Origin of the sequence: Nesterenkonia sp. E16_10, from assembly GCF_017347085.1 — a bacterium.
GTDB lineage: Bacteria > Actinomycetota > Actinomycetes > Actinomycetales > Micrococcaceae > Nesterenkonia.
Genome location: NZ_JADPSA010000009.1, coordinates 1 through 56,492 on the forward strand (window position 1 = coordinate 1; position 56,492 = coordinate 56,492).

Sequence of the window (56,492 nt, forward strand, 5' to 3'; positions counted from 1 at the left end):
GAGGCATACTGGGCTGGCGCACCCCAGCTGAGGCCTTCGCCGATCAACTACGCTCATTGCAACAACAGACTGTTGCGACGATCGGTTGAATACGGCTTGGGACCCGGCATCCGAGTGGCTGATCAACTGACCCCGTTCCACCGGGTGGGCCTCGCGATCACGCTGCCAGATCGCCATGCGCAGCGGGATATCCACCAGCTCGGTCTCTCTGGTGGTCGCCGCGTTCCACCCGATGATCTGCTGGGCGAAGACATCGACGATGAGCCACATAGGACCACCCAGCCCAGGTGCGCACATAGGTGAAGTCCGCGACCCAGACACGATTCGGCGCATCGGCGGTGAAGTCCCGGTTCAGCAGGTCTCCGGCGCGGACCCCGTCCTTGGCCGGGATCGTGGTGCGGATTCCCTTGCCATTCGCCCACACCGGCCAGCCCCAGGCTGCGCATGGCCCGGTCCACTGAGCCCCGGGAGGCACCCGGGAGGCACCCGGGAGGCTGCGGCGAATCAGCGCGGTCATCTTCCGCCGGCCGTAGAGGCCTTCCGGAGCCAGCTTGGTGTTTCCCTGGCGATCGGTCGTGAAAGCCAGTCCCCGAATGCGGCCCTCCACTGATGCATCAATGATGGTGCGGGCAGCGACCTGCTGGTTACTTCTAGCCCAGGCCCGGTAGGTTCTCGCTGCGATCGTCAGACCTTCGGCAGAAAGGATCTGACAGATCGACTCGACAGCGAAGCCTTGGCCTGGAGAGTTCCTCGATGAACGCCAGGATCAGCGGCTGCGGGGGTCGAGTTCCCCCGCGAAGAAAATTGAGGCCCTGCGCAGGATCTCGTTGGTCTCTTTCAGCCGACGGTTCTCCATGCGCAGCTGCTTGAGCTCGATGTTCTCATCGGTGCTGACACCTTCGCGGGCGCCGTGGTCGATCTGGTGCTGACGCACCCATCGCCGGAGCGTGTCTTGGCCGACACCGACCTGCTTGGAGATGACCTCTACAGCGGCGGTGCGGGAGGAGTATTCAGACTGGTGATCGAGGACCAATCGGACGGCGCGCTCCTTCAGAGCGGGATCGATTCGACGAGGCATAGCTACATCCTTTCAGCTTAAAAAGATGCGGCATCAAACCTGAGACGCTTCACTCTCGCAGCCGCCGGTTCGATTCCGGCAGGCGGCTCCGATGGACCCTCTGATCTGGCTGCATATTCAGTTTGGAGGGTTTTCTCGTCTCATGACACCTGAGCGGCACCCCTGGACCAGTCTCGGCCCCTCACCGGGCCAGCCTTAGTCAGACCGGGTCCTGGACCAGCGCGTAGACCCGCGACGGGCTCGCAGTTCCGTCCACGATGGGCAGCGGAGCGACCACCAGCATCGCCCCGACAGCCGGGAGCTTGTCCAGGTTCTGCAACGAGGTGATCCCGTACTTGTCGTTGCCCAGCAGGTGAGAGTGCACCGGGAACGGCGGGTCCAGTTCGGCGCCGCGGCCGGCATCGATCCCGACGGTCTCCACTCCGATGCCCGAGAGCGAGGTCTGCTCCGCGATCCACAGGGCCGCCTCTGCCGAGATGCCCGGGGTGTGTGAGCCGGTCTCGTCGACATTGAGGAATGCCTCCTGGTCCTGTGAGAATCGGTCCCACCCGGTCCGCAACAGCAGCCAGCCGTTCTCGGGCAAGGGACCATGCTCGGCCTCCCAGGCACGAATGTCCTCGATCTGGAGCAGGAAGTCAGGATTCTTGTCCACCTGATCCCTGACATCGAGCACCGCGGCCGGGCCGATCAGCCGTTCGGGCGGGATTGAGGACACGTCATGGCCGCCTCTCCCCGATACCCAGTGGACCGGAGCATCGATATGGGTGCCGACGTGTTCACCGGTGTGGATGTTGTGGTGCTTCCAGAACGGGCCCGGTTCGTCATACTCCGAGACCTTGTCCAGACTGAAATCAATCAGATTCACGAACGGCTCGGGCAGCTTCAAGGTCGGCGTTGAGGCGGAGAGCGGATTCGTGAGATCAACGATGCGCACAGATCTGTCGGTCAGGCCGGCGAGCAATGCATTCACTGCGGTCATGTGGTGACACCCTCTTCTCGAGATGGAACTCAGGTGAGGCTATCGGAGTTTCAGTGCCCCTTGAAAGCCTCGGCCAGCCACCAGGAGCCTCCGTCGTCGGCGACCTTCGCATCGATCACCAGGGGACGCCTCGGGTCCGACTCGATCCATTTCCGCAGCGGTGCAAGGTCCTCGGTACAGCGCACGGTGATGGCCTCGGCGCCGAATCCTCGAGCGATCGCGGCGATATCCGTGTCGGGGAACCTCACCGTTGCCAGGTCATGCCCCTCACCGAAGTGGTGGACTTCCGCCGAGTAGGCCGCGTCGTTGTAGACCACCACGACCAGGGGCAGCTTCAGGCGCACCGCGGTCTCCAGTTCCTGAACGGCCATCAGGAACCCGCCGTCACCGGTTCCCAGCACCGGCATCCGCCGAGGCTGGGCCAGCGCTGCTCCGATGGCGGTGTACAGGCCCAGTCCGATCGACTGGAACGCCTGGGTGAAGCAGAAGCCGAACTCGTCGGGGACGTCGAAGTACTGGCTGGGGTAACCCATGAAGTTCCCCGAATCGACGCTGACGATCCGCTCGGCCGGAAGGATTCGGTTGATCTCCTTGGAGAGCTCCCGCGGATCGATGTTCTCTCCGGGAGTGCCCAGAACCTCGGTCGGGGTCTGGTCCCAACGCGACTGGGTCGCAATCCGCTCTTGCACCGAAGGTGTGCGGTAGCCGGTCCGCTCCCGGCCCTCGACTGCTCCCAGGAGCGCCTGGGCGACGCCGCGCGCACTGCCGAGGATCGGGATGTCAACGCCGCGATGGGCACCGAGTGCGGAATCCTCGACGTCGACCTGGGCGACCTTGGTGTCGGGACCGATGAGCTTGCCGTGGCGGGTGGTCCACATGTTCAACGCGCAGCCGAACGCAACGACCAGGTCGGCGTCTCTGATCAGCTCTGCGCTCAGCGGTGAGGAGAAGCCCCCGGAGATGCCCAGGTCGAAGTCGTTGCCGTGGAAAAGTCCCTTCGCCACGGCGCTGGTCGCCAGCAGGGCTCCGGTCGCCTGCGCCAGCGCCGCGATCTCATGCTTCGCGCCACGGCCACCACGACCCGCCAGGAACACCGGCCGCTCGCTGCGAGCCAGCGCCTCGATCAGTGGCTCCAGCTCGCCCTGGGACGGCGTGATCTCGGGTCGCGGCTCGACGCCGAGCTGCGGGATCTCTCCGAGAGCCTCCGCGGCCTGGACGTCCAGGGGAAGGTTCAACACCACCGTGCGGCGGTCCCGGACTGCCGTGCGATAGGCCCGGAGGGTGTCTGCCAGCGCAGATGCCGCGGAGTGAACGCGTTCCGGCTGTGCCGAGAGCGCGCGGGCGAAGCCTGTCTGATCCATGGCGAAGTTGGAATGGACCTGGTGAGCCGCACTCTCCGCGGCCAGCACGATCATCGGGGTGCGGGACTTCGCGGCTTCGGTGATTCCGGTGCCGGCGTTGGTCAGGCCGCACCCCTGGTGCAGGCTCAGCACGCTGACCTCCGCGCTCATCCGAGAGTAGGCATCGGCCATGGTCGCCGCGCCGCCCTCATGCCTGGAGGCGATGAAGGGCACTCCCGCTGCGCGCAGGGCGTTGGTGACGACAAGGTTCCCGCTGCCCACGACGCCGAAGGCGTGGCCGACACCGAGGCGGGCGAGGTAGGTGCCGACCTGTTCTGCGACGGTGATCATCTGCTCTCTCCCGGAACGTTGAATGGCTGACCTGACCCATTCGACCATGCCGAGCCCGATCGGCGATGCCGGACGCGAAGCTCCTCGGTGCCCGCACCTTGTCGCTGAGCCTCGGTGAGACGAGACTGACCCCATGACGAGTCATCTGCTCTCCTGGTCCGGCGTCGACGACGCTGACCGCTCCGACCACGCCTGCATCGAACTGAGTGATTCCTCGATGCACGCCATCGGCGCCACCCAGGCCCGACATTTCAGCTCGGCCTGGGAGCTCGAGGTCGCCAGCGGGTGGACGACGCAGGCGCTGCGCGTGACCACGCACGGGTTCGGCTGGTCACGCTGGTTGGAGCTCACCCGATCAGAGTCAGGTCGGTGGTCTGCCGAAGCTGGTGCTCGGGGCGACACCAAGCTGCCGCCGCCGGGTCTGGAGGAGCCCGCGACCCTGGACGACGCGGTCGACTGCGATCTTGGACTGTGTCCGGTCACCAACACGATGCCGATCCGCCGGCTCGGGCTCCTGGACCGGGACGTGCCGGCCACACAGCTGGCCATGGCGTGGGTGGAGATGCCGTCGTTGCGGGTGCTGCGCAGTGAGCAGGTCTATGCCTCGCAGTGGGAAGGTGAGCGCAGGCTCGTGCGGTACAGCAGTCTGCGCGGCGACTTCAGCGCCGACCTGACCGTGGACTCCCATGGGCTGGTGATCGACTACCCGTCTCTGGCCCGCCGCCTCTGACGCTCAGCTGCCGGCAGGGGTTCGGCCGATCGAGAGGAGCTGCGGCTCCTGGGCGGGCGCCGGAGTGCAGCAGCCTCCACCGCTGTTCTCGGGGGCGTCGAAATCGCCGGCGCCGCCGCAGACTCCGGTGTCGGGCAGCTTCAGCTCGACCCGGGCCGCAGCCTCGTGGTCCCCGGCCAGCTCGGCGACCACGCTGCGCACCTGCTCGTAGCCGGTGAGCGCCAGGAAGGTCGGGGCCCGGCCATAGGACTTCATGCCCACCAGGTACAGATCGGATTCCGGCTGGGCCAGATCGGCGGCCCCGGTAGCCTGCACGGATCCACAGGAGTGCACGTTGGGGTCGATCTCCGCCGCCACACGGCGCGGCGCCTCCAGAATCGGATCGAGATCGAGACGCATCTCGGAGAGGAAGGACAGGTCCGGCCGGAAGCCGGTGAGCGCCACCACCGCGTCGACGGCGGGCAGTTCACGGCCATCCTCATCGATCAGCACCACCTGTTCACCAGTGCGTCGAACCTCGGCGGTCCGGAAACCGGTGACCAGCTGCACGGCACCGGATTCCACCGCTCGCTGTGCGCGCTGACCCAGGGCGCCGCGCTGCGGGAGCTCATCGGCTGCGCCTCCCCCGAAGGTTCCCTCGCCGACGACTCGACGGATCGCCCAGGTGATTCGGGTGCCGGGGTGCTTCTCGGCGATCTGGGTCAGCTCGTGGAGGGCGTTGAAAGCTGAGTCGCCGGAACCGATGACCACGACATGCTTGCCGGCGTACCGGGCGGGCTCCGCCCGATCAGGCACCTGGTAGCGGATCAGGTCTACGGCCGCGCGTTCGCCCAGGGCGGGCACGCCATCTGCGCCTGCTGGGTTCGGGACCCGCCAGTTCCCGGATGCGTCGATGACCGCGCGCGCCTGCACGCGGGACTCCACACCGGCGGAGTCGATGAGGTGCACGGTGAACGGCTGGCCCGCCCGGTCGGCGTCGACCAGACGGTCGCGGCCCTTGCGCGAGACCGCCGTGACCCGCGCGTCGCAGCGGACACGGTCCCCCAGCACCGTCGCCAGCGGGGCGAGATAGTCCTGCACCCATTCGGCTCCGGTGGGGTATCCCGCCTCGGGTGCGGTCCATCCGGTGGGCTCGAGCAGTCGCGCCGAGGCCTGATCGATCAGCTCGGGCCAGGCCGAGAACAAGCGCACGTGTCCCCATTCGGACACGGCGGCAGCTGGGTTCGACCCGGATTCCAGCACCAGCGGCTCGAGGCCATGCTCCAGCAGGTGGGCCGCGGCCGCCATTCCCTGGGGGCCGGCACCGATGACGACGACGGGAAGACCATTCATGGTTCACTGCTCCTTGTATTGATGAACCTCGATGCATCCACTCTCGGTCATGCATCGACAACTGTCAATGTATTGGAGAGAATGGGGCGTGACCCAGAATGGAGCCCCGTGACTGACCAGGTTGAACCATCCCCTGAGACCACCTCGGCACCACCCGCGCACGTGCCGATCGCGATCATCGGCGGGGGCCAGTCCGGGCTCGCCACCGGGTTCTATCTCCGCCGAGCCGGCCTCACGCCCGGTGAGGACTTCGCGATCCTCGATGCCGCCGAGAGCCCTGGAGGCGCCTGGCCCCGCATGTGGGAGGGTCTGCGCACGTTCTCGCCGTCCTCGTCCTCCTCGTTGCCGGGGTGGATGATGCCCTCCTGGGATGAGTCCGAACATGGATACCCTCCGCGTTCCCATGTCGTGGACTACCTCACCCGATACGAGCAGCGCTACGATCTCAAGGTCTTCCGCCCCCGGCGGGTCACCGCGGTGCGGACCCAGGACCAGGATCCACAGGGACGGCTGGTCCTGTCCGGGGAGAATCTCTCGATGACGGCGCAGACCGTGATCTCCACGACGGGGACCTGGGAACGGCCCTTCTGGCCGGTCTATCCCGGAATGCGGGGCTTCTCCGGGAGGCAGCTGCACGCTGCGGACTACGTGAACCCGCGGGACTTCGCGGGCCGGCGAGTGATCGTCGTCGGCGGAGGCAACTCCGCCGCCCAGATCCTGGCCGAGGTGTCCACCGTGGCGGAGACGACGTGGGTCTGCAGCCGGACCCCGAGGTTTCTCCCCGACGACGTCGACGGTAGGGCGCTCTTCGCCGCCGCCACCGCCCGCATCAAGGCGTTGGAACAGGGCCGGGAACACGCAGGGGTGGCCGGGCTCGGCGACATCGTAATGATCCCCTCGGTGCGGGACGCGCGGGACCGCGGCGCCCTGCGCGCCAGCCCGATGTTCACCCGCTTGACCCCCTCAGGAGTGGCCTGGGAGAACGGTGACAGCCAGGATGCCGACGCCATCATCTGGTGCACCGGGTTCCGCCCGGCGCTGCATCACCTTCAGCCGCTGGGTCTGCGGGATACGCACGGCCACGTTCCGGTCGGCGGGCCCTCCAAGACCCAGGTCATCGGTGACCCGCGGCTCTACCTCCTGGGCTACGGGGACTGGACCGGCACGGCCTCGGCCACTCTGGTCGGGGTGGGCCCCTTCGCCAAGGCCACGGCCAGGGCCGTCACCGGCACCTGAGGGCTGAGGTCTGAGGGTCAGGGGGCCGCCTCGGACACCACCAGGCCCAGGTGATCCGCCAGCGAGGGCGCCAGTTCCACCAGTTGTTCCTCACTGATCACCGCGCCCTTGAGTCCGGCGAGTCCGACGATCCGACTCAGCGCGGCGCCGCGCAGGTCGACGTCTTTCAGTCGGGCGCCTCCCACCTCCAGCGTGCCCACAGTGCAGTCGGAGAACTTCACCCGAGTGGCACGGGCACCGGAGATGTCCAGCTCAGCGATGGTGCAGTGTTCGAACAAGACGTCCGCCAGGACAGCATTGCGCAGATTCACCAGGTCCAGCTTGCATCCGCGCAGCACCAGCCCGCTGATCCCGGCATCGTAGAGTTCTGCGACGCCGAAGCGGCTGCCCTCTACCGAGACGTCCCGCCAGGTGGATCGAGGGGCCTTCAGATGTGGGGCGCTCACCCGCTCCCAGCGCGATTCCAGCACCGAGGCCGCGGAGAGGTCCGTGTCGGCGAGCGCCACGGATCGCAGCACGCATTCGGTGAGTCTGCCGCCGGAGAGATCCATACCGGAGAGGTCCGCATCCGTCAGCAGGATGCGGTCTGCCTGCCCGGTGCGCTCCAGCGCCTCGACGCTGCCTGCCTCCAGGTCAACCGGTCGGGAGGTCCGGAGTTTGGGGCCTTGAATCGCTCGCATCTGCCTGCCTCTCAGTCGGGCTCAGCCTAGCCCCGCGGACGGACATCGCCCGGTGTTACAGTGCCACAATGGACCTTCGAGTAGCTGCCTATGCCGTCATCACGGACCAGGACGGGCGGATGCTGCTGCCGCATTGGCATGTCAGCGGCACCGCCAAGGGCTGGACTCTTCCCGGGGGCGGACTGGACCCGGGTGAGGACCCGGCCGACGGCGTCGTCCGAGAGGTCTTCGAGGAATCAGGCTACGAGGCCGAGGTCCAGGAGCTTCTGGGCATCGACAACTTCATCATCCCGGGGGATCGTCGGATCCATGAGAGCGAGCGCGGGACCGCGCTGCAGAATCTGCGCATCATCTACCGGGCACGGGTCACCGGCGGCGCCCTGACCGTGGAGCCGGACGGGTCCACCGACGCCGTGCGCTGGTTCAGCCACGCGGAGATCGACGGGCTGCACCGGGTCTCGCTGGTCGACGTCGGCCGCCGCTTCGCGGGACTGCTGAGCAGCACCGCGCACTGACCCACCGCGCCGACTCGAGGCTGCTCCCAGCCTGATCCGACCTCCGGCTCAGACCGCCGCGTCTGCGGCGTCCCGCAGCGCCTCTTTGACCTGGTCCGCCCGGCGGCGCACGGCTACCAGCTCCCCGTGGCCCAGCCGCACCATCGCGGCGGCTTCGGCGGTGGTGGCCAGGTGATTGGCCGCCCGAGAGAGCGAGGAATGCAGCTTGGTGGCTCCGCCGGGCACCTGGAGGCCATCGCTGAAGTGGCTGACCTGCGCCCTCCGGCAGAGCTCGTAGACGGTGTCGAGCTGCTCGGCCAGCTCGTCGCCGATCAGCACCAGCTGGCTGTAGGTCGCGTCGTCCGCCACCCCGTCGATGACCTGGTGATACCGGTCCAGCCCGCGGACGTAGCGGTCATGGGCCTGACGCCACAGTCCCTTGCCCAGCTCCTTGTCGAGGCGACGGGCGCGGCGGCGGCGGGGAAAGAGCTTCATCATGATGCGCAAAAGTCTATCGAATCGCACCCTCCCCCTCTCTTGAGGGGCGGATTCTCCGACTTGTTAGGCCCGAAAACCGCGCCAACTGCTCGGAGATTCCGCCCCTCAACGCGAGCGGGGAATCACGTCATGGTGAGCAGGATCTTGCCGGTGTGGGTCCCGGAGTCGAAGTACTCATGCGCCTTTGCGACCTCGTCCAGCGGGAAGGTCTTGTCCGTCTGGATCCTGATCTGCCCGGATTCGATCAGCGGCCAGACCTCCTCCCCCACCGCTTGGACGATCTCGGCCTTGGCTTCGGCGTCGCGGGCGCGCAGCGTGGTGGCGATGATGCGCAGCCGCTTGGCCAGCATCAGGCCCAGGTCCAGCTCAGCGGTGCGCCCACCCTGCAGCCCGATGATCACCAGCCGCCCGCCGGTGGCCAGGGAGCGCAGGTTCGTCTCGAGGTACTTCGCTCCGACCACGTCGAAGATCACGTCCACTCCGCGGCCCTCGGTGAGCTCCTGGACCCGGGCAGCGAGGTCCTCCTCGCGGTAGTTGATCACGTGATCTGCCCCGAGTTCGACGGCGAGGCTCGCCTTCTGCGCGGAGCCGACCGTGGTCAGCACCTTGGCCCCGAGCCCGTGCAGGTACTGCAGCGCGAAGGATCCGATGCCTCCGGTGCCGCCATGGACCAACACGCTGTCCCCGGGCTGCACCTGAGCCTCCCCGCGCAGATTCGAGTGCACGGTGGCCGCCACCTCGATGAGACCGGCGGCGTCGGTGAGGCTGACCCCTGCCGGGATCGGCAGCACGTGGCGGGCATCGACGACCACCTTCTCCGCGTAGCCACCTCCGGCCAGCAGCGCGACGACCTCCTTGCCGATCAGCTCCTGCACGGCCACGTCCGCCCCGGGACCTGCCGCGAGGACTCGACCTGAGACTTCCAGCCCGGGAATCTCCGAGGCGCCCTTCGGCGGCGGATACACCCCGAGGCGCTGCATCACATCGGCACGGTTCAGTCCTGCGGCGGCGACCTCGATCAGCACCTGCCCCTCTGCGGGTGTGGGGTCTGCCTGGTCCGCGAGGGTGATGACCTCCGGTCCTCCGGCCTCGGTGTAGTGCACTGCTCTCATGCTCGCGCTCCTCAACTCGATCCGTCTCTGCGACTCACGTATAGTCTGTGTCTGGAGTTTTCCACGAAACACCGGAGAGCTCCACGCCGGCTGAAAAGCCCAGGAGCGCTGTCCGAGCGGCCGAAGGAGCTGGTCTTGAAAACCAGTGTGCGGCAACCCCGCACCGTGGGTTCGAATCCCACGCGCTCCGCTCTATGAGATGTGGGGTCCCGCGGCCGGGGCCCCACATCGGTCACTCTGGCGGGTGGCTGCAGCAGCTCAGAACGGTCTTCTTCCGCCCCGACCATGCGGACACCGGTGGTGAAGCGGAGGTGTGGATGCGCAAGGAATCAGCGGGGCCTGGACTGCTGAGCATCCTGCTCGGCGCCGTGGCTGCCGGCCCGCTGCTGCTCTACGGGCTCAGCGCCACCAGCGAAGCGATCATCACTGACCTCGGGATCAGCGAGGCGCAGTTCGGGCTGCTGGCCACCATCTGTTTCGCCTGCGCTGCGGTCGGCAACGCCACGCTGGGCCGACTGGCCGACCGGCGCTCCGATCTCACGCTGATGACCGCGGTCTTCCTGATCGCCGCCCTGGCCCTGGGCCTCGCCGGGGTTCCCGGTGGATATCCGGTGCTGCTGATCGCCGCCGGCCTCTCCGGTGTCGCCCAGTCCTTCACCAACGGGGTCACCAACCGGATCCTGCTCGAGCGCGTCCCGGCGAGCAAGCGCATCGGCTGGGTCGGGGTCAAGCAGTCCGGAGTCCAGGTCAGCCAGCTGGTGGCCAGTCTGAGCTTTCCGCTGCTCGCGGTGCTGGTCGGCTGGCGCGGCACCGCCCTGCTCACGGCCCTGCTGCCGCTGCTGCTGCTGGTTCTGACCTGGCGGATCCTGCGCACCGTCCCGCTGCTGCACCCCACCCGCGACGCCGAGCCCAGCTCCAACGCCTCGACCTCCGGCAGCTCCGAGACCTCCGGTCGCCCCAACGCCTCCGCACAGTCCCCCGCAGCACCCCGCGGGCACTCGGCGGCCGTCTGGGCGCTGGCCGCGTTCGGCTGCCTCAACGGGATCGGCGTGCAGGCCACCAATGTCTATCTGCCGCTCTTCGCGGTCCGCGAGCTCGACTTCTCACTGATCCTCGGCGGCGCCACGGCCGCCGTCGCCGGCGTGGTGGGGGTGACCGCTCGGATCGGCTGGGCTCGGGTGATGGCCCGCGGCGCCTCCGGGCCGTTGCTGCTGCTGATCCTGGCGCTGACCGCGCTGGCCGGCGTCGGCGCCTTCCTCGGCGCCGACGCCACCGGCTGGGCCGCGCTGCTGTGGACCGCAGTGGTGCTCCACGGCGCCTCGGCACTCGGGGTCTCGGTGGTGCTCATGAGCGTGCTGCTGCGCAGCATCCCCTCGGCGAAGATGGCCTCCTCCTCCGGGGTCGTCACCGCCGGGATGTTTGCCGGATTCGCGATCGGCCCGCTGGGCATGGGCCTGTTGATCAGCTCCGGCGGCGGCTTCACGCTGGGCTGGATGGCGGTCGGAGTGGTCTACCTGCTCTCCACGCTGCTGGCCGTGATCCTGGTCAGCCGCCGCCGTCGGCCTGGCAGCCGCTGAGCGACCGCAGGCCCGCAATATGCCGGTGGCAGGGCTCCCGCGCCCAGTACAGTGAGGCGTGAACAGCCCCTACCCAGGAGGTCACCCATGACCGGCCACACTCCCCCGCAGGACGTCGCGCATGCCGCCCAGCGCGCTCTGAGCTGGATCGATGAAGGAAAGGCCGGAAAGGGCTTCACCGACACCGGACGCCACCGGGCCCAGGAGCTGGCTGAGCGTTCCGCGGTCCCGTTGGAGCACATCCACAAGATGCGCCAGTACTTCGCCCGGCACACCGTGGACCGCGACGCCGAGGGCTTCCACCACGGTCAGGACGGCTACCCCAGCCCGGGCCGGGTCGCCTGGGACGCCTGGGGCGGGGACCCGGGTGAGACCTGGGCGAACCGGGAGAAGTTCGACGACGCCGACTGAGCATCCACCGCAGCAGAGAGCAGGCACCGATCATGGCATTCAGCAAGGGCGACAAGGTCTCCTGGAACACCCCGCAGGGCAAGACCCACGGCACCGTGAAGAGCAAGCACACCAAGGACCTGGAGCACCAGGGTCAGACGTTTCGGGCCTCCTCAGAGGACCCGGTCTATGTCGTGGAGTCCGAGAAGACCGGCGCTGAGGCGGCGCATCACGAGAAGGCACTCGACAAGCGCTAGCCGATCAGCAACAACAGATCAGCCTCGGTAGACCAAGGCTGGCTGATCAGGACTGCTTCTGCGTGATCCGTGACGGAGAGCGCACGAAGAACGCACCGACCACCGCCGCCAGCGACACGATCCCGGCGATCATGAACGCCGACTGGGCGCCGGAGGCCTGCGCCGCAATCGCCCCGAGCGAGCCCGACTCCTGGGCCGCGACCCGGGACATCGTGGTGATCAGCACCGCTACGCCGACGGCGCCGCCCACCTGCTGCAGCGTGTTCAACACTGCGGAGCCGTGGGAGTACAGGCTGGGGCGCAGCGAGCTCAGCGAGGCTGAGAACAGCGGGGTGAAGGACATCGCCAGGCCGATGGACATGGCGATCTGGATGCTGGCCAGCAGCGCGACCGGGGTACTCTCCCCCACCAGGCTGTAGGACCAGAGCCCGGCGGAGACCAGCATGGTGCCAGGAATCAGCAGCGGCCGCGGGCCGCGGGCGTCGTAGATGCGCCCGACGATGGGACCCAGGATGCCCATCACCACGGAACCGGGCAGGACGATCAGTCCGGCCTGGGTGGCCGAGAGCCCGACGACGTTCTGCAGGTAGAGCGGCAGCAGCGTGAGGCTGCCGAACATCGCCAGCGCCAGGATCGTCATCACCACGACCGCCATCGTGAAGTTCACCGAGCGGAACACCCGCAGGTCCAGCAGCGCCTGCTCGCGGCGCTGCAGCCGCAGCTGGCGCCACACGAACAGCGCCAGGGAGACCACGGCCGCGACGAGCATCAGCGCGATCACGCTGGTCGGGGTGTCTGCGGACTCGGTCCCGTGGGCGCTGCCGAGCTGGCTCAGCGCGAAGACCGCACCGCCGAAGCCCAGTGCGGAGAGGATGACCGAGGCCACGTCGATGCGCTTGTATTGGGACTCCCCCAGGTTCAGCATCCACTTCGCGCCGATCAGCAGGGCGATCACTGCAATGGGCAGGATCAGCCCGAAGATCCAGCGCCAGCTCAGCGAGTCCAGGATCAGACCAGAGACGGTGGGGCCGATGGCGGGGGCAAGCGCCATCACGATGCCGGCCCGGCCCATGATCCGGCCGCGGGAGTGCTCAGGCACCACGTTCATCACGGTGGTCATCAGCAGCGGCATCATGATCGCGGTTCCCGAGGCCTGCACGATCCGCCCCACCAGCAGCAGGCTGAATCCGGGAGCCAGGAGGCAGATCAGCGTACCGAGGGTGAACAGGGTCATCGCCGTCAGGTAGACGCCACGGGTGCTGAATCGCTGCAGCACCAGGCCCGTGATCGGGATGACGACCGCCATGGTCAGCATAAACGCACTGGTCAGCCATTGCCCCAGCGCGGGATCGATCCCCAGTTCCACGTTCAGCTGTGGGATCGCGATGCCCATGGTGGTCTCGTTGAGGATCGCGACGAACGCCGAGATCAGCAGCAGCCAGATGACTCGCATGCCTCGAGGGTCGATCGTTTCTGGCCGCGTTTCGGCCGCGGTGCTGAGAGACACTGTTGAACTCCTTGGAAGAGAACCACGCGATGGACCGGCGTGGACGTGGGCAACCCCACCGGAGAGACACTATATGACTATCGTGGCAGAGTCTGCCAAAACAGGCAGTTAGACTGGACACATGGGTGAATCGATCGGCATCAGGGAGCGGGCGCGTGGAGCGCTGCGCGGAGAGCTGGCGGATGTAGCGCTGCGACTCTTCGAGGAGCGCGGCTACGACGAGACACCGGTCGATGACATCGCCTCCGCCGCAGGCATCTCACCACGGACCTTCTACCGCTACTTCGGCACCAAGGAGGAGGTGCTCTTCGGGGACCTGCCGCCGACCAGCGTGGACCTGCCCGCGCTGCTTCAGGACCACCTCACCCGACTGGACCCCTGGGAATCGCTGCATCAGACGCTGCGCCACGTCGCGGAGAACATCCGCACCGAGCGCGGCCGCTGGTCACGACTGCTGCGCGTGGTCAACACCAGCGATGCGTTGCGCGCCGGGCATCTGGAACAGCAGATGAACCTCGCCCAGTCCCTGATCCCGACGCTGGCCCCCGCGGTTCAGGGGCCGGCGACGTGGCGCGATCTGCGTGCACGGGTGCTGGTATACACCGCGCTGACCTGCTTCGACACCGCGTTCTCGCACTGGGCCGAGCACGAGGGCGATATCGAGATGCTCGAAGCCCTAGACATCGCGTTCGCGACGGTGCCGAACGCTGGTTCTGCACAGTCCTGAATCATGGGCTTCGCGGACCGCTAAATGGGACTATGCAACGCGCCGAGACTGCTCCCCGCGTGCACGGCACTGGAGAAAATGAGGATTGGCCTCGTCTGACTAAGCGGTTAGGGAGTAGTTCGTTTCTACCCGGGGGTGCGGCGTCGTAAACTAGTTGCCTACGGCAATTCTCACGATGGGGGCGCAATTTGGGTTTCAACGTGCGATTGGGTGCAGCCTTCGGGACCCTGATGCTCGCAGGTACGGGCTGCGCGGGGCCGAGTGACTCCTCAGCCCCTAGTGCGCCGACTGTGACCGTCACTGCAACCCCTGAAGCTGCTGGCGAGACCGAGCCCGATGAGACTCCAGAGCCCACGGTCACAGTAACTGCCACGGAGACAGTGACAGCCACGCCTGAATCGGAGATGGATCAGGGTCACTATGGATTGCCCGAGGGGTACCCGGAAGTGGTCCCCGTCAGTGACTTGCCTCAGCAGATCCAGAGCGCCTTCCAAGAGCACTCAGAAGCAGTGGCACTCGCTCCTGGAGTATGGACCGCCCTTCCTGAAGGAGCGACCATCGAAAGTGCTGTAGAGGCCGGTGGGCACACGGGCTGGTGTGCCTCCATCGAAGCGTTCGTCAGTGAATACCGTGAGGGAGAACCTGCCGGAGGGACTTGTTGGTAGGCGCTCGCGGATTGGAGTGGACATCCTTTGTCACCCGGGGCTAGCAACAAACGTCAATAAAGGACGTATCCGTGGCTCGTCCGGAGAGGAGCCCTGTCAATACCGTAGGTAAGATCCTCGCAGGCTAGATGCAACAGGGGTCAAGGACCTCCTTCGGCCAAACATCGGATGTGCGTATCCAGCGAGACTGGGACTTTGCCTGTGGTCGAAGTGTCGCTCGGGCAGGCCCTGTCCACCATGTAGCGGTTCTTCTCTTGGTAGCGAATAACATTGCGCCATGGGAGCTGTGAATCTAGAAAACCTCTATCAGGCTGCACTGCTAGCGTCGGTGGCACTTACTTTGGTGGGCGCAGTCCGGGCTTCGCTCGGAGCGCCACTCAGGCGTCTGCGCAAAGGTCTACTGCAAGATTCTGAGCTCCTTGGGGTTTTCAAGGGACGCGCGCAAGCCGACCTGGTGCGGGACCTGGATCGCAGGTCCTATCGCATGCTGAGTCACCTCAGGTACCCGTTCGGGACCGCATACGAGACCTTGCTGCTCTTGCCTTTGATAGGGTCCATAGCGTTTATCTCGGTGCTCCCTGGTGAGATGCGTCGATTGGGTGACGACGGATACCCCCCGTTCGATGCCGCAATCGGACTTCCCGTCCCCTTTGGATTGGCTATTACGGTCTACGTGGTGATTCGCCGTCGCATATACGACCGGGCAGCCGACAGGATCGAATACCTCTACGAGCGTTGTGGAGATCAGGAGGCCGAGAATTTGGCCAAACTTTATGCGTTTCCGCTCATAGCCATGGCGCTGGTGTTTCCGTTCGGCATGGCTGTACTCCTACTTTGGAACGGAGTCGTATTCCTAGACGAGCTCCAGATCATAGAGTGGTCACTCCTCCTGGTCCTTGTGGTCTTTGGACTCGTTGGGCTGGTCCTGGTCAAGGGAAGAAACCACAGGGCAATGATCTACATAGGCTGGTATCTACACTCCGATTTCCCGCAGAATGATACGCCTCGTTTACGCCCAAGAGCATTGGGTCGAACTCAAAGTGACGTAGACGACTACGAGCTAGCAGTAAAGGAGTTCACCACACCCTGGCGTGGCGAGTCTGGAAAGCCTGCCAAGAAGGCACCAAGGAAGTCTTTGAGCCACAGCGCGTCCGACTGAAGCATGCACCAGTAGGCCACTCCTGGCCGGACACTTTGTCCCTCCGAGTGCCATCTCCCACCTGTAGTGCTTGCTTTCCGACAACAGATATCTCGGAATGTTCTTCAGTCGGACAGCTACCAGGAACCCAGATGGGGCAGCTATGAGCCAGCAGCGCACAGACAGCGCTTCGGATACGCGCGCGTCTCCAGGGAGAGCAAGGCCCAGCGTGAGCAGCTCGAGGCCGCAGGCATCGATGCTCTCGACATCGAAGAGGACCACGGACGTACCGGCACCACTATGAGGCCCCCTTCTTCGGAAAAGCTCATAGGAGCTTGGTCCAAGGATCAGGGACGCTTCATGGATGGACGCACGCGCACAGGTGACGTTCTCACCGTCACGATGCTCGACCGTTTGGGAAGGAACACACGTGAAATGCTCGAGTTCGCCGACCGCCTCAAGACCTCAGGGATGAACCAGCACACCTTGAATATGGACATCGACACCAGCACGCCTGGCGGCGAGCTGCTCTAGTATCTGATGTCTACGATCGCGACGATGGAGTCCAGGATCAAGGCTGAGCGAGCACGCAATGGTGTGCAGCTACGTCGCGACCGAGGGGACAAGGTCGGAGGCCGACCCAAGGCATACTCGGATCAGCCGATCCAGAGAAAGGCCGAGTAGGTCCGGCAGGGACTTCTCAGCGCCGCCCAGGCAGCTAGGGGGTTGGGTATCAGAAGGTCCACTCTCTACAAGCGAACCGAGGGGATGGGGCTCAGTCTCAAGGCACGCCCTGAGAGCCCTCAGGAGCCAGGCTCAGGCACTTAGCGACCGAAGGTGCAACCGCGGGCACCTATGAGGCGCTCTGGAGGAGCTTTCAGGGGCGGTCACGGGAGGCGTAGACATCATGGTGTGCCAGTAAAAGCCCATATCTCGACCTGGGTCTCAACCGAAGTCGATAGGCCTTACTGGCGTGGGATCTCTCGACTCATGTCAATCAAGTACTTCATCGCACCGTGTTTCCTGACCGTACTGGAAGTTCTTGGACGGTCATCGAGCGTAGGGATTTCCATAGTGAACCTCAATGTGCTTCCGCTGCCACTCGAGATGCCATAGAACGGCCATGCAGAATGCTCCAAGGGCAATTGACCCACCGAATGCCATGAGTGCTAGACCCGTCGCAATCCCCCCGGGGGAGCCCCCGTAGAGAGCCAATCCAAGCGAGAGTAGTCCAATCACGACTATCAGAAGGCCCGTGAATGTTGGCCCTTGCCCGGGGCGCTCACCTCCCGGCGGTAGGTTTCTGCGACGGCCTTTCGTGCGCTTGACTGGAACACTTGTGGGGATCTCGCGCTGCACGCTCTTTGGTTCACTGTCCGCGTGTCCCATCCAACTCATGCCAGGCTCCCCATGCGCTGCTCGTCAGTTTCTCTGTTCCCAGCGGCGGGATTTTTGCCGCATAGAAGGCAGTCGACCAATATTTTCATCACTTCGCCCCTCGGTGAGTGGTAACCGGTTAATCTCGAGTCTATGACTACGTGAGCATTCAGTAGAAACTATCCTTGGGACCCTCGGAGCCCGACGTTCGACTATCGAATGGTCAATGCCTGCGAAAAATAGGCACCGCGAGATTAGTACCGCATTTAGAAGTATCCGGGGTCGTCTAGGCACCCAGCTGATCAAGTCGGTGACTCGACGACTCTTGCTCCACCTCTCCACCCCTAGTTCGGCACCCTATCGATATTGAGAAATCCGCAGGTCGATGATTGCTGACCTTCGGCATCATCCGACTCTACCTAGTTCTGTTCGCGCTCTAGGCCTGCAAGAGTTCCGGGCAACCAGGTCGCGGCAGGTCCGGTCGAGCTCAGGACTGGCAGGACGGGCAGAAGTAGATCACGCGGTCTTCCACGGCGGCCTTGCGCAGCTCGGCCTCGCCGAGCTCGCTCTTGCGCAGCCGGGTTCCGCAGCGCATGCAGGGCTTGCCGCCGCGCCCGTAGACCCAATACGGAGGCCCTGAGGTGGGGTTGGCGGTGGTACACCGTCGGATCCGCAGCCGGTTCACCGTCAGCAGCTTCTCGCTGAGCTCGATCACCCGCGCGAGGTTCGTCACCTCCGCCACGGGACGACTGGGCAGGATCCCTGCGAGGAAACAGATCTCGCTGCGGAAGACATTGCCGACGCCGGCGAGGTTGCTCTGGTCCAGCAGGGCCACTCCGATGCTGCGCTGCGGTGCCGAGAGCAGCCGGCGGGTCGCCTCGGCGGGGTCCCAGTCCGGTCCGAGCAGATCAGGACCTAGGTGGGCGAGCTTGTCCTGCTCTTCGGCCGTGGAGAGGATGTTCAGCTCCCCCAGGGAGAAGCCCACGGCCTCCTGGTCCTGAGTGCGCAGCACACAGCGCGCCGTATGCGCGGTGCGACGCCAACGGGGTCGTGATCCCGCGGCGTCGCGGGGGTAGACGTGCCAGGTCCCCTCCATCTTCAGGTGGGAGTGCACCGTGAGATCACCGACCCGCATCAGCAGGTGCTTGCCCCGGGCGATCACCTGCTCCACGGTCCGGCCCGAGAGATCGGCCGTGGCATGTCTCGGCACCCTGAAGTCGCTGGACGTCAGCACCTTGCCGGCAAGGGCCGCGTGCAGCACGGCCGCCTGCCGGAACACGGTATCTCCTTCGGGCACGTCAGGTCTCCGTCGCCGGTGCCATTGATGCCGTTGCGGGTTCGCTGGAGTCCATCGAGGAGAGGTCCGTGGAGGCGTACTGGTCATCCTGCAGCCGCTCTTCTGGCTTGGCACGGAGCTTCGGTGCCGGCGGCGTCCATGGCTTCAATCGTTGAACCACTCGCCCGTAGAAGTCATCGATGGAGGTCCCCACGGAATCGATGAACGAGGACTTCGCCCGTGTGGACTTTGCGACACCCATTGGATAGATGTGCGTGATCTTGAAGCGGCTGATCTCTTTATCCGCTTCCGGGGCCAGCACTTTCTCATCCGCACGAATCTCACTGATGGGAGCGGCCAGTTTTCGACCTCGCCCACTCGCCTCGATGACGACGTTCTCCAGGTCCTCGGGGAGCTGCCGCATGAGCCACCGCACTCGGGTCTCGCTGCGCGCGTGGCCTGACGCAGGCACGGTCACCGAGACGTGAATCTGCTGACCTCGAAGATCACATTTCACCTCGAGGTCGGCCACCGTGTCCGGGATGCGGATCTTCGCAGCCAGGCAGCTGTCCGCCACCAGCTCATCGACGAGTTCTGCCGTACGTTCCTTGGGGTTCTGCAACTGTCGCCGGGGAAGCTGCGGAAAGACCTCCGTGCCCAGTTTTTGCCCCAGTCTGAGACAGGTGTACCGGATGAGCGCATCGAACTTCGTCGCCACATCCACGACGTCAGGATCACTCTTGCGCAGCACACCTTTCCTCGCGTCTTCGCGAACTTTGGTCCACGTCGAACCCATGTCGGTGAACGCCAGCGCCCCAGAATTGTCGTGTTCTAAATACCGAATGAGCTCACCGAGAATCCAGGCCTGATCTGGGTCTTGGACTCCGTGAACTTCTTTCTGCATCAATGCGATGGAGACAATCCGGACCCATGAGAAGTGGTACACCGGCACGCTCTTGACCTTGCGCTTGTCTAGTGCCAGCGGGTGGCTTCCCATCACCGGCGGGATCTCATTGGAGATGGTGATGACGGCGTCGTAGCCGTTGTCCTTGGCGAGGTCGAGGTAGTTCTCGACCTGCTCCACTTCGAGGTGGTTGGACGAGGTCTTCACCTCGACCAGCGCGGTCCATTCTCGCTTGCCCCTCGACACTCGTATCACCCCATCCGGGCGCAGGGACTTCTTCCCGAGGTCAAAGGGGACTTCCACGTAGGTCTCGACGTGGCCGGCAGGAGCGCCACAGGGCTTCAACAATGCACGGCCGAACTCGTCGACAGCACTGATGACTGCTAGCAGGGCGGAAGTAGCTCGTCGTTCCTGCTCGATCGGACTACCGATGCCAGAGGTGGGAATCAGGCGGGCTTCATGCCAAGTCTTCGGAACCATTCGAATACCCCTTCGTACGCGAGAATTCACTCGAGCCTATAGGCATTCTCAAATTAGGTGTGGAATCTTCCCGAAAATTTTAACGACCACGTTCATCGGGCAGGAAACGCGCAGGATCAGGTCTGGTTCTTGAAGACCACGAGGAACTTGCGGGCTTCCTCTTTGGTCAGCGGGGAGTGCGTGGAGAGCAGCTCTGCCGCCTGGTCCACCCGGTCATCGCGCAGCAGCGCGTAGAGCTGATCGTGGACCCAGGGCTCGAGGTCATCGTGGGAGAGTGTGATCTTCTCCTCGCCGCGCTGGACCTCGAGGTGGAAGCCGGCCATCTCTTCTTCCTCGGTGTCCCAGTCCTCCGGGATGGTGAGCTCGTCCTCGGGGTTGAACCCGGACTCTTCCATCAGTCGCTTGGCGCGGGCGTCCACGTCGTGTGGAGCGTCGGCCTCGCGTCGGGGCTGGTCGCCGCCGGGGATGTTCGGGATCTGCTGGGAGTTCTCGCCGATGATCTCCCCGGTGTGCGGGTCGGCCTCGCCGATGGGCTTGGTCGGGTCCTGAGTCGACGCGTCACGCCCGGAGGAGTCTGCGTCCTCTCGGACTCCGTCGATGGCGTCCTCCACCAGCTCCCCGTCGAGGACCTCGTCCTCGGTTCCGGGGCGATTGCGGCTCTCCGCGGGGCCGACGCTCGCGCCGCCGTCGGAGCCGGTCATCTCGTCTTCCATGCGCAGCTCTGAGGGGGCCTGCTGGGGGTAGGCATGCAGCGCCTGGACTGCGATGATGCAGTCCTTGACCGGCGCTCCGGTGGACTGCTTGAAGATCGCCAGCGCACGCCGGCCATCCTCCGCGCCGATGGCGCGGTAGAGCTCGCGGTGCTGCTCGTCCGAGAGCGCCAGCGCAGCCTTGCGCGCGTTCTCCGGCGTCACAGCCACCTTGATGCCGTCGTTGAGCTTCTGGGCCTGCCGCTGCATGAGCATGCGAATACCCAGGAACAGCGCGACGCCGATTGCAAGGACCACCAGTATTTCCACACTGTTAGTCTACGTCGGTTCTCCTGGGCGCGGGCTAGATGAACCCTGCTCACGTACGATAATCCTCGTGACTATTGATCTTTCAGCCTCATTCAAGGCATATGACGTCCGCGGACTCGTGGACGAGACCATCACCGAAGAGTCGGTGCGCGCCGTGGGCGCCGCATTCGTCGACGTCCTCGGACTCGCCGGACAGACCGTGCTGGTCGGCGGTGACATGCGCGCTTCCTCCGCCGACTTCGCCGCGGCCTTCACGCAGGGCGCCAATTCCCGCGGAGCCGATGTGACCCAACTGGGCCTGATCTCCACGGACATGCTCTACTTCGCCTCCGGCACCATGGAGGCCCCGGGCGTGGTCTTCACCGCGAGCCATAACCCCGCGCAGTACAACGGGATGAAGATGACCAAGGCCGGAGCCGTGCCGCTCTCCGCCGAGACCGGGCTCGAAGAGATCCGCGACGCCGCCCAGGCCTACCTCGACGCCGAGGAGATCCCCTCCGTGGATGAACCCGGCTCGATGAAGCTGATCAACATCCTGGCCCAGTACTCCGAATACCTGCGCTCCCTGGTCGACCTCTCCGGGATCAGGCCGCTGAAGGTCGTCGTCGACGCCGCCAACGGCATGTCCGGGCTGACCACCGGCGCGGTGCTCGGCGATGACCTGCTGGCAGCACTGCCACTGGAGATCACCCCGCTGTTCTTCGAGCTCGACGGCAGCTTCCCCAACCACCCGGCCAATCCGCTGGAGTCGGAGAACCTGCGCGACCTGCAGGTCAAGGTCCGCGAGACGGGCGCTGACATCGGTCTGGCCTTCGACGGCGACGCGGACCGCTGCTTCGTGATCGATGAACTGGGCGAGCCCGTCTCCCCCTCCGCGGTGACCGCACTGGTGGCCCGCCGCGAGATCACCCGCGCACAGGCTGAAGGGGAGGAGACCCCCGTGGTCATCCATAACCTGATCACCTCCCGCGCGGTGCCCGAGGTCGTGGAGCAGGCCGGCGGCCGCGCCGTGGAGACCCGAGTGGGCCACTCCTACATCAAGGCCGTCATGGCCGAGGAGCAGGCGATCTTCGGCGGAGAGCACTCCGCGCACTATTACTTCCGCGAGTTCTTCAACGCCGACACCGGCATGCTCGCCGCCATGCACGTGCTCGCCTCCCTGGGCGGACAGGAGCGACCGCTGAGCGAACTGGCCGCCGAGTTCAACCCCTACTCGGCCTCCGGAGAGATCAACTCCGAGGTCGAGGACAAGGCCGGCGCCGCCGAGCGGGTCGAGGCGGCCTTCACCGACCGCGACGCGGAGATCTCACACATGGACGGGCTCACCGTCCGGGCCGCCGATGGCACCTGGTGGTTCAACCTGCGCCCCTCCAACACCGAGCCGTTCCTGCGGTTCAACGGCGAGGCTCACAGCTCCAAGCAGATGGAAGCCGTGCGCGACGAGGTCCTCGGGCTGGTCACGCAGAGCTGATCACGCAGTTCTGATCATCTGATCGAGCGCTGGGCCCGGCACCTGGTGCCGGGCCCAGCTGCTGTTCATCGACCTCAACGTCCGCTGATCACGCTCAGCTGCGCGTGGAGCGCTTGAGCAGCCACAGCAGATACGGCGGACCCAGCACGGCGACCACCAGCCCGGCCGGCAGCTGATCCGGAGCGATCACGGTGCGCCCGAAGGTGTCCGAGACGGAGACCAGCACCGCGCCCAAGAGTGCGGCCACCGGTAGGAACCACCGGTGTTCCCGGCCCACGAGCATGCGCGCCATATGCGGGGCCGCCAGGCCCACGAAGCTGATCACGCCCACGCCGACCACCGCCACCGCGGAGAGCAGCACGGCGATGATCAGCGCGGTGGCGCGCACCCCGGAGAGTCGCACCCCGAGGATCCGCGGGGTCAGGTCATCGATGCTGATCAGGTCCAGCTCCCGGCGCAGGAAGATCAGCACCGGGATGGAGAGCAGCAGCATCAGCAGGATCGGCGCCAGGTCGCTCCAGGTGGTCCCGAAGGTGGAGCCGCCCAGGAACGAGATCGCCATCGCCTGGTTATAGGGGTTCGTCGAGGAGATCAGCAGCTGGGTGATCGCCTGCGCGGCGGTCATGACTCCGATCCCGACCAGCACCACCTTCTCGGGCGAGCTGCCGCGAGAACCAGCCAACAGGAACACCACCAGTCCGGCGAGCACCGCGCCCACGGCGGCCCCGGCGGACATGGTCCAGGCGGAGGTGTTGAACAGGATCAGCGCGATCACGGCGCCGGCGCCTCCGGAGGCGGCGACCCCGAGGATCCCCGGGTCCGCCAGCGGGTTCCGGGTCACGGTCTGCACCAGCGCGCCGGCGATCGCGAGCACCCCGCCGGCCAGCACCGCCGCGGCGACCCGGGGGCTGCGGAAGTCCAAGGTGATCTCAATGGCGCGGGCGGCCTCCCCGGAGAGCCACAGCGCGACGTCGCCGAGGCGCAGCCACCAGTCCCCCAGCAGCATGCCGGCCCCGGCGAGCACCATCAGCAGCACCGCGGCGGCGATGGTGAGCGTGACCCGGCGACTCAGGGTGATCCCATGGGGCAGCGGCATCGCGGAGATCTCCTGATTGCCCCCGGCGCTGCGCATGCGCAGCGCCAGCACCACCAGGAACACCGCGCCGACCAGGGAGGTGACCACGCCGGTGGGGATGGCCACGGCCAGGTTGGGACCGGCGACCGCGAAGACCAGGGCGCGGACCGCGACGTCGGCGCCGATCACGATCAGCGCACCCAGCAGCGCGGAGGCGCTCAGTGCCCAGGTGAAGCGGCCCAGCCGGCTGACCCGGGAGGACAGGAGGCGCACGATCGCCGGGGCACACAGACCCACGAAGCCCAGCGGGCCCACCATGGTCACCGCAGCCGCCGAGAGCGCCACGGCGCAGACCAGCAGGCCTGCGCGGAGGAAGGCCACATTCACGCCCATGGACTGCGCGGTGTCGGCACCCAGGGAGAGCACATCGGTGCTGCGCGCGAGCAGCACGAGTCCGATGGTCGCGGCGATCACCACCGGCAGCAGCGGCAGCAGCCCGGAGAGCCCGGCCAGGTTCAGCGTGCCGGCGCCCCAGAGGAACAGCCCCTGGGTGGACTGGGCATAGAGCATCAGCAGCGCCGCGGTCACCGAGGCCAGCCCCATGGCCACCACGGTCCCGGCGAGCACCAGTCGGATCGGGGCGTGTTCGGAGAACCCGGCGAGCAGCAGCACGACGCCGGCGGCCACCCCGCCGCCGAGGAAGGCCAGCGCCGCAGAGCTCAGCAGCGGCAGCGAGACCCCGAAGGCGGCGGCGGCGGTGAGCGCCAGGTGCGCCCCGGCGTTGACCGCCAGGGTGTCCGGGGAAGCCAGCGGGTTGCGCGTCATCGCCTGCAGCGCGCACCCGGCGATGCCCAGTGCGGCCCCGACCACGAGCCCGCCCACCAGTCGCGGCAGCCGCGAATCCAGCGCGAGGGCGCGCAGCTGGGCGGCGGAGGCGCCGTCGTCGGAGCTGAAGAGTGCCGCCAGCAGGTCCCAGGGTGAGGTGGCGGAGGTCCCCTGGGCCAGATGCACGACCGAGAGCAGCCCCAGCAGCACACCGGCGATGACCAAGGCGCCCAGTGCGGTGGCACGCGCCTTCGCCGGCGACCCGGCGGGGTCCAGGGGAAGCGTCCTCGGCGCCTCGGCGGCACTCTTCAGTTCAGTCACTACTGGCCGGCGGTCTCGACTGCGGTCTCGGCGAGGTAGTCGATCCACTGACCTGCCGAGGCGGGTCCGCCATAGATCCAGATCTCCTCCACCGGGTGGGTGGCTTCATTCTCGACGAAGCCCAGCGAGGTCCAGACGGAGTTGTCCTCGAGTGCGGAGAACGGATCCTCCGGCTCAGTCTCGGCGGTCCACCAGTAGAGAATCGTGTCATCCTCGAGCGCGGTCAGGCCCTCGACATCGGACTGGCTGATCGCGAAGGCCTCATCGCCTTCGTCCTGCCAGGCCGATTCCAGGCCGATCTCCTCGCCGAGTGTCTGCGCGAGGGCTCCTGGGCCATGCATCCGGAAGGTGGCGGTGTTGCCCTCTACGGTCGGGTAGACCAGCACAAACGGGGTGCCGGCGATTCCGGCCTCCTCGATGGCCTCGGCGCCGGCGTCGCGGGTCTCCTCGAACTCGGCCCAGACCTCGTCGGCGCGGTCCTCGGCGCCGAGCAGCTCGGCGGTCATCCGGAAGTTGTCCTCCATATTGCCCAGCGGGTCCGAGGCGTCAGCCCCGGGCTGCAGCACCACCGGGGCGATCTCCTCGAGATCCTCCAGCAGGCCCTCCGGGACCGAGACGTCCACGCCCAGGATCAGGTCAGGATCGGCCTGGCCGATGGCTTCCAGGCTCGGCTCGGTGCGCAGCCCGACGTCGGTGGTGTCCTCGTCCAGCGGCGCTGCGGAGTTCCACACCCCGTAGCCCTCCAGGTCAGCGACGCCGACCTGGTTTCCGCCGAGGATCTCGACGTTCTCCGTCTGCGCCCATTCCAGGGTGACCACGCGTTGCGCGGGGGCATCCAGGGTGATCTCCTCGCCGCGATAGTCGGTCACGGTGACCGGGCCGGAGTCCGCGGCCGCGGTGTCCTCCTCGGTGTCTTCGACATCGGTGGTGCCACAGGCGGTCAGCGCCATCAGGACGACGGCGGCGGCCGCAGACGTCCTGCCGAGGCGGGGAGAGAGGTTCATAGTGGAGAGAGTTCCTTTCAGTAAGGGTTAAACAGGGTGTGGAAACTGTGGGCCGGCAGGGGTGAATCAGGGCAGGGCGCAGCGGAGACACAACCTGCGCGGAGGCGGCGGGCAGGGACGAAACGGGAGGGAATGGCGGGGAGGGCTAGGCGGAGAGCAGCACCGGTTCTGCCAGCTCCTCGGCCCGAGCACTCAGGCGCCTTCCGGAGCGCTGGGCGCGCACCGCGAGTCCTCCGAAGGGAAGCGTGGCCACCTGGATATCCACCCCGAAGGTGGCGCTGAGCCGTTCGGCGGTCATCACCTCGGCGGGGGTTCCGGTGGCGGCGATCCGTCCTTCCGAGACCAGGATGACGCGGTCGGCGATGTCGGCGGCCTGTTCCAGGTCGTGGAGCACCACCCCGATGGTCAGCCCGTGGGTGTCGGCGAGATCCCGGATCAGATCCAGCAGGCTCATCTGGTGCTTGAGATCCAGGAACGTGGTGGGTTCATCGAGCAGCAGCACGTCGGTCTCTTGGGCCAGGCAGGTGGCGAGCCAGACCCGCTGGAGCTGTCCGCCGGAGAGCTCCGCAACCGGACGATGCCGCAATTCCTCAAGGTCGGTCAGCGAGATCGCCCGTTCCACCGCCGCCACACAGGCCTCATCGGTGCGGCTGAAACGTCTCCGGTGGGGATGTCGGCCGAGTTCGACCACCTCGGACACGGTGAGCCCGCCGGGGGTGGGGCGCTGCTGGGCGAGGATCGTGAGCCGCTTGGCGAAGGCCCGCGGCGAGAGAGCCGCAGAGTCTGAGCCGTCCAGAGTCACGCGCCCCGTGGTGCGGGCGAGTCGGCAGATGCCGCGCAGCAGGGTGGACTTGCCGCTGCCATTGGGGCCGATCAGGGCGGTGACCCCGCCGGGAAGCAGCTCGACGCTGGCGTCGTGCACCACCGGGGAGGCTCCGTAGGAGACCGAGACAGACTCTGTTCGCAGCGTGGAGGGCATTCGATTGATTGGCACATCTGCATGTTAGCAAATTATTGGGAAGGTGAACCTAACTTTGCGTCACGAGTTCTGGCGGAGCAGTTCTGCGGATACACCCCAGAGCCTTGCGGCATTCTCTGGGTCCAGCGCGTAATCCCTCACGCCATGGGTGCCGTTGATGATCTCCGGGACCACCTCCGCCTCCTGGCAGTCCTCCAGATACAGCCCGCCGATGCCCTCGAGCAGGGGCGAGGCGGCGGCGAAGACCGATGTCGCCGCCCCCTGTGCCGGGGACTTCATGGCTATACCGGCGCGCTCGACATATGCCTTGGTCTCGGCGAGCGCCTGCGGCTCCCAGTGGCGCTGCAGGTTGGTCCAGATCCCACCGGGCATGACGGCGTTGACCGCGATGCCCTCCGACGCCCATCGGCGGGTGGCCTCCACGGCGAACAGCACATTGGCGGTCTTGGACTGCCCGTAGGCATGCCCCGGGTCGTAGGCCCCACGATCGAAGAAGAGATCCTCGTAGCGGATGTCTGACATGTCGTGCCCGCTGGAGCTGACCGAGACGATCCGGGCGCCTCCTGCCTCGACCAGTCGTGGATGCAGCCCCAGCGCGAGCGCGAAGTGGCCCAGGTGGTTGGTCGCGAACTGAAGCTCCCAGCCCTGCGCGGTGCGCAGCTCGGGAGTCATCATGATGCCGGCATTGTTGATCAGCAGATGCAGCGGACCGGAGAAGGCCCTCGTGAAACGATCGACCGAGTCCAGATCCGCCAGGTCCAGTCCTCGGACATCGAGAGACGCCGCCGGGTGCGAGCGGAGAACGTCCTCGGCGGCTCGGCGCCCGGCTGGCACGTCGCGCACCGCGAGCACCACATGAGCACCGGCCCCTGCCAGGGCGCGGGCGGTCTCGATCCCGATTCCTGAGGATGCCCCGGTCACGACCGCTGTCTTGCCCTGCAGGTCGACCCCCTCCAGCACCTCCTCGGCGGTGCTGGTCGCGGTGAAGCCAGAATCGGACGAAGAGATGAGGCGCGCCATGACGAAGGTCCTTCCAGCCCGGGGTCACATGAACCCCATCCTGCCCCCATAAGCTGAACCCATGACAGTCTCCAGCCCGCTGCCCGAGACCCCGGACCCGGCGGACGCCGCCCCCGGGGAGCCCACGCTGACCATGCTCAACCCCGACTTCCCGTTCAGCTACGACCACTACCTGGAGCACCCGGCAGGGCTGGGCAGCCTCCCCGAGCAGGCCCAGGGCACGGAGGTGGCCGTGATCGGGGCCGGGCTGGCCGGCGTCGTCGCCGCCTATGAGCTGATGAAGCTGGGGTGCAAGCCGGTGATCTTCGAGGCCGGGGAGATCGGCGGCCGGCTGAAGACCCAGTCCTTCGCCGCGGCCCCGGAGGTGGTGGCCGATCTGGGCGGGATGCGCTTCCCCACCTCGGGCAAGGCCTTCTACCACTACGTGGATCTGCTGGATCTGCCGACCCGGGAGTTCCCGAATCCGCTCACCGGAGCCGCTCCCTCCACGGTGATCGAGCTCAAGGGTCAGGCGTTCTACGCCGAAGATGCCAGCCACCTGCCGCCGTTCTTCGCCGAGGTGGCCCAGGCCTGGCAGCGCGCGCTCACCGAGGAGGCCGAGCTGGAGGCGGTGCAGCAGGCGATCTGTTCCCGCGACGTCCTCGAGCTGAAGCGGCTGTGGAACCAGCTGGTGGAGCGCTTCGACGATGAGTCCTTCTACGGGTTCCTCTCCTCCAGCCAGGCGTTCCAGGAGCTGAGCTTCGAGCACCTGGAGGCCTTCGGTCAGGTCGGCTTCGGCAGCGGGGGCTGGGACACCGACTTCACGAATTCGATCCTCGAGGTGCTGCGCGTGGTGTTCACCGGCGCCGATGATCACCATCGCAGCATCGACGGAGGTGCCCAGCGGCTGCCGGTCCAGCTGTGGAAGCACCGCCCCGAACGGCTTGCCCACTGGTCCCCTGGTACCTCGCTGGAGTCGCTGCATGGCGGGGCCCCTCGCGGTGCCGTCTCCGGGATCCACCGCGGCAGCAACCCGGCGCTGCCCGGCGGCGGGGTGCGGGTCACCGAGAAATGGGGCCGCACCCAGGAGTTCGCCGCCGCGGTGGTGACGTGTCAGTCCTGGCTGCTCTCCGCGCGGATCGACACCGATGAGAACCTCTTCGCTCCCTCGATGTGGACCGCGATCGAGAAGAGCCACTACATGCTCTCCTCCAAGACCTTCGTCATGGTGGACCGGCCCTTCTGGCGCGACATCGACCCGGAGACCGGGCGTCCGGTGATGTCCATGACGCTCACCGACCGGCTCCCGCGCGCCACCTATCTGCTGGATGAGGGCCCGGAGCGGCCTGCCTCGATCCTGCTCAGCTACACCTGGAACGACGATGCCTTGAAGTGGCTCCCGCTGGACGCCTCGGAGCGGACCCGACTGATGCTGCATTCACTGGCGAAGATCTACCCCGGGGTGGACATCGGCGCGCATATGATCGGTGAGCCGATCACGGTCTCCTGGGAGGCCGACCCGAACTTCATGGGCGCCTTTAAGAACAACCTGCCCGGGCACTACCGGTACCAGGAGCGGCTCTTCGGGCACTTCGTCCAGGAGCAGCTTCCGGAGCACCAGCGTGGGGTCTTCCTCGCCGGCGATGACATCTCCTTCACCGCCGGATGGGCCGACGGCGCGGTGACCACCGCGCTGAACGCGGTCTGGGGGGTGCTGCATCACCTGGGCGGGACCGCCGCGGCGGAGAACCCCGGGCCGGGCGACGTCTGGGCGGATCTGGCCCCGATCCGGCTGGACTGAGCGGCAGGGCCCGGCTCAGCGGCAGCGCCCGGCGCCCTGGCTCGGCGCCCGGGCTGGGCCACCCGGCCCGGCGCCCCGGGGGAAAACCATTACAGCCAGTTCCGGTGGAGCTCCGCGCGCCGATCCTGCAGGTAGTCCGCGCTGCCGGAGCCTGCGTCCTGGCTCGGGTCCGGCAGGTCCACGACCAGCAGACCCGGCTCCACGCCCAGCTCCCCCAGCGGCTGCCCTGCGGGTCCGACGACGACGCTGCGCCCATCGAAGACCAGCTCGCCCTCCGGGCCGCAATGGTTGGCATAGGCCAGGGTGATCCCGTTCTCCACCGCGCGGGCGGGCAGCAGGATCCCCGGCACCGAGGCCTCGTCTCCTGCCAGGGCGGTGGGCACCAGCAGCAGTTGGACCCCGCGGGCCGCGGCGGCCCGGACCATCTCGGGGAACTCCACGTCGTAGCAGACCAGCAGGCCCAGCTGCCGTCCGTCCCAGCTGAACACCGGCGGCGGCTGCTCGCCCGGGATGAAGGCGGCCTTCTCCTCTGGCCCGTAGAGCTGGACCTTCTGGTAGCCGGCAAGCACCTCCCCGTGTTCATCGGCGAACTCGGCGGTGATCCCGCGCTGCTCCGGCGCCTCGGGGCCGGGAAGCGACCACACCATCGCGATCCCGCGGTCCCGGGCGATGTCGCGCAGCCTGGACCGCGCGGCGTCGACCTGTTCCGCGCTGACCTGGGCGCGAATCTGCGCCGGGACGTAGCCGAAGCCGAAGAGCTCCGGGGTGAGCAGCAGCTGGGCCCCCTGCTCGCTCGCCTGGGCCGCGGCGTCGTCGATCAGGTCCAGATTGTGCGCAGGATCCAGCGGACGGGCGGTGTGCTGCATCAGTGCGATTCGCATGGGCCCAGTATCCCTCTCTCCGCCCACCGCGCACCCGTCGGGGCTCAGCGTCGTCGACCCTTGGTGCGCTCGTTGGACTGCAGCCGCTTCGTGAGCGGCCGCATCAGCACATCGCCCAGCACGATCCCGGCGGCGATGGCCATGATGATGATCAGCGCGTCGAAGATCTCATACAGGCCTGCGGTCCGGTTCACCGAGGATTGACTGATCGCGATCTGGTACATCCCCCGGAAGATGATCAGCCCGGGAAGCATGAACATCATGGCGGGGACGGCGACGACGAGCTGCGGGGCGCGCAGTCGCAGCGCGACCACCCGGGCCAGCGCGCCGACCACGGTGGCGCCCAGGATCGGGGTGAACCATCCGCCGAATCCCATGAGCTCACCCACGGCGACTCCCCCGAAGCCCAGCGCCGCCACCGCTCCAGTGGGCAGCAGCAGCCGGTAGGGCGCCTGCTGCACGATGGCGGCGGTGATCGCGGTCAGGAAGACCAGGGCCGTGAGAACCCCTGGGTGGTAGATCCGCATGATCTCCCGGGTCACGTCGAGCTCGGGGGCTCCGGCCCGTCCGGTGAGGACCACGCCGACCATGATCCCGGCGGTCAGTCCGGAGAAGGCCACCAGGGAGGAGACCAGACGGCCCGCGGCGGTGATCGGGAAGGCATTGATCGCGTCCTGGATGGCCGAGACGATCCGCACGCTGGGCAGCAGGATCATCAGTCCCCCGGCGACCACCATGGAGGTGGTGATCGGCGCCCCCAGGGTGAGCGCGCAGAGCGCCACCGCGGTGGCCAGGAAGCCGCCGACCGCGAGGGTGAAGATCTCGGGCACCCGCCAGATCGTGAGCTGGCGCGTGACGGCGAGGACCAGCAGGGTGGCGAGGAAGCCCAGAGAAGCATCCAACAGCGGCGCGCCGGTGTAGCTGGCGAAAAGCCCCGCGAAGAGCGCCCCCGCGGTGGCCACCACCCAGCGCGGATAGGGCTTGGGGTCCCGGAGGATGTCTTGCAGGGTCTCATCGGCCTCCGCGCGGGTGATCCGTCCGAACGCGATGTCGGTCACCAGGGTGTGCACCTCGGCGAGCGCCCGGAAGTTCGCCGACCAGGACCGCACCACGCGCACCCGGGAATACGGAATCTTCCCCGGCGGCGACCAGTTCAGGATGATCGACTGGTTCGTGATGTCCACATCGGTGTTCTTCATCCCGAACGCCGAGGTGACCGCGAGGATGGAGGTCTCCACCTCCAGCGCCCCCGCCCCATAGCGGAAGAGCGACTCTCCCAGGTCCAGGACCAGGTTGATCGTCACGAGCTCATCGTCCTCACCGGGCTCCTGGGCCTGATGCGGGTTCTCGAACGGGGTGCCGGAGAGCCAGTCCAGCGTGGACATCTGGCCCGTGGCCGAGGACACCGGACTGATCAGCTTCTGCGCCAGACGCCGCGCGGGGAGAGCGATCCGGCGCGCCGGAGGTCCAGGGGCACCCAGGGAGGGCACCTGGGGGTGTCCCGCTGACCGGCCGGGAAGCCCGTCCAGGTCATAGGCGGGCAGGTCATAGGAGGACTGATCATAGGAGGACTGATCATAGGCGGGCAGATCCTCGCGCGCCGGATCCTCCCAAGGCAGATCGTAGTGCGGGTGGTCGTACACGGCGTGGTCATACAGCGCCGCCCGGGAGTCTGGCCATGGCTCCGAGCCCAGGTCCGCGTCGGGGGGAAAGTATCTCGCGCTGGGGAACAGCGGGGGCGCACTGAGGTCCTCGAACCGGTACGACTCGGTGTCCGGGGCTGCCTCTGGCGGACTCTGCGCCTCTGGCCAGTCGTGATGTGCCTCTTCTGCCGCCGCGTGATTCCAGGAGTCGACCACGTGCTGGGTCAGGGTTCTTGCGAAGCCCTGCTCATCCTCGATCTCCTGCGTGGGACGCACCAACGGCCGCAGCAGGGTTTCGCGGTCCTCTCGATCGATGCGCGGATCGATCGCGTCCGCCGGAGGACTCGCTGCGTCCTCGTCCGACTCCTCCGCGGGCACCTGCGCGGCGTCACCGTCGGAGGCGCTGCCGACTGACCCCACCTGGCTTGCATCCTGGGACATGAGGCCTCCACGACGTGACGCATCCGGGACGAACCCTGATCTTGGACGTCAGTCTGTCACGCGCCGAGGACTGTGAGAACTCCCCTAGAACACCATGTCGAAGGCGATCGGACCCAGGAGCACGGTGAAGATCGTGATCAGGATGATTCCGACGACGTTGAGCACGAGGCCGCCGCGGACCATCTCGGTGATCTTCACATAGCCGGTGGCGTAGACGATCGCGTTCGGCGGGGTGCCCACCGGGAGCATGAACGCGCAGGTCGCGGCCAGCGCGGCCGGGATCAGCAGCGTGATCGGGTCCACCCCGATGCCCACCGCGACGCCGCCGAGGATCGGGATGAAGGTGGCAGCGGTGGCGGTGTTGCTGGTGATCTCGGTCAGGAGCAGCACGATGGTGACCACCACGGCCAGCAGCAGCACGATCGGCAGCGCGCCGAGGCCGCTGACCTGTTCACCGAACCAGGCGTCCAGACCGGTGCTGGCCACGGCCGCGGCGAGCGAGAGGCCGCCGCCGAAGAGCAGCAGCACGCCCCAGGGGAGGCCCTCCTCGGCGTCCTTCCACTGCAGCGTCATGTTCCCGCGCTTGTCGCCGGGGATCAGGAAGAGCAGGATGCCTGCACCGATGGCGATCACGGTGTCGTCGAAGAGCTCCAGCCAAGGCAGCTGTTCACCGATGTCACCGATGCCCGAGAGCACTCCGGGCACGATCCAGCAGAAGGCTGCGAGCACGAAGACGCCCAGCACGACCTTCTCCCCCTGGCTCATCGGCCCCAGGGCGGCGACCTCGTCATTGATCAGCTTCTTGCCGCCGGGGATCTCCGGGAGCTGGAAGCGGAACATCACTCGGGTGATCAGCAGCCAGGAGAGCCCGATGAACACGACCACGATCGGCACCCCGAGGATCATCCACTGGGCGAACCCGACGGTCTGGCCGAGCTCCTCACTGATATAGCCGGCCACGATGGCGTTGGGCGGGGAGCCCAGCAGCGTGCCGAGCCCGCCGATGGTGGCGGCCCAGGCGATGGCCAGCACCAGGGCGACGCCGAAGACCCGCACCTCGCGGTCCTCGATGACGTCACTGATCGCTTTGCCCGAGCGGATCTGCTCGGTCATGGACGCGCTCTCGGCGCTGGTGCCGGTGTTGCGGCTGTTCTCCACCACCAGGGTCAGCACGCTGAGACCGATGGGCAGCATCATCAGGGTGGTCGCGGTGTTGGAGACCCACATGGAGAGGAACGCGGTGGCGATCATCATCCCGAGGATGATCTGCCGGGGGTGCGTGCCGACCCGTTGCAGGGTCAGCAGCGCGATCCGGCGGTGCAGGTTCCACTTCTGCATCGCAATCGCGATCAGGAAGCCGCCGAGGAACAGGAACACGATCGGGTTCGCGTAGGGCGCGGTGACCTCGGCGATCTCCAGCGCGGTGAGCACCGGGAAGAGCACGATCGGCAGCAGCGAGGTGACCGAGAGCGGCATCGATTCGGTCATCCACCACACGGCCATCAGCACCGCGACCCCGGCCACCAGGCGCGCGTCGGCGGACATGTCTGCAGCCCCGAGCAGTGCCCAGACCAGGATGGCCAGCGCGATCCCAAGCCCTCGGAAGGCCCAGGTCTTCGCCGGCGGGCGGGTGGGGCCTTCGGTGTCGATGACGTCTTCGCGCCGGGCCTGATCTGGCGCCGCGTCCCCGGACTGATCACTCATAGCTGCTCCCCCTTGTTCCGGGACCGTCCGCCGAATGGAGTGACGCGTCTCACGTGTGGATCATAACCTAGGGCACCCCCGTGGGGCTGACCAGGGCACCGGACCCGGAACACCCTGCGCAGCACCAGGTCCGCGGGGTGCTGCGGTGCAGCCCGGCGGGCGAGGTTGCGTATGCTTGTCCCCGATGTTCTGGCAGCCGCCTGTGCATTCGTCGCGGCGGGCTGTTGGCTCTGTTCGCTGAGCCAAGGACGCGTGAGACAGATGAACAGCCAGGACAAGGCACCCCGAACGGTGCCAGACGCCGAGCGAAACGGTGTGAGACGGACCCCGCCCCGCTCGCGCCCCAGCGGTGTCTTCATGATCTCCATGGCGGCGCTGCTGAGCTTCGTGCTCTGGGCGGCGCTCGCGCCGGAGAACCTGAACCTGGTGATGACGGCGGCGTCGACCTGGTCCTCGCAGAACATCGGCTGGGCCTACCTGGTGGTCACCGCGGGCTGCATCGCCCTGATGGTCTATCTCGGACTGAGCAGGTTCGGCAAGATCCGGCTCGGCGAGGATCATGACCGCCCGGAGTTCAGCAACTGGTCCTGGATCGCGATGATCTGCGGCACCGTGATGGGCATCGGGCTGATCAGCTACGGCGCAGCCGAACCGATGAGCCATTTCATGGTGCCCCCGCATGGCCTCGCCGAGCCTGAGACCATGGACGCCGCGGTGCGCGCGATGCAGTTCTCCTACTTCAACTGGGGCCCCAATGCCTGGGCGCTGTTCGGCGTCTTCGGGCTGGCCATCGCCTACTCCACCCACCGGCGTCACAACACCGGGCTGATCTCCCCGATGCTGCGCCCGGTGCTGGGCAAGAGCATGGATGGCTGGGCGGGCCAGCTGATCGACATCTTCACCATCATCGCCACACTCTTCGGCACCACCACCTCGCTGGGACTCGGCGCGGCGCAGATCGCCGAGGGGGTCAACAGCCTCACCGGGATCCCCTCGGACCTCTTCGTGCAGGTCATCATCATCGCGGGGATCACCGTGGTCTTCACCCTCTCCGCGATGTCCGGGGTCACCCGCGGCATCAAATGGATCAGCAAGACCACCATGCTCGCCGCCGCGGCGCTGGGGCTGTTCGTGCTGGTGGTGGGCCCGACCGGCTTCATCAGCAACCTGTACTTCCGCTCCATGGGACAGTTCCTCGCGGAGTTCCCGATGGTCGCGCTGCTGACCCCGGGCACCCCGGAGGACCTGCAGTGGATGCAGTGGTGGACCTACTTCATGATGGCCTGGTGGTTGAGCTGGGGCGCCTTCGTCGGCATCTTCCTGGCGAAGATCTCCAAGGGGCGCACCATCCGGGAGTTCGTGGTCGCGGTGCTCGGCGTGCCGACTCTGGTCTTCAGCCTCTGGTTCACGATCTTCGGCGGCTCCGCGATCCACCTCGACATGTTCTCCGGCACCAGCATCGGCGAGGCCACCTTGGAGGACACCAACGTGACCTTCTTCGCGCTGCTCGACGCGCTGCCGCTCACGGCCATCACCTCGGTGCTCACCGTGGCCATGGTGGTGCTGTTCTTCGTCTCCAGCGCGGACTCGAACACCTTCGTGCTCAGCGTGCTCTCCTCGCGCGGATCGATGTACCCGAGCCGACCCATGCTGGGCGTCTGGGGCCTGCTCACCGGGCTCTGCGCCATCGTCCTGCTGATCGCCGGCGGTCTGCAGGCGCTGCAGCAGACCGCGCTGCTCTCTGCGGTCCCGTTCACCATCATCGCCACCCTGCTCGGGATCTCGCTGGTCAAGGAGCTGCGCCGGGATGCGCGCTTCGACCGGCGCACCGGGCCCCGCCGACCGGTCGACGCCGAGCCGCACACCGTGAGCTGATCCCGCCATCTGGACCTGCTCTGCGCAACAATGAGTCGTATGAGCCCCCACGACGCCTCCGCAGAACACCCGCAGGACCCACCCCAGACACCGGTGGGACCCCGGGACAGCTCCCGCACGCCGCGCTTCGCCGGGCCCGCCAGCTTCGCGCTGCTGCCGCTTCTGGAGACCGTGGGCACAGCTGACATCGCGGTGGCCGGGGTGCCCTTCGACTCCGGGGTGAGCTACCGGCCCGGCGCCCGGTTCGGGCCGGCGCATGTGCGCGAGTCCTCCCGGCTGCTGCGCCCCTACAACCCCGCCCAGGACATCTCACCCTTCGCGGTGCAGCAGGTGGCCGATGCCGGGGACATCGTCGCGAACCCCTTCGACCTGGACCAGGCGATGGAGCAGGTCTATCAGGGCGCCAAGGAGCTGCTGACCCGCGCGGGCAGGCTCGCGGTGATCGGCGGGGACCATACGATCGCCTATCCGCTGCTGCGCGCCGCCGCGGAGCAGCACGGCCCGGTGGCGGTGCTGCACGCGGACGCGCATCTGGACACCTGGGACACCTATTTCGGAGTTCCGCTCACCCATGGCACCCCGTTCCGACGAGCCTCGGAGGACGGGTTCATCGATCTCACCGCGAGCGCGCATCTGGGCATCCGCGGACCGCTCTACGGCAAGAGCGATCTCACCGAGGACGCGCAGCTGGGGTTCCAGATCACCAGCAGCGAGTTCATCGAAGAACACGGTGTGGCCGCAGCGATCACCCGGCTCAAGCAGCGCCTGGCCGGGAAGCCGGTCTACATCTCGGTGGACATCGACGTGCTGGACCCGGCCCACGCCCCCGGCACCGGCACCCCGGAGGCCGGTGGGCTGACCAGCCGAGAGCTGCTGCGGATCATCCGCGCCCTGAGCGATCAGCAGATCGTCGGCGTGGACGTCGTCGAGGTCGCCCCCGCCTATGACCACGCGCAGCTGACCGGGATCGCGGCCGCGCACGTGCTCTACGAGCTGATCTCCGCCATGGGCGCTGAGCAGGCCCGGCCGACGCGCTGAGCGCGCGGCCGGACCTGCTCAGGCAGGAAGGGCCGGCAGCTGCGCTCAGGGCGTCAGGCGCCGCCGCAGCTCTTCGCTCTGGGCCGCGATGGACTCCGGCAGCGAGTCACCGAACTGCGCGAACCACTCGTCGATGCCATCGAGCTCGGTGAGCCACTCCTCGCGGTCCACGGTGATCGAGTCCGCCAGCGCCTCCGGGGTGATCTCCAGTCCGCTCAGGTCCAGGCCGTCCATCGTGGGGGTGAAGCCGATCGGGGTCTCCACCGCCTTGCCGCCGCCTTCGAGGCGTTCGGTGACCCACTTGAGCACCCGCGAGTTCTCGGAGAAGCCGGGCCAGGAGATCTTCCCGTCGCGACCCCTGCGGAACCAGTTGACCAGGAAGATCTCGGGCAGCTTGGACTGGTCCGCCTGCCCGGAGACCTCCACCCAGTGCTTCAGGTAGTCCCCGGCGTCGTAGCCGATGAACGGCAGCATCGCCATCGGGTCCCGCCGCACATTGCCCACCGCACCCTCTGCCGCCGCGGTGGTCTCCGAGGAGAGCGTGGCGCCGAAGAAGATCCCGTGGTTCCAGTCCCGGGCCTGGGTGACCAGCGGGACCGTGGTCTTGCGCCGTCCGCCGAAGAGGATCGCGTCCAGCTTGACCCCGTTGGGCTCGGAGTACTCCGGGGCGAGCATGTCGGTCTGATCGATCGGGGTGCAGAACCGGGCGTTGGGGTGGGCGGCCGGCTGCTCTGAGTCCGGCGTCCAGTCCTCTCCGCGCCAGTCGGTCAGATGAGCCGGGGTCTCTTCGGTCATGCCCTCCCACCAGACGCCGCCGTCGTCGGTGAGCGCGCAGTTGGTGAACACCGAGTTGCCCTTGGCGATGGCGCGCATCGCGTTGGCGTTGGTGTGCCATCCGGTGCCCGGGGCGACCCCGAAGTAGCCGGACTCCGGGTTGACCACCCGGAGCTCGCCGTCGTGACCCGGTCGGATCCAGGTGATGTCATCCCCCAGGGTCTCGGCCTTCCACCCCTGGAGGGTGGGGTCGATCAGCGCCAGGTTGGTCTTGCCGCAGGCCGAGGGGAAGGCCCCGGAGATGAAGTAGCTGCGGTTGGCGGGGCTGGTGAGCTTGAGGATCAGCATGTGCTCGGCGAGCCAGCCCTCGTCCCGGGCCATCACCGAGGCGATGCGCAGCGCGTAGCATTTCTTGCCCAGCAGCGCGTTGCCGCCGTAGCCGGAGCCGTAGGACCAGATCTCTCGGGTCTCCGGGTAGTGCACGATGTACTTCTCCTCGTTGCACGGCCAGGGGACGTCTTGCTGGCCCGGCTCCAAGGGTGCACCCACGGAGTGGACCGCCGGCACGAAGAACGCGTCCAGCGCCTCGATCTTGCGCAGCACATCGGTGCCGATCCGGGCCATGATCCGCATGCTGGTGACCACGTAGGCGGAGTCGGTGATCTCCACACCGAACTTGGGATCCTCGGCGTCGAGATGGCCCATCACGAACGGGATCACGTACATGGTGCGCCCGCGCATCGCCCCGTCGAAGACGCCGCGCAGGGTCTCGCGCATCTGCGCCGGGTCGACCCAGTTGTTCGTGAAGCCGGCATCACGCTCGTTCTCCGAGCAGATGAACGTGCGGGACTCCACCCGGGCCACATCGGCGGGATCGGAGAACGCGGCGAAGGAGTTGGGGAAGTCTGGGCTGGTGAGCCGGGTGAATGTTCCGGAGTCGACCAGTTCGTCGGTGAGTGCGCGGTGCTCGGTCTCGGATCCGTCCACCCAGTGGATCCGGTCGGGCTGAGTCAGGGCTGCGATCTCCTGGACGAAGTTCAGCAGCGGGGTATGGGTCGTGGGAGCCTCGGCCGTGATCGCAGGATCTTTGGTCCCTGATCCAGTCGATCCACTCGCACCGGGCGCCGTTGCAACTGTGTTGACCATTGTTTCCCTCCATTGGGTACAGGTTCGTTCTGACCCCCTCCTGGTTGGTGAGACCAGGACCCAAGGAAGTGGGACGGCGAGCATGTCCCGGGGCGCACAGCACTGTGCGCATACATCCCTGCATCCCCGTCAGCACCGATGGGGACCAGCTACATACCACTGTAGCGTTCCCAGATGACAGGGCTGTAAACGACGACGGCGCGGCCCACCTCCGCGCGGCGTCGCGGTCACGCCCGGTGCCCTGGGGTGGATTTGTCGGCCCTGAAGGGTCCGTGTATAGTCTTCTAGGTCGCGATCGCTTGGCGGTCAGGCAGTGAAAAAGTGAATATGCGCCTATAGCTCAGCTGGATAGAGCGTCGGTCTACGGAACCGAAGGTCAGGGGTTCGAATCCCTTTGGGCGCACCACAGAGCAACATGGAGAACCCCCTGGATCACCTGATTCAGGGGGTTTTCTTGTGTGCCCCAGACCTTGGTGCTCAGGCCTTGAGGTTCAGGCCCAGGAGCCCAGACCTTGAGGCTGCCGCCCGGGCTGGCTAGTCTCGCCCCAGGCCAACCGGAGTTGAACACCTCTCTGCAGGAACGAGGCTTCGCCATGACTCCACCAGGACGAGGGTGGCTGGCCAATGGCCTGGCCGGTGTCCGCATCCTGGGCCACCTGGTGACCGGACCGTTGCTGCGCCGTCGCCGCATGAGCTGGGGAGCGACCGGCTCAGAGGTCGCGGCCGACTGGCCAGGCGGCGAGCTGATCCCGGACCCCGCCTGGACCGCCACCCACGCGGTGACCGTCGCCGCGTCTCCGGAGCAGATCTGGCCCTGGTTGGCGCAGCTGGGTCAGGGCCGTGCCGGGTTCTACAGCTTTGAGCGGCTGGAGAATCTCTTCGGGTGTCAGATTCGCAATGTGGATCGAATCCTTCCGGAGCACCAGGACATCGCCGCCGCCGGAGAGGTTCGGCTGGCACCGCAGATGGCGATGCGGGTGGCCCGGGCCCAGGCCGCCGCGGACCTGGTGCTGGCCGCGGACTCCCCCGTCGACGACGCGCGACCCGGGGGCACAGCGGCCCCCGCGGGCGTCTGGTCCCTGCATCTGCGGCCGGCCCCAGACGGCGGAACCCGCCTGATCGAACGGCTCAGCTACGCCAGGCCGCATTCCACCCCGGAACGGATCTTCGGCTCACGTCACCTGATCGAACCGATCAGCTTCGTGATGAGCAAGGAGATGCTGGGCAACATCAGGGATCTCGCGCAACGCCGAGCAATGGTCTCTCACTCCGGGAAGGATCACGTCCAGCCGACATTGGTCTGAACTGAAAGGTTCCCCCGGTCCGAGCCCCGCCCTACTCTTGGAAGACGATCTATCCACAGATCCAGCCAAGAGAGCCCGTGATGTCACAGACCTCTCCACCCAGCGCGCACCCGGATCCACCCACCTCCCCCAGGATGAGACCGGGACAGTGGGTCCTGCTGATCCTCGGCGTGCTGCTCGGGAATCTCGGAATCACGCTCCTGCTCGGCGCACTCTTCAGGGCTCTGATTCCAGACCCTGATGAATGGCGGCTCACGGAGCACCGGGAGGGGTCCGACTGGGTCGTGCAACAGGCCACCGAAGCCTGGGAATGGCTGCAGGACCTGATCCCCACACTGTTGATCGTCGGGACGATCGCGCTCCTCCTCGGAGTGGCTGGCGTGCTCCTCGGCGCGGCCGGACTCGGACGTGACATCGACCCGCTGCGAGCGGCCGCGGCCCCGGGTGCGTCCAGCACCCCGAGCACCCCCACGGCTCCAACGCCCGCCGCCGACTATCCGGTCCGGCTGATCGGGTCCCTCGACGCGCCGCCCTCCCGTGCGCTCTGGCTGGTGAAATGGCTGTTGACGATCCCGCACTACCTCGTGCTTGCGCTGCTCTGGTCCGCGCTGATCACGATCACCGTCGCAGCCGGACTGGTGATCCTGTTCACCGGCCGGTACCCGCGGGCATGGTTCTGCTTCAACGTGGGGGTGCTGCGCTGGTCCTGGCGCGTAGGATTCTACGGCTACGCCGCGCTGGCCACGGACCGATATCCCCCGTTCACCCTGGCCTCCGCGGATTACCCGGCGGATCTGAGCATCGCCTATCCGCAGCGGCTCTCCCACGGAATGGTGCTGGTGAAGTCCTGGCTGCTGGCGATTCCGCATCTGCTGCTGATCGGGATCTTCACCAGCCCTTCGGGCTCAGGATGGCAGGGCAGCTGGGACGACGCCGGCAACACGACCGGAGGCGGCGGGGGCTTCTCGCTGCTGGGCCTGCTGCTGCTGATCACCGCGATCATCCTGCTCTTCACCCGGCGCTATCCCACCGGGATCTTCGACTTCGTGATGGGACTGAACCGGTGGGTCAACCGGGTCGGCGCCTACGTGCTGCTGATGCGAGACGAGTACCCGCCGTTCCGACTCGATCAGGGACCGGAAGAGCCGGGCCGCAGTCCGCTCCCCGACTCCGATCCGTCCAGGGACCGCCCCGGGGCCAGGCCTGCCCCTTGGTCGGACTGGGTTTAGGCCCCTGATGAGAGCCTGGTGCGCCAGCTCGATCAGCTCCTCGCTGGAACGAGCCGAGATCCCGGTCCCCGCTCCGGAGCCGGACGAGCTGCTGGTGCGCGTGGAAGCCTGCGGGGTGTGCCGGACCGATCTGCACGTGATCGATCATGAACTCCCGCCACGTCGGGCCGATGTGGTGCCCGGGCACCAGATCATCGGGATCGTGGAAGCTCGTGGAGCGGCGGTTCGGCGCGTCGAGCTCGGAGCGCGCGTCGGAGCCGCCTGGCTCCGACGCACCTGCGGCAGCTGCCGCTGGTGCCGGGCCGGCCGCGAGAACCTCTGCCCAGACTCCCTCTATACCGGGTGGGACGCCGACGGCGGCTTCGCCGACTACGTCACCGTCCCTGCCGCGTTCGCCTACCCGCTGGGAGAACGCATCGACCCCGTGCAGACGGCGCCGCTGCTCTGCGCCGGGATCATCGGATACCGGGCGCTGAGCCGCAGCATGCTCCCTCCCGGAGGCAGACTGGGCATCTACGGCTTCGGCTCCAGCGGGCATCTGACCGCGCAGCTCGCGCTGGTCGCCGGGGCCCGCGTCTGCGTGATGACCCGCGGGGAGTCGAACCGCCGGCTCGCTCGCGGGCTCGACGTCGAATTCGTGGGCGATGCCTTCGCGGAGCCTCCCGCGCCGCTGGATGCGGCAATCATCTTCGCGCCTGCAGGAGAGCTGGTGCCAGCCGCGCTGAAGGCGACCAACCGGGGTGGCACCGTCACGATCGCGGGGATCCACATGAGCGACCTGCCCCCGATGCAGTATCAGGAAAGTCTCTTCTACGAGCGGGATCTCCGCACCGTCACGGCCAATACCCGGGTGGACGGCTCCGAATTCCTGGGGCTGGCCGAGCGGCTCGGCATCCACGCCGAGGTCACGCCCTACCGGTTCGAGGCCCTCCCCGCGGCCCTGGAGGACCTGCGCCGTGGTCGCGCCTCGGGCTCGCTGGTGCTCGCCTTCTAGGTGTCAGCGCCGCCTGAACTCAGCGCCAGGCTAACTCAGCGCCGGCCAAGCTCAGCGCCGCCTGAACGCAGCGCCGGCCAAGCTCAGCGCCGCATGAACTCAGTGCCGCATGGACTCAGTGCCTGTGCCACCGGTGCGGCTTATGCGTAGGGATCACCAGCACCGGGCAGACCGCCCGATTCAGCACGGCCTGACTCACCGAGCCCAGCAGCAGCCCTGTGAATCCGCCGTGTCCTCGGGTCCCGATCACCACCAGCTCTGCGGTGCGCGAGGCCTCGGCCAACACGCCCGCCGGGGAACCGTCGAAGAACTGCCAGCGAACAGAGACTCCGGGAGATTTCGCCGCCACCTCCTGGGCCATCGCTTCCAGGTGGTCGGTGTAGCGCCGGCGCAGGTTCGGCAGTTCGAGGTTGTGCTCCACCGTGTTGGGGTACCAGTGCCCCTGCGCGTTCAGCGGAGCCGCGGAGACCAGGGTCAGCGGGGCCTTCACCAGGTCAGCGGCCTCCGCCGCCAGGTGGACGACGTCGGCCGCGCCGTCGCCGACGTCGACCCCGACCACGACCTCAGAGTCGAAGTTCAGCGCATCGGCGACGTTTGCGAAGGACCGGCGCCGGTGCTCCCTGGCATCCGATTCCTCCATCAGACTCACCGGCTCTTCATGGTCCGCCTCGGTCCCGGGCCGGTCCTGTTCGGGGGCCAGCAGCTCGGTCTCGGGGTCGGACTCCCACCGCTCCGGGACCACCAAGGTGGGACAGTGGGCATGCGCGGCCAGCTTCCCCGAGACGCTGCCGAGGAACCGCCCCGCGAACCGGTTGCGGCCCCGCTTGCCGACGACCGCGAGTCGGGACTCCTGGCTCTCATCGACCAAGGTGGCGCCGGCGTCGCCCTCGGCGGTGCGGGTGCTGACCTCGACCCAGGACACGGTGGCTCGGGCGGAGTACTCATCCAAGAGTGTCTGCACGGCGTTGACCGCCTCAGACCGATACTGATCGAGCTGTCGAACATAGTAGTCATCGGTCACGACAGGCCGGACGAATGTGCCGATGAGACGCAGCGGCAACTCCCGCTGCTTGGCGACCATCAGTCCCACCTTGAAGGCGCGTTCGCTGCCCGCCGATCCATCGATGCCGACCAGTACGCCGGGGACGCTGCTGCTGGCGGTTTTCTCGTGGTGATCCATATCATGATGCTAGACCTGAAACTATGAACAATATAGGCGGTGGGAGTCGGCAGTTTCAGCGAGCATGCCGTGCCTGCACCGCGGCCCGGGCCGCCCGTCGACCTCCATCCACCGGGGACCCCGGATATCCGCGCAGGTAGCTGGCGAGCACACCGGTGTAGATCAGCGCCACGTCATCGGCCAGCTCCTGGGCCGCGCCCTGGTCCTGGGTGAGCGGCCGCGCGAGGTGCAGCAGGCCCTCGGCCAGGAGATCAGTATGAGAGGAGAGCACCTGCGCGATTCCCTCAGGAGCACTCGGCAGCTCATCGGCGGCGGCGAGGAACGCACACCATCCCGCGGGGTGGTACTGCTCCTCACGGTAGGTTGCCACAGCGTCAAAGATCGCGAGAAGCCGACCCTCGTCATCATGGGCCGCAACCACGCAGCGGTCCCAGACCAATCGCCAATCGTGGAGCCGGGTTCCGAGAACCTCTGCAACAAGTCCATCCTTGCTCCCGAAGTGCGTGTAGAGGGTGGAGACCGAGACTCCCGCCTCTCGCAGCAGATCATCCACCGGGGTCGCCCGGATTCCCCGCTCGAAGAGCACCCGGTCCGCTGCATCGAGGAGGCGTGTGCGGGCGGGGGGTTTTCGGGCTTCGCTCATCGTCCCAGCCTACCGATTCGGACTGCATAAACGTTTACCATCATGTACCGTAACGAACGTTCTGTTTCTAGGTAGTGAGTGAGTATTCGATGAGGTTCTACATCTTCAGCGCCATGGGCCTGATCGCGGCCACCTACGGGTTGGCCCGATTCGGCTACGGGTTGTTCCTGCCCCGGTTCACCGAGACGTTCGAGATCGGCGCTGCAGCCTCGGGCTCGATCCAGGCGGGGAACTTCCTCGCCTTCTGCCTGGCCGCGTCGCTGGCGATACGCATCGATGCACACCCGCGCCTGGTAATCTCCTGCGCCGGAGCCACCGCAGCGATCGGTGCGGCCGGGGTGGCAGCCTCCCCAAACGTGGCCATCTTCGCCACAAGCGTGGTGCTCGCCGGCGCCGGAGCCGGCTTCGCCACACCGGGGCTGGTCACCCTGACCGCCCGCAACGTCACCGAAGCCCGTCGCGAAAGCGCCCAGACGATCGTCAACGCCGGGACCGGCGCCGGGATCGTCGTCGCCGGCACCCTGATGTTCCTCACCATGAGTCAGTGGCGCCTGGGATGGGCCGCCATGGCGCTGCTGATCACCGCAGCCACGCTCTCCACCCTGATCAGTGACCGGCCGGAGGAGAAGGTCACACCACGCCGGTCGGCGCTGAAGCTGCGCCGCGAGATCCTGCGACCCCTGGCCTGGCCGATCACCGCAGCACTCCTGGCGGGCGCCTCCAGTGCCGCCATCTGGACCTTCGGCCGCGAGATCATGGAGGAGGCCCGGCCCGATCAGGAGGCCTACTCCATCCTCGCCTGGATGACCCTGGGAGCCTTCGGCATCCTGGGGGCGGCGGCCGGACGCATGGCCCAGAGGTGGACACCGGAGATCGCATGGAACCTGACCGTGGCGATCATGGCGCTGAGCGCGGTCCTGCTGGCAAGCTTCCCCGGCGCCGCCTTCCCGGCCTACACCGCGGCAGGGCTCTTCGGCGCGACCTACACCGCGGTCTGCGGGATTCTCATCATCTGGTCCTCCCGGATCATTCCGGACCGAGCCTCGGTGGGCACGGCCGTGCTGTTCATCGCCCTGGCCGTCGGACAGGCCGTAGGTGCCGTACTGCTTGGGATCCTCATGGAGTCCACGAGCACTCTTCTCACGTTCCTCACAGCAGGGGCGCTCGGCCTGGCTGGCGTGATCCCTGCCCTCCGGCTCACTGCCACAAAAAGAGGCGCAGGAACGGTTGCGAACACAGGCAAACACAGATAAAGTCTGTCTAAACCAACACAGACGTGTTGTAGATCACGATCTAGGGGCACTCATGACACTGCTCGCCCCCGAGCGACACGAACGGATCCTCGACCGACTGCGACGCACCGGAACGGTCACGGTCCAGGAGATCGCCCGCGACCTGAAGGTGACCAGAGAGACCGTCCGCCGCGACCTCGACCAGCTCGAGATCGCCGGTTCACTCCAGCGCGTCCACGGCGGCGCCGTCGTGAGCTCTGCGCCCTCTCGGCGGGAGACCTCGCTGCGCCAGAGGCAGAGTGAGCACTCCGCACAGAAGCGCGCGATCGCCCGTGAGGCGATGAGCTTCGTGCCTTCCTCTCCCGATGCCTCCGTGCTGCTCGACGCCGGCACCACCACCGAGGCGCTCGCCGCGCTGCTCGGCGCCGGGGAGGAACCGCAGCACACCCGGTTCGTCACCACCAGCTCGGTCCCGATCGCCCAGAAGCTGGCCGAGGTCAGCTCCCTGGACGTAGAGGTGCTCGGCGGGAAGGTCCGCGGGATCACCGGTGCCGTGGTGGGCGCGCAGGCCGTGGCCACCCTGGCGCACCGTCAGGCGGACGTCGCCTTCATCGGCACCAACGGGGTCGACGCAGGCTTCGGCCTGTCCACTCCCGATACCGCGGAGGCCGCGGTGAAGTCCGGCCTGGTCCACGCCGCCCGCCAGGTGGTCCTGCTGGCGGATTCCAGCAAGCTCGGCCAACGCACCCTTGTACAGTTCGCAACCCTGGAGGAGATCGATGTGCTGATCACCGATGCCGCACCGCAGTCTGAGCTGGCCCACGCGCTGGACGCCTCCGATGTCCGAGTCATCGTGGCGGTCACCTCATGATCGTCACCTTCACGCCCAACCCGAGCCTGGACAAGACCCTCGAGCTCGACGCCCCGCTGCGTCCCGGGGCCGTGCAGCGCGCGATCAGCCACACCACCGAGCCTGGCGGCAAGGGAGTCAACATCTCGCGGGCGCTCACCGCGGCCGGGACCCCCTCGCTGGCGGTGCTCCCAGGAGATCCCGCAGATCCGGTGCTGCTCGCCCTGCAGGAGCTCGGTGTCACCGCTCGGGCGCTGCCGCTGGGCGCGCCGCTGCGCACCAACACCGCGATCACCGACCCGCAGGGGGTCACCACCAAGATCAACGAGCCGGGACCGACGTTCGACGCCGCACTCACCAGCTCGCTGCTGGAGCTTCTGCTTCAGGCCTCCGAGGGCGCCTCCTGGGTGGCGCTGGCGGGGTCGCTTCCGCCGGGAGTCCCGGTGGACTTCTACGCCCAGGCGATCACCGCGCTGCGCCGGACCTTCGGGGAGCAGGCGCCGAAGATCGCGCTGGACACCTCCGGGGAGCCAATGGCGGCCGCCCTGCCCGCCGGGCCGGACCTGATCAAGCCCAATGCCGAGGAGCTGCTCGAGCTCCACGCTGCCTTCACCGGCTCGATCTCCACCGACCCTGACACTGCTCAGCGACTGGCCGAGGCACTCGAGACCGACCCCGCCCGTGCCGTGCAGCTCGCCACCGAGCTCCAGCACCACGGAGCACGCGCCGCCCTGGTCACCCTGGGCGCCCACGGCGCCGTGCTCATCCCCCAGCTGGAGACCACGCCAAGCGACGGCACACCCGTCGCGCTGCGCGCCTGGGGACCGGCGATCGTGCCGCGTTCCACCGTGGGAGCCGGTGATGCCTCGCTCGCGGGCTTCATCGCCGCCGCCCAGTCCGGCGCCTCTGAGACCGATTCACTCAGGCACGCCATGGCCATGGGCCGAGCCGCAGCAGAACTGCCCGGCTCCATCATGCCGACACCGCAGGACCTCAGCACCGAAACACTCAGCACCGAACACCTCATCCTCAATCCGAGCACGACCACTACCGTGAATGTGGAGACATCATGAACAGCATCATCACTCCGGAGCTGGTGAGCCTCGACAGGCTCACCGCCGGCAGCAAGCGCGAGGTCATCGATGCCCTCGCCGCACTCGTCGGCTCCGCCGGACGCAGCGACTCCGTCTCTGAGCTCGCCGCCGACGTCTGGGCGCGCGAGGAGACCTCCGAGACCGGCATGCCCGGCGGCATCGCCATCCCGCACTGCCGCACCGGCGCCGTCACCGAGGCCACGCTGGCCTTCGCCCGTCTGGCCCAGCCGGTGGACTTCGGCTCCACCGACGGTCCAGCAGATCTGGTCTTCATGATCGCCGCCCCCGACGGCGCCGACCAGGCGCACCTGAAGATCCTCTCCGCCCTGGCGTCCTCACTGATCAACGAGGAGTTCCTCGCTGATCTGCGCAGCGCCGACTCCGAACAGCGCGTGGTCGACCTGGTCGCCGAGGCGGTCCAGCCGACACCGGTCACCGCCAGCGCCGGGGCCCGCGGGTCCTCCAGCGGCGCTGCGGCGTCCACCGCCGGCACCGCACAGGGTGCAGACCAGAGCGCGACGACGGTCGGTCGCCTCGTGGCCGTGACCGCCTGCCCCACCGGCATCGCCCACACCTATATGGCAGCCGACTCGCTGAAGAAGGCCGCGAAGGAAGCCGGCGTGGAGCTCCAGGTGGAGACCCAGGGCTCCTCCGGCTCGACCCCGCTGGGCGCCGAGACCATCGCCGCCGCCGACGCCGTCATCTTCGCCACCGACGTCGACGTCCGCGATCGTCACCGCTTCGCCGGCAAGCCCGTCATCGCCTCGCGGGTCAAGCGCGGCATCGATGAACCGGCCAAGATGATCGCCGAGGCCCTCGCCGCGGCGAAGGACCCGAACGCCGCCGTCGTCGCCTCGGGCGGCTCCGGGGACTCCGACGGCAGCACCGCTGCCAGCGGAGAGCGTGAGGGCTTCGGCCGCGCGACCCAGCGGGTCCTGATGACCGGCGTCAGCTACATGATCCCCTTCGTCGCCGCTGGTGGTCTGCTGATCGCGCTGGGCTTCCTGCTCGGCGGCTACAACATCACAGAGGTCGCCAATGACGTGGCCCTGGGCAACTCGCTGTGGAACCTGCCGACGCCTGATCAGCTGCCCGAGGAGTTCCTCGGCTGGGGAGCACTCGGCGGCTACCTGGGCGCCGTCTTCTTCACCCTCGGTGGAGCAGCCATGGGCTTCCTGGTCCCCGCGCTGGCCGGCTACATCGCGTTCGGCATGGCCGATCGTCCCGGCATCGCCCCCGGCTTCACCGCCGGTGCGATCGCACTGACCATGGATGCCGGCTTCATCGGCGGCATCGTCGGCGGTGTCCTCGCCGGTGCGGTCGCTCTCTGGTTCCGCAAGCTCAACGTTCCCCGCTGGCTCTCCGGGCTGATGCCCGTGGTGATCATCCCGCTGCTGGCGACGCTGGTTGCCGGTGGTCTGATGCTGCTGGTGCTCGGCGGACCGATCGCCGCACTGACCGCGGCCCTCGAGGGCTGGCTCAACGGGATGACCGGCTCGGCCGCGATCCTGCTGGGCATCATCCTTGGTCTGATGATGTGCTTCGACCTCGGTGGTCCGGTCAACAAGGTGGCCTACTCCTTCGCCGTGGCCGGCCTCTCGGCCGCCGTCGCTGATGGCAACACCGGTCCGCTGATGATCATGGCCACGGTCATGGCCGCCGGCATGGTGCCCCCGCTGGGCATGGCGTTCGCGACCTTCATCGATTCTCGCCTGTTCAGCCCCGCCGAGCGGGAGAACGGCAAGACCGCCGTGCTGCTCGGCGCGGCATTCATCTCCGAGGGCGCCATTCCGTTCGCCGCAGCCGACCCGCTGCGCGTGCTCCCGGCATCCATGATCGGTGGCGCCGTCACCGGCGCCATGACCATGGCCTTCGGCATCACCTCCTACGCACCTCACGGCGGCATCTTCGTGCCGTTCGCCATCGAGAACTTCTGGCTCTTCCTGGTGGCCGTGCTGGTGGGCTCCCTGGTCACGGCGTTCTCCGTGATCGCCCTGAAGCGCTGGGCACGTAAGGGTGTAACCTCTGCTGCATGATTGAACGCACTGCGGTGATCGCCGCGGCGGCCGGGCTCCACGCCCGACCTGCCGCGGCGTTCGCGTATGCGGCGGCAGAACTGCCGGTCCCGGTGGAGATCGCGAAGGCCTCCGCCCCCGAGCTCTCCGTACAGGCGGACAGCCTGCTGGGCGTGATGAGCCTGGATGTCGCGCATGGCGACCGGGTGGTGCTGCGCGCCACCGGGGCGGGTGCCGAGCAGTCCCTGGAGACTCTGGTCCAGCTGCTGGAGGCGTGGCAGTGAAAGTCCCACTCGGTCGCTGATGGGGTGAGGTGGCAGATCCCCTGCTCACGCTGAAGTGGAGTGTTCTGCGGCTACTCGGAATTGCGCCCGGACCATCCCTGTGTGAGATTGCGCCGAATCCTACGCAGTGCGCCACGGCCGCTCGCCGTCATGACCGCGGCGGCGATGGCGGCCAGTGCCGCGCTGAAGTAGAGCACGAAGGCCAGATCCTCCGAGCCCGTGAATATCGCGCCCATCACCAGTAGGGCGAAGATCAGTACAAAGATTCCGGCCCGCATCTCAGCGCCTCCAATTATCAGTCCCGAGCTCGGAGGCCGGGGATCTCGTGCCGGATCAGTCGACTCTGGCGAACAACAAGGAGTCTTCCCGTCGTCCACGGATGAGCATATGCGAGCGCAAGAGGGCTTCTTGCTGCATCCCGATCCGTCGAAGGACTCGCTGCGAGGCGATGTTGGCCGGCCGGCACGTCGCCTCTACCCGCTGCAGTCCCAGTTCCTCGTGTGCAAAGCCGAGTACGGCATCCGCGGCCTCGCTGGCGTACCCGTGACCCCAGAATCGGCGCGCCAGCACATATCCGAGCTCCCCACGCTGGTGCTCGGTACTTGTGATCGTGACCGAACAAGCCCCCAGGACCTCTCCCCCAGCTGTGACTGCCCAGGTGAAGGACTCGCGCGTCGAGCGTGAAGCAGCGGCCATCGTGTCCTCGACGAACACACGAGTCTGCTCCAGCGTGTTCGGACCCCAGTCCATATAGCGACACACCTGCGCATCAGCGGCGTAGGCGTGGACACCTGGGACGTCCGTAGAGAGGAAGTCGCGCAGCAGCAGACGATCAGTCGTCAGGTTGGGCATGAGGCGACTCTACGGGGCCGCTTCTGGCTCCAGGCACCTCAGGTGTCTGTCTTCTATGCCGAGCCGAGATGCCCAATAAGAAACTTGAACGGGGCTAGGAAACATCTTCTCCACCAAGCTCTCCCGCGTCGTAGACAGGTTCGCGGACCGTCGTCGGGAGCGAACGCAGCGCCCAGCCTCTGAGCATCAGCGCGACGGGCAGTACGGCGAGACAGGCGAGCAGATCGAACAACATGGGCGGGCCGCCGACATTCTCCTCCCACCCAGCATGGAAGAACACGCCTGCCAGCAACAGCGCCGTGAAACCCAGCGACGCCGTCATGCCGTTCGCCCACCGCCGCACCCGGCGCGCCGAAGCGTTTTCCACCACGGCTCCCGTGACCAGCACCAGCACGCCAGGAGCGCAGCCTCGAATCCCACGATGGCCACCGTCACGGCAGCCAAGTAGGGCGACTCTAGATGTGCCACCTGCGGATACTCATCGGCGAGGCCCGCGGCGACAAGCGGAACCACGAGAAGCTGCGCGATAAGGGCTCCCAGAGCCAAGGCTCCAAGAGTGATCCGGATGCCGAGGAACTCTGACGTGGTCATGCGTGGACCCTTCTCCTAGTCCTGCTCCCTGGCAGGAGCAGGGTTCTCTGGTACATCCTCCGGAGACTCACCATGGGAATCCTTGCCCCTGCCCTAAGACGTTCTTCATCCGTCTTCGATGCTGGGTTCGCGGTTCTCCCAACGCAGCAGGTCCCCCGGTTCGCAGTCGAGAGCTTGGCAGAGTGCCTCCAAGGTGGAGAACCTGATGGCCCGAGCGTGATTGTTCTTCAGTACGGAGATGTTGGCCGGGGTGATTCCCACCTTCTCGGCCAGCTCGCCCACCGACATCTGACGCTCGGCGAGCATGACATCGATGGCGACCCTGATAGCCATCAGACGACTCCTGCCAGTTCGCTGCGGTAGTCGATCGCCTGGACCAACAAGCCCCGCATGACTGCCAGAAGCAGCAACAGCGAGACCCCCAGTGTCACGGCGCCGCCCAGCCCGACGAGGGCTAGAGGCCCACCGACCTGGACGAGGAATATCAGGTGCACGAACACTGCTGCGGCCAATCCGGTGGTGATGATCAGCGCAACGAGGATGACATCCACCCATTTCAACGCCGACGCATCAAAGATTCGATCCTTCGACACCATCGACGCCAGTCGCCACGTAGCGACCAACCCGACCTGCACTCCTACGATGGCGGCGATCGCGAGAATTGCGTAGGGCACAGTCAGCGGCTCGATCTCGGGAAACACCTCGCCGGCACTCTCCGCGTTCACCGGGATCGCCACCTGGACGATGACACTTCCCAGCATCAGAAGGCTCAGAGCAGCTCGGAGCGCGGTCGAGTACACAGTAGACATGTATTGATTATCGGTTGATTCATATTGTTAGTCAATATGCTGAGTCCGACGTTGGCGGCGCCCTGGTTGCGGTTTCTGAGTCCGAGAAGATCGTGCGGGCTTCCGGTTCGCCGCGCTAGGGTGAAGAGATGAGTGCGTCACGGACTCGGCACAGCGCAATCGTCGCGCTCGCTGCGGCAGGTGGCCTGTTGCTCACTGCGTGCGGCAGTGAAGAGCCGACTCCCCAGCCGTCTACCTCCCCGACCCACGACGACGTCGACTGGGCAGAAGCTTACCAGCAGAGCGCACAACAGACGCCGGAAGATGATTGGCCTCGTGGCGACGTACAGGAACCTGTGGAAGTACTTTTCTCCCGGCACTATGTGGAGTGGGGTGACTATGAGGAACTCGACGACGATGTCTTGCGGTTCTACGTTGTCATGGGCAACTTCGATTGCAACGGCCTGCAGTACAGGGTTCAGGAGACCGAGGACGAGGTAGCCGTCGCCGTGATCACCGGCACGCGCGAGGGGGTGGACGGGTGCACAGAGGAGGCCGTCCTGGGAGCCATCGACGTGGAGCTCGAGAACCCTGTAGCTGACCGCGACGTCGTGGACCTCAGCCAGCGCCTCTGAAGACCTTCGCACTTGGCGAGCGCGATGCCCGGAGCACGATGCCTGGCCCCAGCCCTCTGGGGCAAAGACGCGTTTGGTGTGGGGCACGCGTTTCGGGGTCATCAGAAGGAAACCGCCAAGGACGGAATCAGATCCGCACCGTAGGCCTCAGCGACAGTCAGGGGCCCATTGCGGAGCTGAGTGTCACCTTGCTGCACCTAAGCCGATTCCTCGACGGGCACCTTCGAGAATCATTCCTTCGACCCTGCGGACACCTTTGAACTTCCCATACACTCACCTCGCAAACCGATGGGCTATGTCCCCCTCCACACTGGAGGGACATGCAAAGTGCTGCCGGGACATCGCGCGCATCTAGATCTACCGTGCGGGACTGAGACTTCCATCGCGGATAGTGACAGTGCGGTCGGTCAACGTCGCCATCTCAACATCGTGGGTCACGATCACCGTTGCCGTGTTGAACTGACGCGTAGTGCTGACGATCAACTCAAGGATGGATCGTGCCCGCTCGTGATCCAGCGCGGAGGTGGGCTCATCCACCAGCATCACTGACGGTCTGCCCATGAGTGCGCGAGCAATGTTGACCCGCTGGCGTTGACCCCCGGAGAGCTGGTGTGGACGTCGGTTCGCGACAGAGGCCAGACCAACCAGACCCAAGAGTTCCGCACCGTGTTTCTCTGCAGCCTTCAGCTGGCCTCCTCGGTCACCGCGCAGATGCGCAGTCAGCACCAGTTGTTCCAGTGCGGTCAGGCTCGGCAGGAGGTTAGGCTGCTGGAAGATAGTCCCGACCTGGTTTCTGCGTATCGCGGTGAGCTCATGCTCGGGCAGTCCGGTGAGTTCACATCCGGCGAGGAGCACCGAACCGGAGGAAGGTCTGATGAGTGCCGCAGCGACTGCCAGCAACGATGATTTCCCGGAACCTGAGGGACCAACCAGGGCTGTCACGGTGCCCGCGTCTGCGCGGAAGTCGACCGCGTCGAGCGCTCGAAGTGTGCGTGTCTTCCCGTTTTCATCGACACCGTCCCGGTAGGTCAGGGTCACGTCCTCAAGTAGAAGAGCCCCGGATTCTTCATGAGTCTGAGCCCTTGGTGAGGGGCTGGGTCCCGTATGGATCGAAGTCATGATCAGTTCCCTCCTAGGGCGAAAAGCGGATCGACGCGGGAGACGCGTCGAGTCGTTAGGGTGGCGCCGGCAACGCCCAGTCCGAAGACCCCAAGAACGGGGGCCGCGACAGTCAAGGGCGTCAACTCGAACGGCACCGCGTTGCCGATGAGCAGCCCCCCTGCCCAGGCGGCCGCACCACCAGTGAGGGCGCCGAATGACACCACGACGGCCGCCTGGGTCATAGCATCGCGGACCAAGTAGCTGCGGGAGGATCCAAGCGCGCGGAGCACCGCGAGGTCGCGAGTGCGCTGGATGGTCCACACGGTCAGAAATGACACGACCACCAGGGCGGATATCCCGTAGAGGAACCCCTGCATCATCAACAGTGAGCCGCGCTCTGACTGATAGGCCGGTAGAGCGTTGAAGGCTCCCCGAGTATCGGTGGAGACAGTGCCCGCCTGCTCGTTGACCGTGGCGAGAGCCTCGGTGGACAGATCACGTGCGGAAGCTGGCACCGCGAGAGCGGTTGCCACAGTGTCCTCGCCCAGATGAGCGATCCCCGCGAAGTCTTCGATGGACGTCCAGACCACAGGGACGTGACTGTAGAACTCATCCTCTACCACCCCGGCAACGGTCAACTCGCTAGAGGACAAGCGCAAGGTGTCCCCCTGCGCCATCCCGAGATCCTCGGCGATCACGGAGCTGAGGATCACCTCGCCTGCACCCGGTTTTGACTGACCCTCGATCACGTTGAGTCTCGGTGCGAGCGCGGTGTCTGCCTCTACGCTGAATACAGCGACCGAGGTCGCTGTCTGGCTCGGGCTCTCCTGCGTGTCACCTGTTGCGGTTTCAGCTCGGGTCTGCGACACCCCAAGGCGCTCGACGGAGCCTCCACCCAGAGCCTCTTCCCAGTCGTCCAGCTCCGAGGCGCTGATTCCTGATTCGGTGAAGGAGGGGTCGTCGTCCGCCTCCGCTGGGGCGCTGAATATGACGCGTGACGCATCGAGTCGTTCCAGGGCTGAGGTGTTCTGCTGGCTGAGACCGCTGGTGAGGCCTGTGAGCAGCACAAGGAGCATGGTGATCAGCGCGACGACTCCGCCGATCAGCGCGAAGCGGCCCTTGGCGAAGGTGATGTCCCGAAGGGATAAGTACATGGCGACTCCAGAGAGCAAGTGTGGGGTGAAGATCTTGCTTTCCAGAATCCTGGAATCTGCTCGCCCAGGGATCGTGTGATCGGTTGGGCCTGCAGCTCCGTTCGGTGGACGCCAGGCTCAACCGAATGATTGATACTCCGGGCAGTCAGCCTCGGTACGATGATCAGGTGGACGGCCGCGGCCGACGGTCTTCGTTTCTTTTCATGCAGCGGACCGGGAGGGGTGGTCGTGGTGGCAGAGGTCTCCACGCCTGAGATCCTGCGGGGTCTGAGGATCAGCCTCCACGTCAGCTTCGCCGCCTTGTTGTTCATCGGAGCGCTGCGGGTTGTCGTCGGCATCCGTTCCGCCTACGGGGGCGAATGGTTCATCGTCTCGCTCAGCATTCTCCTGGCGTGCATCTACGTCATCGGTACGGTCTGGGAGAGCCGGTTTGCACAGGGCCAGACCAGCCGCAACCCCCGGCGCTATGTACTGCCGTGGCTGGGCGCAGTCACCGTGGTGTGGACGGTCATGACGCTGGCCAGCCCCGATTTCTCCTGGGTCGCGTTCCCGCTCTTCTTCATCTACCTGGTCGTCCTGCCGACCAGGCCCGCGATAGCAAGCATCGTGGCCCTCACCGCGGTGGTGATCGTGGCCCAGTTCCTGCACGCGCCGTCGGGCGATTTCCATCTGGCAATGGTGATCGGGCCCTCTTTGGGAGCCGCTTTCGCGGTGATCGTCGGCTTCGCCTACCGAGCGGTGTACCGGGACAACCAACGCCACCAGCGAACGATCCGCCAGCTCGAAGCCGCTCGTCTGGAGCTCGCCGAGCAGGAACAAGAGGTGGGGCGCGCAGCCGAACGGGAAAGACTGGCCCGCGAGATCCACGACACCCTCGCCCAGGGACTATCCTCGATCGTGCTGATGACCCGCGCCGCACGGCAAGAACTGGAGAACCAGCACCCGAACAGAGCGCGTGAACGCATCGACGTGATCGAAGAAACCGCGGCGGAGAACATGGCCGAAGCCAGACGTTTCGTACGGGACCTCAGCTCCCCGGCACTGGACTCCGACCTCCTCAGCGCCCTCCGCGAGGTCTGCACCCGGACTGCCGAGCGAGCACGCGCCGAGGGACAGGACCTGCAGTGCCGGTTCCGAAGCGAAGGCGAACTGCCTGAGCTGCCGCTGAACCACCGTGCGGTGTTGTTGCGCGCAGCCCAGTCCCTGCTGGGCAACGTCGTCGCCCACGCGCGCGCCCATACGGCGGTGGTCACGTTGCAGGTCTGGCCCGATGCAGTCTCATTGGACGTGGTCGACGACGGGATCGGCTTCACCCACGACGACGACGCCCAGCCCGAACGACCAGACGCGATCCGTTACGGACTGACCAAACTCGCCGCCCGCACCCGCGAGCTGAACGGCACCTCGACCATCGAGACCGCT

General features: G+C 66.7%; 50 protein-coding genes, 2 tRNA genes and 1 pseudogene (1 of these 53 running past the window's edge). 25 read left to right on the plus strand and 28 right to left on the minus strand.

Going from position 1 to position 56,492, the window contains the following annotated elements:
• Positions 1 to 96: 96 nt before the first annotated feature.
• From I2487_RS15430 to I2487_RS03285, 3 genes and pseudogenes are all read right to left on the minus strand, one after another.
• Positions 97 to 1,078: pseudogene (locus I2487_RS15430) on the minus strand (IS3 family transposase); the annotation flags it as partial.
• A 199-nt stretch (positions 1,079 to 1,277) separates the two neighbouring features.
• On the minus strand, positions 1,278 to 2,057 hold the full coding sequence (locus I2487_RS03280) for a cyclase family protein (protein ID WP_207169698.1): 780 nt from the start codon (positions 2,055 to 2,057) through the stop codon (positions 1,278 to 1,280).
• 50 nt (positions 2,058 to 2,107) lie between these two features.
• Positions 2,108 to 3,748 carry a thiamine pyrophosphate-binding protein gene (locus tag I2487_RS03285; RefSeq protein ID WP_207169699.1) on the minus strand — a complete coding sequence of 547 codons (1,641 nt, stop codon included), beginning with the start codon at positions 3,746 to 3,748 and terminating at the stop codon, positions 2,108 to 2,110.
• A 133-nt stretch (positions 3,749 to 3,881) separates the two neighbouring features.
• Here I2487_RS03285 and I2487_RS03290 point away from each other — a divergent pair, with 133 nt between their 5' ends.
• Positions 3,882 to 4,478, plus strand: coding sequence for a putative glycolipid-binding domain-containing protein (locus I2487_RS03290; protein ID WP_207169700.1), 597 nt, complete (start codon positions 3,882 to 3,884; stop codon positions 4,476 to 4,478).
• A 3-nt stretch (positions 4,479 to 4,481) separates the two neighbouring features.
• Here I2487_RS03290 and I2487_RS03295 read toward each other — a convergent pair whose 3' ends face one another.
• On the minus strand, positions 4,482 to 5,810 hold the full coding sequence (locus I2487_RS03295; protein WP_207169701.1) for an NAD(P)-binding domain-containing protein: 1,329 nt from the start codon (positions 5,808 to 5,810) through the stop codon (positions 4,482 to 4,484).
• Between the two features lie 108 nt (positions 5,811 to 5,918).
• On the opposite strand from I2487_RS03295, the gene I2487_RS03300 reads away from it, so the two are divergent.
• The gene (locus I2487_RS03300) at positions 5,919 to 7,046 is read left to right on the plus strand and encodes an ArsO family NAD(P)H-dependent flavin-containing monooxygenase (protein ID WP_345941321.1); all 1,128 of its coding nucleotides are present in this window, start codon (positions 5,919 to 5,921) and stop codon (positions 7,044 to 7,046) included.
• Positions 7,047 to 7,063: 17 nt separating this feature from the next.
• On the opposite strand, the gene I2487_RS03305 is transcribed toward I2487_RS03300, so the two are convergent.
• Positions 7,064 to 7,726 carry a pentapeptide repeat-containing protein gene (locus I2487_RS03305; protein ID WP_207169703.1) on the minus strand — a complete coding sequence of 221 codons (663 nt, stop codon included), beginning with the start codon at positions 7,724 to 7,726 and terminating at the stop codon, positions 7,064 to 7,066.
• 68 nt (positions 7,727 to 7,794) lie between these two features.
• Here I2487_RS03305 and I2487_RS03310 point away from each other — a divergent pair, with 68 nt between their 5' ends.
• Positions 7,795 to 8,241 (plus strand): NUDIX hydrolase, encoded by a 447-nt coding sequence (locus I2487_RS03310; RefSeq protein ID WP_207169704.1) that lies wholly within the window; start codon positions 7,795 to 7,797, stop codon positions 8,239 to 8,241.
• A gap of 48 nt (positions 8,242 to 8,289) precedes the next feature.
• Here the strand turns inward: I2487_RS03310 and I2487_RS03315 are convergent, their stop codons facing one another.
• Together I2487_RS03315 and I2487_RS03320 are read right to left on the minus strand one after the other, a co-directional pair.
• Positions 8,290 to 8,718 carry a hypothetical protein gene (locus I2487_RS03315; protein ID WP_518523696.1) on the minus strand — a complete coding sequence of 143 codons (429 nt, stop codon included), beginning with the start codon at positions 8,716 to 8,718 and terminating at the stop codon, positions 8,290 to 8,292.
• A 122-nt stretch (positions 8,719 to 8,840) separates the two neighbouring features.
• Positions 8,841 to 9,830 (minus strand): NAD(P)H-quinone oxidoreductase, encoded by a 990-nt coding sequence (locus I2487_RS03320; RefSeq protein ID WP_207169705.1) that lies wholly within the window; start codon positions 9,828 to 9,830, stop codon positions 8,841 to 8,843.
• Positions 9,831 to 9,932: 102 nt separating this feature from the next.
• Between I2487_RS03320 and I2487_RS03325 the strand changes: the two genes are divergently transcribed.
• The 4 genes from I2487_RS03325 to I2487_RS03340 all read left to right on the plus strand — a co-directional run bounded on the left by I2487_RS03325 (position 9,933) and on the right by I2487_RS03340 (position 12,054).
• Positions 9,933 to 10,020, plus strand: a tRNA-Ser gene (locus I2487_RS03325).
• A gap of 127 nt (positions 10,021 to 10,147) precedes the next feature.
• On the plus strand, positions 10,148 to 11,407 hold the full coding sequence (locus tag I2487_RS03330) for an MFS transporter (protein WP_207169706.1): 1,260 nt from the start codon (positions 10,148 to 10,150) through the stop codon (positions 11,405 to 11,407).
• 87 nt (positions 11,408 to 11,494) lie between these two features.
• Positions 11,495 to 11,818 carry a hypothetical protein gene (locus tag I2487_RS03335; protein ID WP_207169707.1) on the plus strand — a complete coding sequence of 108 codons (324 nt, stop codon included), beginning with the start codon at positions 11,495 to 11,497 and terminating at the stop codon, positions 11,816 to 11,818.
• Between the two features lie 32 nt (positions 11,819 to 11,850).
• Positions 11,851 to 12,054 (plus strand): hypervirulence associated TUDOR domain-containing protein, encoded by a 204-nt coding sequence (locus I2487_RS03340; protein WP_207169708.1) that lies wholly within the window; start codon positions 11,851 to 11,853, stop codon positions 12,052 to 12,054.
• Positions 12,055 to 12,100: 46 nt separating this feature from the next.
• On the opposite strand, the gene I2487_RS03345 is transcribed toward I2487_RS03340, so the two are convergent.
• A complete protein-coding gene (locus I2487_RS03345) occupies positions 12,101 to 13,507 on the minus strand; it encodes a DHA2 family efflux MFS transporter permease subunit (RefSeq protein WP_207169709.1) in 1,407 nt (468 codons plus the stop codon).
• 175 nt (positions 13,508 to 13,682) lie between these two features.
• Between I2487_RS03345 and I2487_RS03350 the strand changes: the two genes are divergently transcribed.
• The 3 genes from I2487_RS03350 (at position 13,683) to I2487_RS03360 (ending at position 16,625) form a co-directional block, all read left to right on the plus strand.
• On the plus strand, positions 13,683 to 14,288 hold the full coding sequence (locus I2487_RS03350) for a TetR family transcriptional regulator (RefSeq protein WP_207169710.1): 606 nt from the start codon (positions 13,683 to 13,685) through the stop codon (positions 14,286 to 14,288).
• A 1,149-nt stretch (positions 14,289 to 15,437) separates the two neighbouring features.
• Complete coding sequence (locus tag I2487_RS03355; protein ID WP_207169711.1) at positions 15,438 to 16,112, plus strand: hypothetical protein; 675 nt, start codon at positions 15,438 to 15,440, stop codon at positions 16,110 to 16,112.
• A 66-nt stretch (positions 16,113 to 16,178) separates the two neighbouring features.
• The gene (locus I2487_RS03360; protein WP_207169712.1) at positions 16,179 to 16,625 is read left to right on the plus strand and encodes a recombinase family protein; all 447 of its coding nucleotides are present in this window, start codon (positions 16,179 to 16,181) and stop codon (positions 16,623 to 16,625) included.
• Between the two features lie 1,330 nt (positions 16,626 to 17,955).
• On the opposite strand, the gene I2487_RS03365 is transcribed toward I2487_RS03360, so the two are convergent.
• The 3 genes from I2487_RS03365 to I2487_RS03375 all read right to left on the minus strand — a co-directional run bounded on the left by I2487_RS03365 (position 17,956) and on the right by I2487_RS03375 (position 21,147).
• A complete protein-coding gene (locus tag I2487_RS03365; protein WP_207169713.1) occupies positions 17,956 to 18,765 on the minus strand; it encodes a DNA-formamidopyrimidine glycosylase family protein in 810 nt (269 codons plus the stop codon).
• 1 nt (position 18,766) lies between these two features.
• The gene (locus I2487_RS03370) at positions 18,767 to 20,128 is read right to left on the minus strand and encodes a hypothetical protein (RefSeq protein WP_255545910.1); all 1,362 of its coding nucleotides are present in this window, start codon (positions 20,126 to 20,128) and stop codon (positions 18,767 to 18,769) included.
• A 116-nt stretch (positions 20,129 to 20,244) separates the two neighbouring features.
• Positions 20,245 to 21,147: a hypothetical protein gene (locus I2487_RS03375; RefSeq protein WP_207169749.1), complete on the minus strand. Its 903-nt coding sequence runs from the start codon at positions 21,145 to 21,147 to the stop codon at positions 20,245 to 20,247.
• Positions 21,148 to 21,214: 67 nt separating this feature from the next.
• On the opposite strand from I2487_RS03375, the gene I2487_RS03380 reads away from it, so the two are divergent.
• On the plus strand, positions 21,215 to 22,618 hold the full coding sequence (locus tag I2487_RS03380; protein ID WP_345941322.1) for a phosphomannomutase/phosphoglucomutase: 1,404 nt from the start codon (positions 21,215 to 21,217) through the stop codon (positions 22,616 to 22,618).
• A gap of 94 nt (positions 22,619 to 22,712) precedes the next feature.
• Here the strand turns inward: I2487_RS03380 and I2487_RS03385 are convergent, their stop codons facing one another.
• The 4 genes from I2487_RS03385 to I2487_RS03400 all read right to left on the minus strand — a co-directional run bounded on the left by I2487_RS03385 (position 22,713) and on the right by I2487_RS03400 (position 27,842).
• On the minus strand, positions 22,713 to 24,839 hold the full coding sequence (locus I2487_RS03385; protein WP_345941323.1) for an iron ABC transporter permease: 2,127 nt from the start codon (positions 24,837 to 24,839) through the stop codon (positions 22,713 to 22,715).
• Positions 24,839 to 25,843 (minus strand): ABC transporter substrate-binding protein, encoded by a 1,005-nt coding sequence (locus I2487_RS03390; protein ID WP_207169714.1) that lies wholly within the window; start codon positions 25,841 to 25,843, stop codon positions 24,839 to 24,841. The genes I2487_RS03385 and I2487_RS03390 overlap by 1 nt, the downstream gene beginning before the upstream one ends.
• A 145-nt stretch (positions 25,844 to 25,988) precedes the next feature.
• On the minus strand, positions 25,989 to 26,837 hold the full coding sequence (locus tag I2487_RS03395; RefSeq protein ID WP_345941324.1) for an ABC transporter ATP-binding protein: 849 nt from the start codon (positions 26,835 to 26,837) through the stop codon (positions 25,989 to 25,991).
• 45 nt (positions 26,838 to 26,882) lie between these two features.
• Complete coding sequence (locus I2487_RS03400) at positions 26,883 to 27,842, minus strand: SDR family NAD(P)-dependent oxidoreductase (protein ID WP_207169715.1); 960 nt, start codon at positions 27,840 to 27,842, stop codon at positions 26,883 to 26,885.
• 61 nt (positions 27,843 to 27,903) lie between these two features.
• On the opposite strand from I2487_RS03400, the gene I2487_RS03405 reads away from it, so the two are divergent.
• Positions 27,904 to 29,622 (plus strand): flavin monoamine oxidase family protein, encoded by a 1,719-nt coding sequence (locus I2487_RS03405; RefSeq protein WP_207169716.1) that lies wholly within the window; start codon positions 27,904 to 27,906, stop codon positions 29,620 to 29,622.
• An 89-nt stretch (positions 29,623 to 29,711) separates the two neighbouring features.
• On the opposite strand, the gene I2487_RS03410 is transcribed toward I2487_RS03405, so the two are convergent.
• The 3 genes from I2487_RS03410 to I2487_RS03420 all read right to left on the minus strand — a co-directional run bounded on the left by I2487_RS03410 (position 29,712) and on the right by I2487_RS03420 (position 34,291).
• Positions 29,712 to 30,503 (minus strand): carbon-nitrogen hydrolase family protein, encoded by a 792-nt coding sequence (locus tag I2487_RS03410; RefSeq protein WP_207169717.1) that lies wholly within the window; start codon positions 30,501 to 30,503, stop codon positions 29,712 to 29,714.
• Between the two features lie 44 nt (positions 30,504 to 30,547).
• A complete protein-coding gene (locus I2487_RS03415) occupies positions 30,548 to 32,587 on the minus strand; it encodes a threonine/serine exporter family protein (RefSeq protein WP_207169718.1) in 2,040 nt (679 codons plus the stop codon).
• Positions 32,588 to 32,671: 84 nt separating this feature from the next.
• On the minus strand, positions 32,672 to 34,291 hold the full coding sequence (locus I2487_RS03420) for an SLC13 family permease (RefSeq protein ID WP_207169719.1): 1,620 nt from the start codon (positions 34,289 to 34,291) through the stop codon (positions 32,672 to 32,674).
• A 357-nt stretch (positions 34,292 to 34,648) separates the two neighbouring features.
• Between I2487_RS03420 and I2487_RS03425 the strand changes: the two genes are divergently transcribed.
• Positions 34,649 to 36,166, plus strand: coding sequence for a BCCT family transporter (locus tag I2487_RS03425; RefSeq protein WP_255545911.1), 1,518 nt, complete (start codon positions 34,649 to 34,651; stop codon positions 36,164 to 36,166).
• 39 nt (positions 36,167 to 36,205) lie between these two features.
• The gene (speB, locus tag I2487_RS03430; RefSeq protein WP_207169720.1) at positions 36,206 to 37,204 is read left to right on the plus strand and encodes an agmatinase; all 999 of its coding nucleotides are present in this window, start codon (positions 36,206 to 36,208) and stop codon (positions 37,202 to 37,204) included.
• 45 nt (positions 37,205 to 37,249) lie between these two features.
• Here speB and I2487_RS03435 read toward each other — a convergent pair whose 3' ends face one another.
• The gene (locus I2487_RS03435) at positions 37,250 to 39,124 is read right to left on the minus strand and encodes a phosphoenolpyruvate carboxykinase (GTP) (protein ID WP_207169721.1); all 1,875 of its coding nucleotides are present in this window, start codon (positions 39,122 to 39,124) and stop codon (positions 37,250 to 37,252) included.
• Between the two features lie 329 nt (positions 39,125 to 39,453).
• On the opposite strand from I2487_RS03435, the gene I2487_RS03440 reads away from it, so the two are divergent.
• The 4 genes from I2487_RS03440 to I2487_RS03455 all read left to right on the plus strand — a co-directional run bounded on the left by I2487_RS03440 (position 39,454) and on the right by I2487_RS03455 (position 42,651).
• A tRNA-Arg gene (locus I2487_RS03440) sits at positions 39,454 to 39,530 on the plus strand.
• A 187-nt stretch (positions 39,531 to 39,717) separates the two neighbouring features.
• Positions 39,718 to 40,428 (plus strand): SRPBCC family protein, encoded by a 711-nt coding sequence (locus I2487_RS03445; protein ID WP_207169722.1) that lies wholly within the window; start codon positions 39,718 to 39,720, stop codon positions 40,426 to 40,428.
• A 134-nt stretch (positions 40,429 to 40,562) separates the two neighbouring features.
• Positions 40,563 to 41,657, plus strand: a complete 1,095-nt coding sequence (locus I2487_RS03450; protein ID WP_255545912.1) for a DUF4389 domain-containing protein — start codon at positions 40,563 to 40,565, stop codon at positions 41,655 to 41,657.
• A 7-nt stretch (positions 41,658 to 41,664) separates the two neighbouring features.
• Positions 41,665 to 42,651 (plus strand): zinc-dependent alcohol dehydrogenase family protein, encoded by a 987-nt coding sequence (locus tag I2487_RS03455; protein ID WP_207169724.1) that lies wholly within the window; start codon positions 41,665 to 41,667, stop codon positions 42,649 to 42,651.
• Positions 42,652 to 42,766: 115 nt separating this feature from the next.
• On the opposite strand, the gene I2487_RS03460 is transcribed toward I2487_RS03455, so the two are convergent.
• Entirely contained in the window at positions 42,767 to 43,831 is a 1,065-nt protein-coding gene (locus I2487_RS03460) for a universal stress protein (RefSeq protein WP_207169725.1), read from the minus strand.
• A 55-nt stretch (positions 43,832 to 43,886) separates the two neighbouring features.
• On the minus strand, positions 43,887 to 44,474 hold the full coding sequence (locus I2487_RS03465; RefSeq protein WP_207169726.1) for a TetR/AcrR family transcriptional regulator: 588 nt from the start codon (positions 44,472 to 44,474) through the stop codon (positions 43,887 to 43,889).
• 89 nt (positions 44,475 to 44,563) lie between these two features.
• Between I2487_RS03465 and I2487_RS03470 the strand changes: the two genes are divergently transcribed.
• From I2487_RS03470 to I2487_RS03490, 5 genes are read left to right on the plus strand one after another with little or no spacing between them, the layout of a single operon-like run.
• On the plus strand, positions 44,564 to 45,727 hold the full coding sequence (locus I2487_RS03470) for an MFS transporter (protein ID WP_218624118.1): 1,164 nt from the start codon (positions 44,564 to 44,566) through the stop codon (positions 45,725 to 45,727).
• Between the two features lie 52 nt (positions 45,728 to 45,779).
• Positions 45,780 to 46,577 (plus strand): DeoR/GlpR family DNA-binding transcription regulator, encoded by a 798-nt coding sequence (locus I2487_RS03475; protein ID WP_255545913.1) that lies wholly within the window; start codon positions 45,780 to 45,782, stop codon positions 46,575 to 46,577.
• A complete protein-coding gene (locus tag I2487_RS03480; RefSeq protein WP_207169727.1) occupies positions 46,574 to 47,629 on the plus strand; it encodes a 1-phosphofructokinase family hexose kinase in 1,056 nt (351 codons plus the stop codon). The genes I2487_RS03475 and I2487_RS03480 overlap by 4 nt, the downstream gene beginning before the upstream one ends.
• Positions 47,626 to 49,686 (plus strand): PTS fructose transporter subunit IIABC, encoded by a 2,061-nt coding sequence (locus I2487_RS03485; RefSeq protein WP_207169728.1) that lies wholly within the window; start codon positions 47,626 to 47,628, stop codon positions 49,684 to 49,686. The genes I2487_RS03480 and I2487_RS03485 overlap by 4 nt, the downstream gene beginning before the upstream one ends.
• Positions 49,683 to 49,949, plus strand: a complete 267-nt coding sequence (locus tag I2487_RS03490) for an HPr family phosphocarrier protein (protein WP_207169729.1) — start codon at positions 49,683 to 49,685, stop codon at positions 49,947 to 49,949. Before I2487_RS03485 ends, I2487_RS03490 begins: the two co-directional genes overlap by 4 nt.
• A gap of 71 nt (positions 49,950 to 50,020) precedes the next feature.
• On the opposite strand, the gene I2487_RS03495 is transcribed toward I2487_RS03490, so the two are convergent.
• From I2487_RS03495 to I2487_RS03515, 5 genes are all read right to left on the minus strand, one after another.
• Positions 50,021 to 50,227, minus strand: coding sequence for a hypothetical protein (locus I2487_RS03495; protein WP_207169730.1), 207 nt, complete (start codon positions 50,225 to 50,227; stop codon positions 50,021 to 50,023).
• Positions 50,228 to 50,282: 55 nt separating this feature from the next.
• Positions 50,283 to 50,801 (minus strand): GNAT family N-acetyltransferase, encoded by a 519-nt coding sequence (locus I2487_RS03500; protein ID WP_207169731.1) that lies wholly within the window; start codon positions 50,799 to 50,801, stop codon positions 50,283 to 50,285.
• 94 nt (positions 50,802 to 50,895) lie between these two features.
• Positions 50,896 to 51,195, minus strand: coding sequence for a hypothetical protein (locus I2487_RS03505; RefSeq protein ID WP_207169732.1), 300 nt, complete (start codon positions 51,193 to 51,195; stop codon positions 50,896 to 50,898).
• Positions 51,196 to 51,497: 302 nt separating this feature from the next.
• Positions 51,498 to 51,725: a helix-turn-helix domain-containing protein gene (locus tag I2487_RS03510; RefSeq protein ID WP_207169733.1), complete on the minus strand. Its 228-nt coding sequence runs from the start codon at positions 51,723 to 51,725 to the stop codon at positions 51,498 to 51,500.
• Positions 51,725 to 52,201, minus strand: coding sequence for a DUF2975 domain-containing protein (locus I2487_RS03515; RefSeq protein WP_207169734.1), 477 nt, complete (start codon positions 52,199 to 52,201; stop codon positions 51,725 to 51,727). The genes I2487_RS03510 and I2487_RS03515 overlap by 1 nt, the downstream gene beginning before the upstream one ends.
• A 335-nt stretch (positions 52,202 to 52,536) precedes the next feature.
• On the opposite strand from I2487_RS03515, the gene I2487_RS03520 reads away from it, so the two are divergent.
• Positions 52,537 to 52,815, plus strand: a complete 279-nt coding sequence (locus tag I2487_RS03520) for a hypothetical protein (RefSeq protein WP_207169735.1) — start codon at positions 52,537 to 52,539, stop codon at positions 52,813 to 52,815.
• 357 nt (positions 52,816 to 53,172) lie between these two features.
• On the opposite strand, the gene I2487_RS03525 is transcribed toward I2487_RS03520, so the two are convergent.
• Entirely contained in the window at positions 53,173 to 53,853 is a 681-nt protein-coding gene (locus I2487_RS03525) for an ABC transporter ATP-binding protein (protein WP_345941325.1), read from the minus strand.
• An 83-nt stretch (positions 53,854 to 53,936) separates the two neighbouring features.
• The gene (locus I2487_RS03530) at positions 53,937 to 55,070 is read right to left on the minus strand and encodes an ABC transporter permease (protein ID WP_207169737.1); all 1,134 of its coding nucleotides are present in this window, start codon (positions 55,068 to 55,070) and stop codon (positions 53,937 to 53,939) included.
• Between the two features lie 228 nt (positions 55,071 to 55,298).
• On the opposite strand from I2487_RS03530, the gene I2487_RS15695 reads away from it, so the two are divergent.
• A protein-coding gene (locus I2487_RS15695; RefSeq protein ID WP_207169738.1) for a histidine kinase crosses the window boundary here: on the plus strand, positions 55,299 to 56,492 show its 5' portion. It continues 51 nt past the right edge of the window; 1,194 of the gene's 1,245 nt are visible here — the first part of the coding sequence; its start codon is at positions 55,299 to 55,301; its stop codon lies beyond the right edge, outside the window.

Bases quoted from the DNA above. Each gene is read 5' to 3' on its own strand.
- I2487_RS03425 (WP_255545911.1), top strand. From the start codon at position 34,649: ATGATCTCCATGGCGGCGCTGCTGAGCTTCGTGCTCTGGGCGGCGCTC.
- I2487_RS03475 (WP_255545913.1), top strand. From the start codon at position 45,780: ATGACACTGCTCGCCCCCGAGCGACACGAACGGATCCTCGACCGACTG.
- I2487_RS03350 (WP_207169710.1), top strand. From the start codon at position 13,683: ATGGGTGAATCGATCGGCATCAGGGAGCGGGCGCGTGGAGCGCTGCGC.
- I2487_RS03305 (WP_207169703.1), bottom strand. From the start codon at position 7,726: ATGCGAGCGATTCAAGGCCCCAAACTCCGGACCTCCCGACCGGTTGAC.
- I2487_RS03320 (WP_207169705.1), bottom strand. From the start codon at position 9,830: ATGAGAGCAGTGCACTACACCGAGGCCGGAGGACCGGAGGTCATCACC.
- I2487_RS03310 (WP_207169704.1), top strand. From the start codon at position 7,795: ATGGACCTTCGAGTAGCTGCCTATGCCGTCATCACGGACCAGGACGGG.
- I2487_RS03400 (WP_207169715.1), bottom strand. From the start codon at position 27,842: ATGGCGCGCCTCATCTCTTCGTCCGATTCTGGCTTCACCGCGACCAGC.
- I2487_RS03315 (WP_518523696.1), bottom strand. From the start codon at position 8,718: ATGATGAAGCTCTTTCCCCGCCGCCGCCGCGCCCGTCGCCTCGACAAG.
- speB (WP_207169720.1), top strand. From the start codon at position 36,206: ATGAGCCCCCACGACGCCTCCGCAGAACACCCGCAGGACCCACCCCAG.
- I2487_RS03415 (WP_207169718.1), bottom strand. From the start codon at position 32,587: ATGTCCCAGGATGCAAGCCAGGTGGGGTCAGTCGGCAGCGCCTCCGAC.
- I2487_RS03410 (WP_207169717.1), bottom strand. From the start codon at position 30,503: ATGCGAATCGCACTGATGCAGCACACCGCCCGTCCGCTGGATCCTGCG.
- I2487_RS03335 (WP_207169707.1), top strand. From the start codon at position 11,495: ATGACCGGCCACACTCCCCCGCAGGACGTCGCGCATGCCGCCCAGCGC.
- I2487_RS03445 (WP_207169722.1), top strand. From the start codon at position 39,718: ATGACTCCACCAGGACGAGGGTGGCTGGCCAATGGCCTGGCCGGTGTC.
- I2487_RS03450 (WP_255545912.1), top strand. From the start codon at position 40,563: ATGAGACCGGGACAGTGGGTCCTGCTGATCCTCGGCGTGCTGCTCGGG.
- I2487_RS03460 (WP_207169725.1), bottom strand. From the start codon at position 43,831: ATGGATCACCACGAGAAAACCGCCAGCAGCAGCGTCCCCGGCGTACTG.
- I2487_RS03465 (WP_207169726.1), bottom strand. From the start codon at position 44,474: ATGAGCGAAGCCCGAAAACCCCCCGCCCGCACACGCCTCCTCGATGCA.
- I2487_RS03515 (WP_207169734.1), bottom strand. From the start codon at position 52,201: ATGTCTACTGTGTACTCGACCGCGCTCCGAGCTGCTCTGAGCCTTCTG.
- I2487_RS03330 (WP_207169706.1), top strand. From the start codon at position 10,148: ATGCGCAAGGAATCAGCGGGGCCTGGACTGCTGAGCATCCTGCTCGGC.
- I2487_RS03495 (WP_207169730.1), bottom strand. From the start codon at position 50,227: ATGCGGGCCGGAATCTTTGTACTGATCTTCGCCCTACTGGTGATGGGC.
- I2487_RS03420 (WP_207169719.1), bottom strand. From the start codon at position 34,291: ATGAGTGATCAGTCCGGGGACGCGGCGCCAGATCAGGCCCGGCGCGAA.
- I2487_RS03530 (WP_207169737.1), bottom strand. From the start codon at position 55,070: ATGTACTTATCCCTTCGGGACATCACCTTCGCCAAGGGCCGCTTCGCG.
- I2487_RS03290 (WP_207169700.1), top strand. From the start codon at position 3,882: ATGACGAGTCATCTGCTCTCCTGGTCCGGCGTCGACGACGCTGACCGC.
- I2487_RS03455 (WP_207169724.1), top strand. From the start codon at position 41,665: ATGAGAGCCTGGTGCGCCAGCTCGATCAGCTCCTCGCTGGAACGAGCC.
- I2487_RS03355 (WP_207169711.1), top strand. From the start codon at position 15,438: ATGCTGAGTCACCTCAGGTACCCGTTCGGGACCGCATACGAGACCTTG.
- I2487_RS03295 (WP_207169701.1), bottom strand. From the start codon at position 5,810: ATGAATGGTCTTCCCGTCGTCGTCATCGGTGCCGGCCCCCAGGGAATG.
- I2487_RS03345 (WP_207169709.1), bottom strand. From the start codon at position 13,507: ATGCGAGTCATCTGGCTGCTGCTGATCTCGGCGTTCGTCGCGATCCTC.
- I2487_RS03510 (WP_207169733.1), bottom strand. From the start codon at position 51,725: ATGGCTATCAGGGTCGCCATCGATGTCATGCTCGCCGAGCGTCAGATG.
- I2487_RS03370 (WP_255545910.1), bottom strand. From the start codon at position 20,128: ATGGTTCCGAAGACTTGGCATGAAGCCCGCCTGATTCCCACCTCTGGC.
- I2487_RS03390 (WP_207169714.1), bottom strand. From the start codon at position 25,843: ATGAACCTCTCTCCCCGCCTCGGCAGGACGTCTGCGGCCGCCGCCGTC.
- I2487_RS03405 (WP_207169716.1), top strand. From the start codon at position 27,904: ATGACAGTCTCCAGCCCGCTGCCCGAGACCCCGGACCCGGCGGACGCC.
- I2487_RS03340 (WP_207169708.1), top strand. From the start codon at position 11,851: ATGGCATTCAGCAAGGGCGACAAGGTCTCCTGGAACACCCCGCAGGGC.
- I2487_RS03470 (WP_218624118.1), top strand. From the start codon at position 44,564: ATGAGGTTCTACATCTTCAGCGCCATGGGCCTGATCGCGGCCACCTAC.
- I2487_RS03435 (WP_207169721.1), bottom strand. From the start codon at position 39,124: ATGGTCAACACAGTTGCAACGGCGCCCGGTGCGAGTGGATCGACTGGA.
- I2487_RS03490 (WP_207169729.1), top strand. From the start codon at position 49,683: ATGATTGAACGCACTGCGGTGATCGCCGCGGCGGCCGGGCTCCACGCC.
- I2487_RS03485 (WP_207169728.1), top strand. From the start codon at position 47,626: ATGAACAGCATCATCACTCCGGAGCTGGTGAGCCTCGACAGGCTCACC.
- I2487_RS03500 (WP_207169731.1), bottom strand. From the start codon at position 50,801: ATGCCCAACCTGACGACTGATCGTCTGCTGCTGCGCGACTTCCTCTCT.
- I2487_RS03280 (WP_207169698.1), bottom strand. From the start codon at position 2,057: ATGACCGCAGTGAATGCATTGCTCGCCGGCCTGACCGACAGATCTGTG.
- I2487_RS03285 (WP_207169699.1), bottom strand. From the start codon at position 3,748: ATGATCACCGTCGCAGAACAGGTCGGCACCTACCTCGCCCGCCTCGGT.
- I2487_RS03480 (WP_207169727.1), top strand. From the start codon at position 46,574: ATGATCGTCACCTTCACGCCCAACCCGAGCCTGGACAAGACCCTCGAG.